Origin of the sequence: Lysobacter panacisoli, from assembly GCF_009765165.1 — a bacterium.
Lineage (GTDB): Bacteria > Pseudomonadota > Gammaproteobacteria > Xanthomonadales > Xanthomonadaceae > Lysobacter_J > Lysobacter_J panacisoli.
Genome location: NZ_VLNU01000001.1, coordinates 2,150,344 through 2,206,471 on the forward strand (window position 1 = coordinate 2,150,344; position 56,128 = coordinate 2,206,471).

56 protein-coding genes (2 of these 56 running past the window's edge) are annotated in these 56,128 nt (G+C 68.9%); 4 read left to right on the forward strand and 52 right to left on the reverse strand.

Features of this window, described 5'->3' with window-relative positions:
- From FOF45_RS10095 to FOF45_RS10350, 52 genes are all read right to left on the reverse strand, one after another.
- Window positions 1–1,028 carry the 5' portion of a methyl-accepting chemotaxis protein gene (locus FOF45_RS10095; RefSeq protein WP_158984465.1) on the reverse strand. The gene continues 820 nt to the left of window position 1, outside the view, so 1,028 of the gene's 1,848 nt are visible here — the first part of the coding sequence; its start codon is at window positions 1,026–1,028; its stop codon lies beyond the left edge, outside the window.
- Between the two features lie 219 nt (window positions 1,029–1,247).
- The gene (locus FOF45_RS10100; protein WP_158984467.1) at window positions 1,248–1,733 is read right to left on the reverse strand and encodes a chemotaxis protein CheW; all 486 of its coding nucleotides are present in this window, start codon (window positions 1,731–1,733) and stop codon (window positions 1,248–1,250) included.
- 107 nt (window positions 1,734–1,840) lie between these two features.
- A complete protein-coding gene (locus FOF45_RS10105) occupies window positions 1,841–3,814 on the reverse strand; it encodes a chemotaxis protein CheA (protein WP_158984469.1) in 1,974 nt (657 codons plus the stop codon).
- A 38-nt stretch (window positions 3,815–3,852) separates the two neighbouring features.
- The gene (locus FOF45_RS10110) at window positions 3,853–4,218 is read right to left on the reverse strand and encodes a response regulator (protein WP_158984471.1); all 366 of its coding nucleotides are present in this window, start codon (window positions 4,216–4,218) and stop codon (window positions 3,853–3,855) included.
- A 37-nt stretch (window positions 4,219–4,255) separates the two neighbouring features.
- Window positions 4,256–4,540: an STAS domain-containing protein gene (locus FOF45_RS10115; protein ID WP_158984473.1), complete on the reverse strand. Its 285-nt coding sequence runs from the start codon at window positions 4,538–4,540 to the stop codon at window positions 4,256–4,258.
- Window positions 4,541–4,777: 237 nt separating this feature from the next.
- Window positions 4,778–5,839, reverse strand: coding sequence for a chemotaxis protein CheW (locus tag FOF45_RS10120; RefSeq protein ID WP_158984475.1), 1,062 nt, complete (start codon window positions 5,837–5,839; stop codon window positions 4,778–4,780).
- A gap of 2 nt (window positions 5,840–5,841) precedes the next feature.
- A complete protein-coding gene (locus FOF45_RS10125) occupies window positions 5,842–6,621 on the reverse strand; it encodes a ParA family protein (protein WP_158984477.1) in 780 nt (259 codons plus the stop codon).
- On the reverse strand, window positions 6,621–7,721 hold the full coding sequence (gene motD / locus FOF45_RS10130) for a flagellar motor protein MotD (protein WP_158984479.1): 1,101 nt from the start codon (window positions 7,719–7,721) through the stop codon (window positions 6,621–6,623). Before motD ends, FOF45_RS10125 begins: the two co-directional genes overlap by 1 nt.
- A 10-nt stretch (window positions 7,722–7,731) precedes the next feature.
- Window positions 7,732–8,472: a flagellar motor protein gene (locus FOF45_RS10135; protein WP_158984481.1), complete on the reverse strand. Its 741-nt coding sequence runs from the start codon at window positions 8,470–8,472 to the stop codon at window positions 7,732–7,734.
- A gap of 187 nt (window positions 8,473–8,659) precedes the next feature.
- Complete coding sequence (locus FOF45_RS10140) at window positions 8,660–10,465, reverse strand: chemotaxis protein CheA (RefSeq protein ID WP_158984483.1); 1,806 nt, start codon at window positions 10,463–10,465, stop codon at window positions 8,660–8,662.
- A 196-nt stretch (window positions 10,466–10,661) separates the two neighbouring features.
- Entirely contained in the window at window positions 10,662–11,273 is a 612-nt protein-coding gene (locus FOF45_RS10145; protein WP_158984485.1) for a protein phosphatase CheZ, read from the reverse strand.
- Complete coding sequence (cheY, locus tag FOF45_RS10150; protein WP_158984487.1) at window positions 11,270–11,662, reverse strand: chemotaxis response regulator CheY; 393 nt, start codon at window positions 11,660–11,662, stop codon at window positions 11,270–11,272. The genes FOF45_RS10145 and cheY overlap by 4 nt, the downstream gene beginning before the upstream one ends.
- Window positions 11,663–11,857: 195 nt before the next feature.
- On the reverse strand, window positions 11,858–12,631 hold the full coding sequence (locus FOF45_RS10155) for an RNA polymerase sigma factor FliA (protein WP_158984489.1): 774 nt from the start codon (window positions 12,629–12,631) through the stop codon (window positions 11,858–11,860).
- On the reverse strand, window positions 12,628–13,521 hold the full coding sequence (locus tag FOF45_RS10160) for a MinD/ParA family protein (protein WP_158984491.1): 894 nt from the start codon (window positions 13,519–13,521) through the stop codon (window positions 12,628–12,630). The genes FOF45_RS10155 and FOF45_RS10160 overlap by 4 nt, the downstream gene beginning before the upstream one ends.
- Window positions 13,505–15,382 (reverse strand): flagellar biosynthesis GTPase FlhF, encoded by a 1,878-nt coding sequence (flhF, locus tag FOF45_RS10165; RefSeq protein ID WP_158984493.1) that lies wholly within the window; start codon window positions 15,380–15,382, stop codon window positions 13,505–13,507. The genes FOF45_RS10160 and flhF overlap by 17 nt, the downstream gene beginning before the upstream one ends.
- Window positions 15,383–15,465: 83 nt before the next feature.
- Window positions 15,466–17,451 (reverse strand): flagellar biosynthesis protein FlhA, encoded by a 1,986-nt coding sequence (gene flhA, locus FOF45_RS10170; protein ID WP_233264218.1) that lies wholly within the window; start codon window positions 17,449–17,451, stop codon window positions 15,466–15,468.
- Between the two features lie 89 nt (window positions 17,452–17,540).
- A complete protein-coding gene (gene flhB / locus FOF45_RS10175; RefSeq protein WP_158984495.1) occupies window positions 17,541–18,704 on the reverse strand; it encodes a flagellar biosynthesis protein FlhB in 1,164 nt (387 codons plus the stop codon).
- A 148-nt stretch (window positions 18,705–18,852) separates the two neighbouring features.
- A complete protein-coding gene (gene fliR, locus FOF45_RS10180; protein WP_158984497.1) occupies window positions 18,853–19,641 on the reverse strand; it encodes a flagellar biosynthetic protein FliR in 789 nt (262 codons plus the stop codon).
- Between the two features lie 193 nt (window positions 19,642–19,834).
- Window positions 19,835–20,104, reverse strand: a complete 270-nt coding sequence (locus tag FOF45_RS10185) for a flagellar biosynthetic protein FliQ (RefSeq protein ID WP_158984500.1) — start codon at window positions 20,102–20,104, stop codon at window positions 19,835–19,837.
- Between the two features lie 4 nt (window positions 20,105–20,108).
- Window positions 20,109–20,939: a flagellar type III secretion system pore protein FliP gene (gene fliP, locus FOF45_RS10190; protein WP_158984502.1), complete on the reverse strand. Its 831-nt coding sequence runs from the start codon at window positions 20,937–20,939 to the stop codon at window positions 20,109–20,111.
- Window positions 20,940–21,061: 122 nt separating this feature from the next.
- Complete coding sequence (gene fliO / locus FOF45_RS18300; RefSeq protein WP_267902652.1) at window positions 21,062–21,370, reverse strand: flagellar biosynthetic protein FliO; 309 nt, start codon at window positions 21,368–21,370, stop codon at window positions 21,062–21,064.
- A 329-nt stretch (window positions 21,371–21,699) separates the two neighbouring features.
- Window positions 21,700–22,029 (reverse strand): flagellar motor switch protein FliN, encoded by a 330-nt coding sequence (fliN, locus tag FOF45_RS10200; RefSeq protein WP_158984506.1) that lies wholly within the window; start codon window positions 22,027–22,029, stop codon window positions 21,700–21,702.
- Between the two features lie 5 nt (window positions 22,030–22,034).
- Window positions 22,035–23,066: a flagellar motor switch protein FliM gene (gene fliM / locus FOF45_RS10205; RefSeq protein ID WP_158984508.1), complete on the reverse strand. Its 1,032-nt coding sequence runs from the start codon at window positions 23,064–23,066 to the stop codon at window positions 22,035–22,037.
- Window positions 23,067–23,097: 31 nt separating this feature from the next.
- Window positions 23,098–23,592 (reverse strand): flagellar basal body-associated FliL family protein, encoded by a 495-nt coding sequence (locus tag FOF45_RS10210; RefSeq protein WP_158984510.1) that lies wholly within the window; start codon window positions 23,590–23,592, stop codon window positions 23,098–23,100.
- A gap of 407 nt (window positions 23,593–23,999) precedes the next feature.
- Entirely contained in the window at window positions 24,000–25,292 is a 1,293-nt protein-coding gene (locus FOF45_RS10215; protein ID WP_158984512.1) for a flagellar hook-length control protein FliK, read from the reverse strand.
- Window positions 25,289–25,741: a flagellar export protein FliJ gene (fliJ, locus tag FOF45_RS10220; RefSeq protein WP_158984514.1), complete on the reverse strand. Its 453-nt coding sequence runs from the start codon at window positions 25,739–25,741 to the stop codon at window positions 25,289–25,291. The genes FOF45_RS10215 and fliJ overlap by 4 nt, the downstream gene beginning before the upstream one ends.
- A complete protein-coding gene (fliI, locus tag FOF45_RS10225) occupies window positions 25,738–27,138 on the reverse strand; it encodes a flagellar protein export ATPase FliI (protein WP_158984516.1) in 1,401 nt (466 codons plus the stop codon). The genes fliJ and fliI overlap by 4 nt, the downstream gene beginning before the upstream one ends.
- Window positions 27,139–27,406: 268 nt before the next feature.
- Entirely contained in the window at window positions 27,407–28,039 is a 633-nt protein-coding gene (locus tag FOF45_RS10230; protein ID WP_158984518.1) for a FliH/SctL family protein, read from the reverse strand.
- A complete protein-coding gene (fliG, locus tag FOF45_RS10235) occupies window positions 28,036–29,022 on the reverse strand; it encodes a flagellar motor switch protein FliG (RefSeq protein WP_199244560.1) in 987 nt (328 codons plus the stop codon). Before fliG ends, FOF45_RS10230 begins: the two co-directional genes overlap by 4 nt.
- A gap of 10 nt (window positions 29,023–29,032) precedes the next feature.
- Window positions 29,033–30,709, reverse strand: a complete 1,677-nt coding sequence (gene fliF / locus FOF45_RS10240) for a flagellar basal-body MS-ring/collar protein FliF (RefSeq protein WP_158984522.1) — start codon at window positions 30,707–30,709, stop codon at window positions 29,033–29,035.
- A gap of 56 nt (window positions 30,710–30,765) precedes the next feature.
- On the reverse strand, window positions 30,766–31,125 hold the full coding sequence (gene fliE / locus FOF45_RS10245) for a flagellar hook-basal body complex protein FliE (RefSeq protein ID WP_158984524.1): 360 nt from the start codon (window positions 31,123–31,125) through the stop codon (window positions 30,766–30,768).
- 1,267 nt (window positions 31,126–32,392) lie between these two features.
- Window positions 32,393–33,871: a sigma-54 dependent transcriptional regulator gene (locus FOF45_RS10250; RefSeq protein WP_158984526.1), complete on the reverse strand. Its 1,479-nt coding sequence runs from the start codon at window positions 33,869–33,871 to the stop codon at window positions 32,393–32,395.
- Window positions 33,864–34,247, reverse strand: coding sequence for a response regulator (locus tag FOF45_RS10255; protein ID WP_158984528.1), 384 nt, complete (start codon window positions 34,245–34,247; stop codon window positions 33,864–33,866). Before FOF45_RS10255 ends, FOF45_RS10250 begins: the two co-directional genes overlap by 8 nt.
- A 2-nt stretch (window positions 34,248–34,249) precedes the next feature.
- Window positions 34,250–35,632, reverse strand: coding sequence for an RNA polymerase factor sigma-54 (gene rpoN, locus FOF45_RS10260; RefSeq protein WP_158984530.1), 1,383 nt, complete (start codon window positions 35,630–35,632; stop codon window positions 34,250–34,252).
- 1,029 nt (window positions 35,633–36,661) lie between these two features.
- Window positions 36,662–37,291 carry a response regulator transcription factor gene (locus tag FOF45_RS10265; RefSeq protein ID WP_158984532.1) on the reverse strand — a complete coding sequence of 210 codons (630 nt, stop codon included), beginning with the start codon at window positions 37,289–37,291 and terminating at the stop codon, window positions 36,662–36,664.
- Between the two features lie 175 nt (window positions 37,292–37,466).
- Window positions 37,467–38,027, reverse strand: a complete 561-nt coding sequence (locus FOF45_RS10270) for a PilZ domain-containing protein (protein ID WP_158984534.1) — start codon at window positions 38,025–38,027, stop codon at window positions 37,467–37,469.
- Complete coding sequence (locus tag FOF45_RS10275) at window positions 38,024–38,314, reverse strand: hypothetical protein (RefSeq protein WP_158984536.1); 291 nt, start codon at window positions 38,312–38,314, stop codon at window positions 38,024–38,026. Before FOF45_RS10275 ends, FOF45_RS10270 begins: the two co-directional genes overlap by 4 nt.
- Window positions 38,311–38,712, reverse strand: coding sequence for a flagellar export chaperone FliS (gene fliS, locus FOF45_RS10280; protein WP_158984538.1), 402 nt, complete (start codon window positions 38,710–38,712; stop codon window positions 38,311–38,313). Before fliS ends, FOF45_RS10275 begins: the two co-directional genes overlap by 4 nt.
- A gap of 33 nt (window positions 38,713–38,745) precedes the next feature.
- Window positions 38,746–40,080 (reverse strand): flagellar filament capping protein FliD, encoded by a 1,335-nt coding sequence (fliD, locus tag FOF45_RS10285; protein ID WP_158984540.1) that lies wholly within the window; start codon window positions 40,078–40,080, stop codon window positions 38,746–38,748.
- 169 nt (window positions 40,081–40,249) lie between these two features.
- Window positions 40,250–41,491 (reverse strand): flagellin, encoded by a 1,242-nt coding sequence (locus FOF45_RS10290; RefSeq protein ID WP_158984541.1) that lies wholly within the window; start codon window positions 41,489–41,491, stop codon window positions 40,250–40,252.
- Between the two features lie 222 nt (window positions 41,492–41,713).
- Window positions 41,714–42,916 carry a flagellar hook-associated protein FlgL gene (flgL, locus tag FOF45_RS10295; RefSeq protein ID WP_158984543.1) on the reverse strand — a complete coding sequence of 401 codons (1,203 nt, stop codon included), beginning with the start codon at window positions 42,914–42,916 and terminating at the stop codon, window positions 41,714–41,716.
- Window positions 42,913–44,793, reverse strand: a complete 1,881-nt coding sequence (flgK, locus tag FOF45_RS10300; protein WP_158984545.1) for a flagellar hook-associated protein FlgK — start codon at window positions 44,791–44,793, stop codon at window positions 42,913–42,915. Before flgK ends, flgL begins: the two co-directional genes overlap by 4 nt.
- Window positions 44,794–44,795: 2 nt before the next feature.
- A complete protein-coding gene (gene flgJ / locus FOF45_RS10305; protein WP_158984547.1) occupies window positions 44,796–45,755 on the reverse strand; it encodes a flagellar assembly peptidoglycan hydrolase FlgJ in 960 nt (319 codons plus the stop codon).
- 147 nt (window positions 45,756–45,902) lie between these two features.
- Window positions 45,903–46,952 (reverse strand): flagellar basal body P-ring protein FlgI, encoded by a 1,050-nt coding sequence (locus FOF45_RS10310; protein WP_158984549.1) that lies wholly within the window; start codon window positions 46,950–46,952, stop codon window positions 45,903–45,905.
- Window positions 46,953–47,122: 170 nt separating this feature from the next.
- The gene (flgH, locus tag FOF45_RS10315) at window positions 47,123–47,773 is read right to left on the reverse strand and encodes a flagellar basal body L-ring protein FlgH (RefSeq protein ID WP_158987425.1); all 651 of its coding nucleotides are present in this window, start codon (window positions 47,771–47,773) and stop codon (window positions 47,123–47,125) included.
- Between the two features lie 44 nt (window positions 47,774–47,817).
- On the reverse strand, window positions 47,818–48,603 hold the full coding sequence (gene flgG, locus FOF45_RS10320; RefSeq protein ID WP_158984551.1) for a flagellar basal-body rod protein FlgG: 786 nt from the start codon (window positions 48,601–48,603) through the stop codon (window positions 47,818–47,820).
- 109 nt (window positions 48,604–48,712) lie between these two features.
- Entirely contained in the window at window positions 48,713–49,456 is a 744-nt protein-coding gene (locus tag FOF45_RS10325; protein ID WP_158984553.1) for a flagellar basal body rod protein FlgF, read from the reverse strand.
- Between the two features lie 23 nt (window positions 49,457–49,479).
- Entirely contained in the window at window positions 49,480–50,703 is a 1,224-nt protein-coding gene (gene flgE / locus FOF45_RS10330) for a flagellar hook protein FlgE (RefSeq protein WP_158984555.1), read from the reverse strand.
- Between the two features lie 64 nt (window positions 50,704–50,767).
- Window positions 50,768–51,430 (reverse strand): flagellar hook capping FlgD N-terminal domain-containing protein, encoded by a 663-nt coding sequence (locus FOF45_RS10335; protein WP_158984557.1) that lies wholly within the window; start codon window positions 51,428–51,430, stop codon window positions 50,768–50,770.
- A 26-nt stretch (window positions 51,431–51,456) separates the two neighbouring features.
- On the reverse strand, window positions 51,457–51,864 hold the full coding sequence (gene flgC, locus FOF45_RS10340) for a flagellar basal body rod protein FlgC (protein ID WP_158984559.1): 408 nt from the start codon (window positions 51,862–51,864) through the stop codon (window positions 51,457–51,459).
- 14 nt (window positions 51,865–51,878) lie between these two features.
- The gene (flgB, locus tag FOF45_RS10345) at window positions 51,879–52,238 is read right to left on the reverse strand and encodes a flagellar basal body rod protein FlgB (RefSeq protein WP_158984561.1); all 360 of its coding nucleotides are present in this window, start codon (window positions 52,236–52,238) and stop codon (window positions 51,879–51,881) included.
- 199 nt (window positions 52,239–52,437) lie between these two features.
- Window positions 52,438–53,364 carry a chemotaxis protein gene (locus FOF45_RS10350; protein ID WP_158984563.1) on the reverse strand — a complete coding sequence of 309 codons (927 nt, stop codon included), beginning with the start codon at window positions 53,362–53,364 and terminating at the stop codon, window positions 52,438–52,440.
- A 317-nt stretch (window positions 53,365–53,681) separates the two neighbouring features.
- Here FOF45_RS10350 and flgA point away from each other — a divergent pair, with 317 nt between their 5' ends.
- From flgA to FOF45_RS10370, 4 genes are all read left to right on the forward strand, one after another.
- The gene (gene flgA, locus FOF45_RS10355) at window positions 53,682–54,329 is read left to right on the forward strand and encodes a flagellar basal body P-ring formation chaperone FlgA (protein ID WP_233264121.1); all 648 of its coding nucleotides are present in this window, start codon (window positions 53,682–53,684) and stop codon (window positions 54,327–54,329) included.
- Window positions 54,330–54,417: 88 nt separating this feature from the next.
- A complete protein-coding gene (gene flgM / locus FOF45_RS10360) occupies window positions 54,418–54,735 on the forward strand; it encodes a flagellar biosynthesis anti-sigma factor FlgM (protein WP_158984565.1) in 318 nt (105 codons plus the stop codon).
- On the forward strand, window positions 54,732–55,082 hold the full coding sequence (locus tag FOF45_RS10365; RefSeq protein ID WP_425481914.1) for a flagellar protein FlgN: 351 nt from the start codon (window positions 54,732–54,734) through the stop codon (window positions 55,080–55,082). Before flgM ends, FOF45_RS10365 begins: the two co-directional genes overlap by 4 nt.
- On the forward strand, window positions 55,079–56,128 hold the 5' portion of the coding sequence (locus FOF45_RS10370; RefSeq protein WP_233264122.1) for an ATP-binding protein. The gene runs 195 nt beyond the window's last position; 1,050 of the gene's 1,245 nt are visible here — the first part of the coding sequence; its start codon is at window positions 55,079–55,081; its stop codon lies off the right edge, out of view. Before FOF45_RS10365 ends, FOF45_RS10370 begins: the two co-directional genes overlap by 4 nt.

Below are 56,128 nucleotides of genomic sequence, written 5' to 3' on the forward strand. Positions count from 1 at the left end.
CCGATGATCGCGCCCATCGCATCGACCAGCGCGTTGATGCCGCTGCACAGCTCGGCGATCGCGCCGGACTTGTCGCGCGTGTCGATGCGGCGCGTGAGGTCGCCGTCCTGTGCAGCGGCCACGACCTCGCGCGTCTGCGCCACGGCCAGCTGCAACGCTTGGCTGTCGCGCACCTGCGCGGTGATGTCGGTGGCGTACTTGACCACCTTGAACGGACGGCCGTTCATGTCGTAGATCGGGTTGTACGACGCCTGGATCCAGATCTCGCGTCCGCCCTTGCCGAGGCGGCGGTACTGGCCGGCGTCGTACTCGCCGCGTCCCAGCTTTTCCCAGAACTGGCGGTATTCCGCACTGCCGCGCATCGCCGGATCGACGAACATCGAATGGTGCTGGCCGCGCACTTCTTCCAGCGCGTAGCCCACCGCGGCGAGGAAGTTCGCGTTGGCCGAAAGGATGCGGCCGTCGAGGCCGAACTCGATCACAGCCTGCGACTTGTTGATCGCGGCGAGCTGCCCGGCGAAATCCGCCGCTTGCATCTTCTGCGCGGTGATGTCGGTGGCGAACTTCACGACCTTGTACGGCCGGCCGCTGCTGTCGAACACCGGGTTGTACGAGGCCTGGATCCATACCTCGCGGCCGTCCTTGCCCAGGCGCCGATACTGACCGGCGTCGAATTCGCCGCGCCCGAGCTTCGCCCAGAACTCGCGGTACTCGGCGCCCTGCGCGTACTGCGCGTCGGCGAACATGCGGTGGTGCCGGCCCTGGATCTCTTCCAGTCGGTAGCCCATCGTGTGCAGGAAGTTGTCGTTGGCGCGCAGGATGGTGCCGTCGAGGTCGAACTCGATCACCGCCTGCACGCGGTCGATCGCAGCGACGCGACCTTCCAGTTCGGCGATACGTGCGTTCGCGACGGATGATGCCGGCGCGCCGTGGTGCGGCGCGAAGGCGGATGCCAGCCGCTGCCAGAGCGACGGCGCGGTGGAGTTGGAGCGGTCGGCCACGAAAGGCCGTGTGCCTACACTGAGCATGTGATCCTCGTTGTCCTTGTGGGTCAAATCGACGCGCCATACATCCCTGCGGCGCTGGTACTGCGTTGATTTGTTGACTCACGAAAGATCGCCCGTGGGGACGGCGGACCTTGGGTGTGACTACAACGCGGCTGGCTTGGCGGATTCGCTCCGCCTGGCGTGCTTTTTGGCGTTGTTTTTGTTTTCGGTGTTGCGGTGGAACGTGGAGGTCAGGTCAGATCAGGCGGCGTTGGCGTGCGCGACCAGGCCCATCTCGGCACTGGTCATCAGACGCTCGATTTCCAGCAGGATCAGCATGCGCTCGCCCTGCGTGCCGATGCCGGTGATGAACTGGCGGTCGATGGTCGCGCCGATTTCCGGCACCGGACGGATCTGCTCGGAGGCCAGGCGGATCACGTCGGACACGCTGTCCACCACCATGCCCACGACGCGGTCGGCGACGTTGAGCACGATCATCACCGTCAGCGCGTTGTACTCGGCTTTGGCGAGGCGGAACTTCAGGCGCATGTCGATCACCGGCACGATGGTGCCGCGCAGGTTGATCACGCCCTTGATGTAGTCCGGTGCGTCGGGCAGGCGGGTCACGGTGTCGTAGCCGCGGATCTCCTGCACCTTGAGGATCTCGACGCCGTATTCCTCCTCGCCCAGGGCGAAGGTCAGGTACTCGTCGGCCGATTCGGTGGCGGTGATATGGTCGTGGCTCATGGTGATCCCGTTGGTGTTTGTAGTCCGGGCAAGCGAAGCGCACCCGGGTGGTGCGTGTGTTGAGTTGTCTCCCGGGCGCGGCCTTCGACCTTGCCCGGGTTACGGATTCATGCCGCCTGCGCGACCCGCTGCGCCTGCACGAAACCGCCGACGTCGACGATCAGCGCGACGCGGCCGTCGCCGAGGATGGTCGCGCCGGAGATGCCCTGCACGCGGCGGTAGTTGGATTCGAGGTTCTTGACCACGACCTGCTGCTGGCCGAGCAGTTCGTCGACTTCCAGCGCCAGGCGCTGGCCGTCGGCCTCGACCACCACGGCGATCGCCGCGGTCTCGCGCACCGGGCCGTCCAGCCCGTACTGCGCGGCGAGATCGAGCAGCGGCAGGTAGTCCTCGCGCACGCGCAGCACGCGGGCTTCGCCAGCGATGGTGCGCACGTCGCCGACGGCGGGCTGCAGCGATTCGATCACCGAGTTGAGCGGCAGGATGAAGACTTCGCCGCCGACCGCGACGGTCATGCCGTCGAGGATGGCCAGCGTCAGCGGCAGGCGGATCGACACGGTCGTGCCGATGTTCTTCTTCGAACGGATCTCGACCTGGCCGCCGAGCGCGGCGATGTTCTTCTTCACCACGTCCATGCCGACGCCGCGACCGGACAGGTCGGTGAGCTGTTCGGCGGTGGAGAAGCCGGGGTGGAAGACCAGGTCCCACACCTGCGCGTCGGTCGGGTTGTCGCCGATCGGCAGTCCGCGTTCTGCGGCCTTGCGCAGGATGCGTTCGCGATCCAGTCCGCGGCCGTCATCGCTGATCTCGATGACGATGTGGCCGCCCTGGTGTTGCGCGTTGAGGCTGATGGTGCCGGTTTCGTCCTTGCCCGCGGCGCGGCGTTCGGCCGGCATTTCCAGGCCGTGGTCGATCGAATTGCGAACCAGGTGCACGAGCGGATCGACGATCTTCTCGATCACGCCCTTGTCCAGTTCGGTCGCTTCGCCGCTGGTGCGCAGGCGCACCTTCTTGTCCAGGCGCGTGGCGAGGTCGCGGACCATGCGCGGGAAGCGGCTGAAGGCGAATTCCACCGGCAGCATGCGCACGCCCATCACCGCTTCCTGCAGGTCGCGGGTGTTGCGGTCTAGCTGTTCCAGGCCCGACAGCAGCATCTCGTTGGCGACCGGATCGAGCTGGGTCGAACGCTGGCGCAGCATCGCCTGGGTGATGACGAGTTCGCCGACGAGGTTGATCAGCGCATCGACCTTGTTGACCGCGACGCGGATCGAGCTGTCGCCGTCGTTGGTCGTGTTGCGCGCGGCGGCGGGCTCGTTGCGTGCGCCGATGGCGACGACGTTGTCGAGCACTTCGGCCGAGGGCGGCGGGGCCACGGCGGAACGCGCCGGGATCGCTTCGATTGCCAGTTCGCACTGGTCTTCGACCCATGCGAAGGCGTCGTCGATCGCGCTGCGCGGCACGCTGCCGGGCAGCATCAGGTCCCACGCGAGGTAAGCCTCGTAGGGATCGAGTTCGGAGAACGACGGCAGCGCGGTGTCGAGGCAGGTGACGCCGAGTTCGCCGTGGCTGCGCAGTTCGCGCAGGATGCGCAGCGGATCGTTGCCGGACAGGAACATCGACGGCGCCGGCTTGAAACCGATGCGCCACTCGGCGATCTCCGGTTCCTGCGCGGCGACCTTGGCGGACGAGGCTGCGACTTCGCGGCCCATCATCTTCGCCAGGCCGTCGTGCGCGCGCTTGAGTCCGGCTTCGTCGATCGCGTCGCCGTGCTCGGCGGCGCCGAGCAGGCCACGCAGCGCGTCGCCTGCGACCAGCAGCGCACCGATCGCGTCGACGTCGAGCTGGCGGCGCCCGCTGCGCGCTTCATCGAGCAGGGTTTCCAGCTGGTGGGTCAGTTCGCTGATCGCGGTGAAGCCGAACGTGGCCGCGCCGCCCTTGATCGAATGCGCGGCGCGGAAGACCACGTTGATGGTCTCGCCATCGGCCGAACCGGACTCCATCGCGAGCAGGCCCGCTTCCATTGCGTCCAGGTTTTCGCGGCTTTCCTCGAAGAACGCGGCGTGGAAACGGGTGATGTCCATCGTGGCGGCTCTGCTGTTCGCTCGTTACGGGTCGGGTTTCAGCCAAGGACCTTGCGGACGGTGGCCAGCAGCTGTTCGGGATCGAACGGCTTGACGAGCCAGCCGGTCGCGCCGGCGGCCTTGCCCTCGGCCTTCTTGTCGCCACCGGATTCGGTGGTGAGCATCAGCAGCGGGGTGAAGCGGTAGTCGGGCAGCTGGCGCAGCTGGCGGATCAGTTCGATGCCGTCCATGCGCGGCATGTTCACGTCCGTCACCACGGCGTCGAAGCGGGTGGTGCGCGCGATGTCGAGCGCGGCCTGGCCGTCTTCGGCCTCGCGCACGCTGAAGCCGCCGCCGGTCAGGGCGAAAGCGACCATCTGCCGCATGGAGGTGGAGTCGTCGACGATGAGCAGGTTCTTGGACATCGGTGCGGTTGCCGTTTTAGTGGATTCGGGATGGGCGTCAGGCGGCCGACGGCGTGTCGACGCCGAGGCTGCATGCGAGCGCAAGCTGGCGTGCGGCTTCGGCCAGCACGGGCGACGCGTCGGTGACGGAAGTCGGATGGCCGAGCGCAGCGCGTTCGCGCACGAACGCATGGAGCATCTGCAGGCCGGCGGTGTGCACGCGTTCGACGCGGTCGCCGTTCAGCGCGAGCGGGCCCTGGTCTTCCAGGTGCGCGCGCAGGACGGTCTGCAGGTCTGCGACGTGTTCGATGCCCAGGTCGGGCGGCAGTGGCAGTGCGTTCATGGCAGTTCGTGGTTCGCCGTGGTCGTTCGTTTGGGATAACGGCGCGGGATGGGAGGACTTGAGGGCCTTACCCCTCTCCCTGGCCGCCTTCGACGGCCTGTCCCTCTCAGCCCTGCACTCCCTGCGGTCGCCGCAAGGGGAACGCGTTGCCCACTTCTTCCACAAGGAAAGACGGTTTCCCACCTCTCCCCTTGCGGGAGAGGTCGACGCGCGCAGCGCGGCGGGAGAGGGGTGCTTTCACCCGAAGAGGGCATTCGCATCCAGCAGCACCGTCGGCTTGGCCACGACGCGGGCCACGCCCACGATGGCGCGCGACGGCGAGGCCATCAGCGGCGGTTCGATGCGATCGGGCCCGAGCGTCACCACGTCGTCCACCGCCGACACCAGTGCGCCGATCAGTTCGTTGTCGCGTTCGACCACGACGATGCGTGCGCGCTCGTCCGGCACGACGCGGCCGGTGCCCAGCCACATGCCCAGGTCGAACACCGGCACGATGCGGCCGCGCAGGTTCATCGCGCCCAGCACCGACGGCACCGCGCCGCGCATGGCGACGATCGGCGAGGTGCGGCCGACTTCCTGCACGCGCAGCAGTTCCAGCGCGTAGCTGTCCTCGCCGACCGCGACGCGCAGCCAGCGATGCGTGGCGGTGACCGACGGCGGCAGCGACGGCGGTGTGAGATCCATCGGACGCAGGCCGGTCGGCGCGTGCGCGGGTCGCGCGGGCGGCGTGGGACGGGGCATCTGTGCGGCTGCGGCCGGCGCTTCGATGCGCGGTGCGGGCGCGGCCTGCGTCGCCTGTGCTTCCGCGGCGGCGGCCTGTGCGAACAACGGGTCGGAATCGAGCTCGGCGAGCAGGCCGTCCAGGTCGATGGCCGGCGCGGGCGCGGGATTCGCGACTTCTTCGGTCATCGCTTCGGCCTGCACGAACAGCGGGTCGGCGTCGAGTTCGGCGAGCAGTCCATCGAGGTCGATGGACAGTGCGGGCGACGATTCGACGGTTTCCCCGCTCATCGTCTCGGCCTGCACGAATAGCGGGTCGGAATCGAGTTCGGCCAGCAGGTTGTCGAATGCCGCGACAGATCCCTCTCCCGCAAGGGGAGAGGTGGGCGCTACGGCTGCGTTCGCTTCTTCGGAAACTTCATTCGCCGCTTCGATGTGCGGCTCGATCGTCGTTTCGATTGCCGCCTCGACCGCCGTTTCGATCGCGATCGCGTTCGCCGCGACCGGCGCGTGCGCGAGCGGTTCGACCGGGAGGTCGAGCAGCTCTTCGAGGTAGGCGTCGATGACGGGGTGGTTCATGTTCACGCCGCTTCCTTGCGCTGGTCGCCGCCGCTCTCGCTGGTGAGCAGCCACTTCAGCGCGCGGCGATAGGCGTCGGCGCCGCGGCCGTCCGGCGGCTCGGCGCGGGTCAGGGACGCGGCGTCGCGCAGGCGCGTGTCCATCGGCACGGCATACGGCCACACGCGATCGCCGTAACGGTCCTGCAGTTCGTACAGGCTCTGGATGCCGGTGCGCGTGCGGCGGTCGAACAGCGTCGGCAGCACGTGGCGCGGCAGCGGACGGCGACGCGAGCGTTCGACCATCTCGGCCGTGCGCAGCATGTCGGCCAGGCCGTGCAGCGCGAGCGGGTCGGTCTGCGTGGGCACGATCAGGCGATCGGCCGCGGCCAGTGCGTTGACCATCAGCAGGCCCAGCGTCGGCGGGCAGTCCATCAGCACGTAGTCGTAGACCTCGCGCACCGTGTGCAGCGCGCGACCGAGCGCGAGGCCCAGTCCCGGCTGGGTCGCGCCGCGGCGCTCCAGCGTCGCAAGCGCGGGTTGCGCGGCGACCAGCTGCAGGTCCGGGATCTCGGTGTAGCGCGCCAGTTCGAGCAGGCTTGCGGCGCTGCCGTTGAACAGGTCGTGCGTGCCCGAGGGCGCTGGATCGACGGGGACTTCGAACGCGCGCGTCAGCGATGCGTGCGGATCGAGGTCGAGCAGGAGCACGCGGTTGCCGGCGCTGGCCAGTCCGCGTGCGAGCAACAACGACGTCGTGGTCTTGCCGACGCCGCCCTTCTGGTTGGCAATAGCCCAGGCGCGCATCAGCCCGCTCCCGGTGGTGGGGTGGAAATACGTTTCGCCGCGGCGGTCGCTTGCGCGGTGTCGGCGGCGATGCCTTCGGTACCGGCGGCATGCGCGCGCGCCGTCGCGGCGGCGGAACCCGGCGCCTTCGGCGCGGGGAAGAGATCGGCTTCGACGGCCGGCGCCACGCTGGCGGCCTGTTCCGATTCGATGGCGATGGCCGGGCCGCGCTCCTCGAGCGCGTCCGGCCCCTGCGGGCTGGCGAGGATCACCAGCAGCACGCGGCGGTTCGCGTTGCGGCCTTCCGGCGTGGCGTTGTCGGCGACCGGCTGGAACTCGCCGTAGCCGACCACGGCCAGGCGGTTGGCGGTGATGCCCGACTGCATCATCACGTGGACGATGCTGGCCGCGCGTGCGGACGAGAGTTCCCAGTTCGACGGGAACTGCGAGGTCGCGATCGGCACGTTGTCGGTGTAGCCCTCCACGCGCAGCGCGTTGGGTTCGTCGCGCAGCACGTCGGCGATCTGGCGCACCGTGCCCAGCGCCTGCGGGTTCGGCGTAGCCACGCCACTGGCGAACAGGATGTCGCTCTGGATCTCGACTTCCAGGAAGTTGTAGCTGCGGCGCACCGTGACCAGCTTCTGCCGGACCAGTTCCGACAGCGCGTCCTGGATGCGGCGGCCCAGCGACAGCAGCTGCTGGCCGTGCGCGTCGCGCGCTTCGGCGCTGGCCTGCTGCATCTGCACCTGCATCTGCTTCTGCGCCTGCGCGCTGGAACCGAAGGTCGGCATGTCCAGCACCTGGCGCATGCGCGGCGAGCTGATCGGGCTGGACGCCGACGGGCCGGACTTGGAACCCGGCGTCACCAGCGAAGGCCGGTCGAACGCGGAGCCGCGCAGCTGGTGCATGCCCAGCTGGATCGGCGAGACCGTGCGCGGCGGACCGCCGAACGCGGACGACAGTGCGTCGGCGAGCACGCGGTACTTGCCCTCGTTGATCGAGGAGATCGCGTACATCACCACGAAGAACGCCAGCAGCAGCGTGATCAGATCGCCGTACGGGATCGCCCACGCCTCGTGGTTGGCGTGTTCCTCGTGCTGGTGGCGGCGACGCGAGGCCATGATCGTTTCGTCAGACCACGAAGCCGTTGAGCCGCGCTTCGATGTTGCGCGGGTTCTCGCCCTGGGCGATCGCGATCAGGCCTTCGATGATCATCTCGCGCTCGTCGGCCTGCTGCGTGATCAGTCCCTTCAGCTTGGCTGCCATCGGCAGCAGCATCAGGTTGGCCATGCCGATGCCGTAGATGGTCGCGGTGAACGCGGCGGCGATGCCGTGGCCGAGCTTGCTCGGATCGGCGAGGTTCTTCATCACCGCCATCAGGCCGAGCACCGCACCGATGATGCCCAGCGTCGGCGAGTAGATGCCCATGCCTTCGAACACCTTGGCCGCGGCCATGTCGCGCTGCGACTGGCCGTGCAGTTCGATCTCCAGCATCTGCCGGATCGAATCGGGTTCGACGCCGTCGACCACCATCTGCAGGCCCTTGCGCACGAACGGGTCTTCCTGCGCGTTCACTTCCGCTTCCAGGCCGAGCAGGCCCTGGCGGCGCGCGACGGTGCTCCATTCGACCAGGCGCGCGATCATCGCCGGACGGTCCTGCACCGGCGGCCGGAACACCCAGCGCGCGATCGCCATCGCGCGCTTGAACGTCGCCAGCGGCGTCTGCAGCAGGATCGCGGCGGTGGTGCCGAGGATGACGATGACGAACGCAGCCGGCGACCACAGGCCCGACAGGCCCGCACCCTTGAGGATGCTGCCGCCGATCAGGGCGACGAGCGCTAGTACGACACCGGTGAGGCTGAGTCTGTCCATCGTGGGGAAGGCATCCGTCAAGGTGAATCGCGTTGTCCCCCTCTCCCTTCATGGGAGAGGGACAGGCCGCCGGAGGCGGCCAGGGAGAGGGCCGTGGAGGCGCCGCTGCACAGCGACCCCTCTACCGCCCCTCCGGGGCACCTTCTCCCGCAAGGGGAGAAGGAACAGCGCGCGAAGCTCAGTTGGTTTATCGGTCCCTCGCCGCGCTACTTGAGCCGCGCAGCCCGGTTCTGAGCAGCGCGTCCACATCCAGGATCAGCGCCATGCGGCCGTCGCCGACCAGGCTGGCGCCGGCGTAACCGGCCAGTCCGCGCAGGGTTCGCGGCAATGCCTTGATCACCACCTCCTCGCGACCGCGCACGCGATCGACGGTGAGGCAGAAGCGCTGGTCGCCCGATTGCAGCACCACGCAGGTCGTGGCCGCGCCGGGTTGCGGCGGCAGTCCGAGCCAGGTGCGCAGGTCGATCAGCGGCAGCGGCTGGTCGCGCAGGTCGAGCATGCTCTGGCCGTCGACCCACAGCGCTTCCACGCGTTCGTGCGCGAGCACTTCGATCACGCGCACCAGCGGCAGCGCGTAGACATCGCCGTCGAGTTCGATCAGCAGCGTCGGCAGGATCGCCAGGGTCAGGGGCACGCGGATCACGAAGCGCGTGCCGCGGCCGACCTCGGACTGGATCTGCACCTGGCCGCTGAGTTCGCGGATCTTCGACTGCACCACGTCCATGCCGACGCCGCGACCGGACAGGTCGCTGACTTCGCTGCGCGTGGAGAAGCCGGCCATGAAGATCAGGTTGAGACATTCGTCCGAGCTCAGCCGCGCGGCGGCGTCGGCGTCGATCAGGCCCTTGTTGCATGCGCTGCGGCGGATCTTCTCCGGGTCGATGCCGGCGCCGTCGTCGCTGACTTCGATCGAGACGTGGTCGCCTTCCTGCTGCGCGGACAGGCGCACCGTGCCCTGTTCGGACTTGCCGGCGGCGCGGCGCGCCTCTGGCGATTCGATGCCGTGGTCGATCGCGTTGCGCACCAGGTGCACCAGCGGATCGGCCAGCGCTTCGACGAGATTGCGGTCGAGTTCGGTGTCGGCGCCGACGATGTCCAGTTCCACGGACTTCGACACCTGCCGCGCGACGTCGCGCGCCAGCTTTGGGAAACGCGCGAACACGCGGCCGACCGGCTGCATGCGCACCATCATCACCGCCGACTGCAGGCGCGAAGTGGCGACGTCGAGCGCGGTCACCGCGCGGTCGAGGTCTTCGTCGCGCAGGCGCGGACGGATCGTCTTGAGGCGGTTGCGCGCGAGCACGAGCTCGCCGACGAGATCGACCATCGCATCGAGGCGACGCACGTCGACGCGCACGGTGGGATCTTCGGCGGCCTTCGGCGCAGGTGCGCTCCTGGCGCCTGCACCTGCTCTCAGCGCGGAATTGGCAGGAGCTTGCGGGGCCGCGTCAGCGCCCGGACCCGCGTGAGGGGCAACCGTGCCCGGCACGCCGCCGGCGCCGTGCAACTGATCCAGCAGCGCTTCGAACTCGGAGTCGTCGATGTCGCTACCCGCATGCGCGGGCTTCGCGGCCGGCTTGGCGGAGATCGTCGGCATCTGGGTGACGAAACCCTTGGCGCCGTCGCGCAGCGATTTCAGCAGCGCCGGCGGTGCGTGTTCGGGTTCCTCGCCGTTGGAGACCGCGGCGAGCATGTCGACCAGCAGGTCGACGGCCTGCTGCGCACCGTCGAAAGCCGCGGCGTCCATCGGCACGGTGCCGTCGCGCGCGACGTTGAGGCGGTCTTCCACCGCGTGGCAGATCGACACCATCGGCGCGAAGTCGAGGAAGCCCGCGCCGCCCTTGATCGTGTGGAAACCACGGAAGACGGTGTTGAGGCAATTGCGATCGGCCGGCGCGTGTTCCAGCGCGACCATCTGTTCGCCGAGCTGGTCGAGGATCTCGCGCGCCTCGATCAGGAAGTCGGCGGCGATGTCTGAGGAAATGGCGCTCATGGGGTGGTTCCCGACGAAGAATCGCCGATGCCGCGCGCACGCTCCCATGCTGTCATCCCCGCGAAGGCGGGGATCCAACTGCCAGATGCATCAACACCTTGGTAAGGCGTGCAGCGGCGGAAAGCTGGATTCCCGCCTTCGCGGGAATGACGGCGGGGGTGTGGAGCGGCAGGGACGAAGGCCGGGCGATGCATGACTACAGCCCCAGCGAAGACAGCAGTTCGTTCGCGTCGTCCTGCGTCGCCGGCGCGGGATCGATGCCCGCCACGGACGGGCCGTGGCCGCGATGGTTGTTGAGGTGCAGCGGCGTGCTGTGGTCGTCGGCGACTTCGCCCAGTCCTGCATGCACGGCGCGCACCAGGTCGACCACGCGGCGGATGATCTGGCCGGTGAGGTCCTGGTAGCCCTGTGCGGCGGTCATCTCGGAGAAACGCCCGCGGATCGCGGCGATCGTCGCGGCCTGTTCCTCGACGGCGGCGTCGGGCAGCGTGCCCAGCAGCGTTCCGCATTCCTGGATCAGGTCGAGCGTGCGATGGCTCGCGTCCTCGCTCACGTGCACGACGTGCTCCAGCCGCGCGCACGCTTCCGGCAGCGAACCGGTGGACGCGATTCCGCCATTGCCGAGCGCGCTTTCCAGTTCGCGCGCCAGCTTCGCCAGTCCCTGCACCAGCGGCTGGCTGCGCCACTGGATCAGCGCGTCGACATTGCTGCGCCAGCCGGCGACGTCGTCGTGCTCCAGCGCCCACAGTGCGGCGTGCAGGCGTGCGATCACGGCCTGACGATCCTGCGGAGCAGGCGCGTCGATCACGCGGCCGCTCCCAGGCGCTCGAACACCTTGTTGAGCTTGTCTTCCAGCGTGGCGGCGGTGAAGGGCTTGATGACGTAGCCGTTCACACCGGCCTGCGCGGCTTCGATGATCTGCTCGCGCTTGGCTTCGGCGGTGACCATCAGCACCGGGATCTTCGCCAGCGAGGCGTCGGCGCGGATCGCCTTGAGCAGGTCGATGCCGGGCATGCCGGGCATGTTCCAGTCGGTGACGACCAGGTCGTACGGCGCCTTCTTCAGTTCGACCAGCGCGGTGCTGCCGTCGTCGGCTTCGGCGGTGTTGTGGAAGCCCAGGTCGTTCAGCAGGTTCTTGACGATGCGGCGCATGGTCGAGAAGTCGTCGACGATGAGGATGCGGAGGTTCTTGTCCATGTGGGCTTGCCTTTGCTGCGATATGGAGTTTGTGATCAGTGGAGCGCCGAGCGTTTCCTTCTCCCCTTGCGGGAGAAGGCGGCGCGCAGCGCCGGAAGAGGGGTAGCGCGAAGCGCCGCGACGATCGCACCCCTCTCCCTGGCCGCCTTCGGCGGCCTGTCCCTCTCCCGCAAGGGGAGAGGGAGAAACGAAAGCTCAATACCCATGCTCGTCGTCGTCTTCGTCGTGCGTCCCGCGCCATTCGCCCAGTCGCGAGCGCAGGCGCAACATCGCCTGGCCGTGGATCTGGCACACGCGCGATTCGCTCACCGACAGCACCGCGCCGATCTCGCGCAGGTTCATTTCCTGCTCGTAGTACAGCGACAGCACCAGCTGTTCGCGTTCGGGCAGGCCGGAGATCGCATCGCCGAGCGCTTCGCGGAACGCAACGTGCTCGAACTCGCGCGCGGGCGTCGCACCGGAGTGGTGGGCCAGGTGCGGCTCGCCGTCGTGCTCGTCCAGGTGCGCTTCCAGGCTGATCAGCTGGCCGCGCGCGGCGTCTTCGAGCATGCGGTGGTATTCGTCCAGCGGCACGTTCAGCGCGCCGGCGACTTCCTGCGCAGTCGCAGCGCGGCCGGTGCGCTGTTCGACTTCGCGCGTGGCGGCGACGACGTCGCGATAGCGGCGGTGCACCGAACGCGGCACCCAGTCGCCGCGACGGATCTCGTCGATCATCGCGCCACGGATGCGGATCGATGCGTAGGTCTCGAACGCGGCGCCCTGGTCGGCCTGGAAATTGCGCGCCGCGTCGATCAGGCCGAGCATGCCGGCCTGGATCAGGTCGTCGATCTCCACGCTCGCCGGCAGGCGCGCGGCCAGGTGGTGGGCGATGCGGCGCACCAGTTCGCCATGACGCTCGACGACTTCGGTGGCGTTGCAGTTGTCGGTGGCGCGCTGGGTGGCGCGGTACTGCGCGGCGGCGGCGTTCATGCGACGGCGCTCCGTAGCGGATCGTTGGCGTGTGCCGCACCGCCGTGCGCGACCAGGCGCTCCATGAAGAACTCGACGCCGCCGCGTGGACCGGCCGGCGATTGCCAGCTGTTGGCGCGGCGCGCGATGTCGCGGAAGGCCAGCGCCGACGGGCAGCCGGGGAACGCTTCGACGACGGCTTCCTGGCGCTGGATCGCGCGGCGCAGCCATTCGTCGCGCGGGACCGCGCCGAGGTAGTGCAGGGTCACGTCGAGGAAGCGCGCGCTGACGCGTTCGAGCTTCTCGAACAGCTGCTTGCCCTCGATGGCGTTGTTGACCTGGTTGGCCAGCACCTGCACGCGGGTCACGCCGCGCTCGCGGCTGAGCACCTTGATCAGTGCGTAGGCGTCGGTGACCGAGGCCGGTTCGTCGCAGACCACGACGATCACGTCCTGCGCCGCCTGGCAGAAGGTCAGCACGCTGTCGGAGATGCCGGCGGCGTTGTCGACCACCATCGCGTCCAGCGGCAGGTCGAGCTGGCAGAAGGCGTGGACCAGGCCGATGTGCTGCTGCGGCAGCAGTTCGGTCATGTGGCGCTTGCCCGAGGCGGCCGGCACCACCCAGAGGCCGCGCGGACCTTCGAGCAGCGTGTCCTGCAGTTCGCAGCGGCCGGCGAAGACGTCGGCGAGGGTGAACTGCGGCGACAGGCCGAGCATCACGTCGACGTTGGCCAGTCCGAGGTCGGTGTCCAGCAGCAACGTGCGCTGGCCGGCGTGGACCAGGGCCATCGCGAGGTTCACCGAGACCGAGGTCTTGCCGACCCCACCCTTGCCACTGGCCACGGCGATGACGCGCACGGGCGCGCGCGCGCTGTTGGAAGCGGAGGCGTTCAGATCAGCTGGCGAAGGCATGGCGGTCCTCGGTGGGGAGGGTCAGGGAACGCGGACTCACTGGACGCGCGTCCAGAGACCCGAGAGGGTTATCGGCAGCACGTCGCACTTTCTCCAGTGTCTTCACCAACGCGGTCGCGTCGGCGGCGGCGAGATCGTGCGGAACCTGTTGCCCGTCGGTGGTGTAGGCCAGGCTGAGGCCGTGCTGGACCATCACCGACAGGGCCGAGCCGAGGCGGCCGGTCTCGTCGAGCTTGGTCAGCACCACGCCCTCGGGCGAGGCCGGGCGATAGCGGCGGATCACTTCGCCCAGGTCGTGGGCCTGGGTATTGGCCGGCAGCACCAGCAGGCTGCGCACCCGCTTGGCCGCGCGCAGCCAGAGGATCTGGCCCAGCAGGGCGCGGTCGCGCAGACCGTGGCCGGCGGTATCGACCAGCACCAGCGGGTAGTCCGCGAGCTGGTCCAGGGCGTCGTTCAGCGCTTCCGGACCGTTGGCCTCGCACACGGTCACGCCGAGGCGGCGGCCGAGGATGTGCAGTTGTTCGGTCGCGCCGGGGCGCTCGGTGTCGGTGGTGACCAGGGCCACGTCGCGGGCGCGGTGGCGCTGGGCGAAGCGCGCGGCGAGCTTGGCCGCCGTGGTGGTCTTGCCGGCGCCGGTCGGACCGACCAGGGCGATCACGCCGCCGTCGTCGATCGGCTCGCTGCGCACCACGCTGAGCGCGCGCGCCAGTTCGGCCAGCATCGGCTCGCGCACCTGCGACGGGTCGAGGCGGGCGTCGATGCGGCCGGCGATGGTCTGCGCCAGGTTTTCGTCGCAGCCGTAGTTCATCAGCGCGTCGAACGCGGCCGCGCGCGCCGGCGAACCGCGCAGGCGTTCGACCGACATCTGCGCCAGCTCGCGCTCGATCAGCGCACGCATCGTCGCCATCTCCTCGCGCATGGCGAGCAGGGTTGGATCGCGCTGGTCGGGGACCGCGTGGAGATGGGTTTCGCGCGGGGCGCTGTCGACGGCTTCGACGCGGATCGGCGCGGAGGCTTCGTGAGCGGGAGTGGGGCTGGGGTGAGGGTCGGCGGAGTGGGAAGGCATCGCGCTCGGGCTGACCTTCATCGACTCGACGTCGTCGCGACCGGATGCGTGGTCCTGCGCCCGGGCCTCTCCCTCGATTCCGCTCCCGTTGGGTGAGGTAGCGACAGCGTCGGCGACCTGAGCAGTGCTTTCGACTGCAGCCGTCGGCACCGCCACCGCCTGCTCGAAGCGATCGCCCTGCGAGATCAGCGCGGCCATCATCGCGTCGAAGCGCGAGGTGTCCGGCTTCGACGACGCGGCGGCGGCGACGCGGGCTTCGGCCTTGGGTTCGCGCGTAACGGCGCGGGCGGGCTCGACCGTCGGCTGGACCGGCGCGGAGCCGGCCGGCGCTTCGCCGATGGCGAACACGGCACGGCCACGGATCGGCGATTCGGCGATCGCATTGCGCGCGCGCGCCGACAGCGTCACTTCAGCCGCTTCTTCTTCGATGTCGGCGACCGGCGTAGTCCAGGCCGGCTTGCTCTTGATTGCGGGTTTGGTCAGCAGCGTCGCCAGCGAGCCCAGGCGCGAGCCGGACGTTTCCTCGTCCTCGCGGGTGGGAAGCGGCGGCATCACCGCGGCCACCGTCGCCGGCGTGGTCGGCGAGGCCACCGGTGCGGGTGTCGGCGGCAGCGACGGCAAAGCGGCGCGCAGGGCCTGCTGCGCCAGAGATTCGTCGTAGTCGGTCGCCGCGACGATCTCGATGCCGTCGTCGGTCGGACGGTTCGACAGGATCACCGCATCGGGTCCCTGCTCGTCGCGCACCATGCGCAGCGCGGTGCGCATGTCGGGGGCGATGAAACGTTTGATTCGCATGGGTCAACAACCGTTGTCTGGTGAGTCGTGCCGGGTGGTTCGATGGAGCGTGTGTTCGTGTTCGTGTCGCTATGGGTGTTGCATCAGCCCACCGATCCCACCAGTCGCAACCGCTTGTCCTCCGGCACCTCGCCGTAGGCCAGCACGGTCAGCGCGGGGACGCTGTGCCGCACGAGCCGGGCGATCGCGGAGCGGATGCCACCGGGGACCAGCAGTACCGCGGGTTCGCCGCGGGTTTCCTGGCGGGTGACGCACTCGCTGAGGTTCTGGTGAAGACGCTCGGCGAGTCCGGGTTCCAGCGCGGCGCCCTGGCCGCTGACGGAGTCCTGCAATACCCGTTCCAGAGCCGGCGCCAAGGTATAGACGGGCAGTTCGGCGCCCAGGCCGTTGAGTTCCTGGACGATGAAGCGGCCCAGCGCGGTGCGTACCGCGGCGGTCAGCAGGGCCGGGTCCTGGGTGTGCGCGCCGTGTTCGAGCAGCGCTTCGACGATCTGGCGCAACTGGCGCACCGGTACGCGCTCGGCGAGCAGCGACTGCAGCACGCGCACCACCGTCGACAGCGGCAGCAGCTTCGGCGTCAGGTCCTCGACCAGGCGCGGCGAGTTGCGGCCGAGCGTGGACAGCAGCTGCTGCACTTCCTCGTGGCCGAGCAGTTCGGCCGCGCGTTCGCGCACCAGGTGCGAGAGATGCGTGGCGACCACGGTCGCGGCATCGACCACGGTGTAGCCCAGCGATTCGGCATTCGCGCGCTGGCTGGGCTGGATCCACACCGCGTCCAGTCCGAACGCCGGGTCCTTGCCGGGAATGCCCTCGAGCTTGCCGAACACGTGGCCCGGATCGAGCGCGAGGTCGCGGTCGGGATGCAGTTCGCCGGTGGCGATCGGCACGCCGTGCACCAGCACGCGGTACTGGCCCGGCGACAGTTCCAGGTTGTCGCGCACGTGCACGGCGGGAATCAGGAAACCCAGGTCCTGGGTGAGCTTGCGGCGCACGCCCTTCAGGCGCGCGAGCAGTTCGCCGCCCTGGTGCTTGTCGACCAGCGCGATCAGGCGGTAGCCGACTTCCAGGCCGAGCGGTTCGACCGGACGCAGTTCGTCCCAGCTCAGTTCCGGCTGCGCGGCGGCGGTCGCGGCCGCTTCGGTTTCCGGTGTCGCTTCCGGCGCGGCGCTCGCGCGCTGGTGCATCCGCCATGCCGCATAGCCGAGGATCGCCGCGAGGATCAGGAACGGCACGTTCGGCATGCCCGGCACGATGCCGACCAGGCCCAGCAGCGCCGCGGCCACCGACAGCGCACGCGGATGCAGCACCTGCGTGGTGACCGCCTGGCCCATTTCCTGTTCGCGCGTGGCGCGCGTGACCAGCATCGCCACCGCGGTGGAGATCAGCAGCGCCGGCAGCTGCGCGACGAGGCCGTCGCCGATCGCCAGCAGCGTGTAGGTCTTGCCCGCTTCGGCGAAGGCCATGTCGTGCTGGAGCACGCCGATCAGCACGCCGCCGATCACGTTGATCGCCAGGATCAGCAGGCCGGCGATGGCGTCGCCGCGCACGAACTTGCTGGCGCCGTCCATCGAACCATAGAAGTCGGCTTCCGCACGCACTTCCTCGCGACGGGCCTTGGCGTCCTCGCGGGTGAGCAGGCCGGCGTTGAGGTCGGCGTCGATCGCCATCTGCTTGCCGGGCAGGGCGTCGAGGATGAAGCGCGCCGACACTTCCGAGATGCGCCCGGCGCCCTTGGTGACGACGACGAAGTTGACGATGGTCAGGATCGCGAATACCACGATGCCGACCGCGAAGCTGCCGCCGATGACGAACTGGCCGAAGGATTCGATGACGTGGCCGGCCGCGGCCGGGCCCTGGTGGCCGTGCAGCAGGACCACGCGGGTGGAGGCGACGTTGAGCGCGAGGCGCAGCAGCGTGACCAGCAGCAACACGCTGGGGAAGACCGAGAATTCCAGCGGCCGCTTCACGTACACGACCGCCAGCAGCACCACCAGCGACATCGCGATGTTGATGGTGAACAGGCCGTCCAGCACCAGCGGCGACAGCGGCACGATCACCATCGCCAGCATCGCCAGCACGACCACCGGGGTCGCCAGGCCGCTGCGGACCGCGTGGCCTATCTCGGCGAGGGAGAAGCGCCTGTCAAAAGACGGACTGCTCACGGTGTCGGGCCTTTGACGGGCGTCCCGGCGGCGGCTTCACCGTCGGCCAGCACCGCGTCCACGGCGACGTCGCCCAGCTGCGGCATCGGCCCGTGCGAACGGTGCCAGCGCTTGATCTGGTAGACGTAGGACAGGACCTGCGCGACGGCCGCGTAGAGCTTCACCGGGATCTCCTGGTCGATCTGCGCATGCCGATACAAGGCGCGTGCCAAAGGCGGCGCTTCCACCACGGTGATCCGGTGCTTGCCGGCGATGTCGCGGATCATCAGGGCGATCTCGTCCACGCCCTTGGCCACGACCTTGGGCGCGCGCATCGCGCCGGCCTCGTACTTCAGGGCCACGGCGTAGTGGGTCGGGTTGGTCACGACCACGTCGGCGGTGGGCACCGCTTCCATCGTCTGCCGGCGCGACATCTGCGAGGCGATCTGGCGCACGCGCGCCTTCACTTCCGGGTTGCCCTCGCTTTCCTTGTACTCGTCGCGCAGCTCCTGCTTGGTCATCTTCAGGCGGTTGCGGTACGACCAGTGCTGCCAGGGCACGTCGATCAGCGCCAGCACGCCGAGCGCGCCGACCATCGCCAGCACCGCCTTGCTGATCAGCCCGAGCCCGGAACCGACCGCGGTCTGCAGCGGCTGGTTCGCCATCGCCAGCAGCTGGGTGAACGCGCCGTGCACCACCAGCCCGGCGAGGCCGCCGATCAGCACCACGCGCAGCATCGAGCGCACCAGCTCGGCCAGGCTTTCCTTGCCGTACATGCGCTTGAAACCGTTGAGCGGACTCATGCGCGCGAAATCCGGCGCCAGCGACTTGCTGGCGAAGCGCAGCCCGCCCATCACCGCCGGCGCGATGAAGCACGCCCCGAGCGCGGCCAGCAGCACCGGCAGCATCGGCAACAGCAGGCCGCCGAGCAGCTTCGCCACGTGCGGCAGGAAACGGTCGTGCTGGCCGAGCAGGGCCGGATCGAGCGTCAGTGCATCGCGCAGCCAATCCTGTGAGGCGCTGCCGATGTGCGAACCGGTCGCGACCAGCGTCGCCGCCGCGCAGCCCAGCACCGCCACGTTGCCCAGTTCGCGCGATCGCGGGACGTCGCCGCGTTCGCGCGCCTCGCGCAATCGTTTTTCTGATGGCTGTTCGGTGCGGTCTTCCTGATCTTCGGCCATCGGCTTTCATTCCTCTCGCTAGCCGATCCCTGCAGCGAGCGTGCCAAACGTAGCCCGGGTAAGCGAAGCGCACCCGGGGACTCGTCGTGCGTCAGAGCCTGAGCGCCATCCCGGGTGCGCTTCGCTTACCCGGGCTACGGCGTGGTCGTCAGGCGGTCAGCGCACGCGCCGCGTTGAACGCCTCGTCGAACAGGCGCTCCACCGGTCCCTGCAGTTCGCGTGCCATAAGCATCAGCAGCAGCAGGCCGACCAGCAGCGCGACCGGCAGGCCGAGCTGCATCGGGTTGAGCTGCGGCGCCGCACGCGCCAGCACGCCGAACGCGAGGTTCACCGCCAGCAGCGCCACCACCACCGGCAACGCCAGCAGCAGGCCGGCCTGCAGGCAGGTCGAGAAGAACGTCGGCACGATCGACAGGAACTGCGGCACGTCGGCCATCGGCGTGCCCAGCGGCAGCGCGTGGTAGCTGTCGAGCAGCAGCTTCACCAGCGCCAGGTGGCCGTCGAAGGTGAAGAACAGCAGGCCGAACACGAGGTAGAACCACTGTGCCAGCACCGGCGAGGACGCGCCGCTGAGCGGATCGGCCATCGTCGCGAACGACAGGCCCATGCCCTGCGACACGAGTTCGCCCGCGAACTGTCCCGCCTCGAACGCCAGGCGCAGCATCAATCCGATCGCGATGCCGACGGCGAACTCGCGCAGCACGGTGAGCGCGGTGGCGGCATCCACGCCCGCCGGAGGCGGCGTCGGCAGCAGCGCCGACAGCGCGCCGGCCAGCGCCAGCGTGATCATCAACCGCGCGCGCATCGGCATGCTGCGTCCGCCGATCATCGGCAGCGCCTGCATCGCCGCGCCGATGCGGATCGCATGCCACAGCACGGTGCCGAGCATGCCGAACAGGTTGAGGCCGTCGATGACGGTGCCGGTGACGGGTTCCATTACCCCTCACCCTGGCGCTTCGCGCCTGTCCCTCCCCCGCAAGGGGGGAGGGCAACGCAAGGTGTGTTGAGGGCAACGCAAGGTGTGTTGAGGGCAACGCTGCGCACGTCGAGCACAGTTGCTTCTCCCTCTCCCCTTGCGGGAGAGGGACAGGCTCGCGAAGCGAGCCAGGGAGAGGGGCGCGGCCGTTCCATCAGCCGACTAGGTGCGGAATCCGATGGAACAGATCCGTCGTGAACGCCACCAGCTTGCCGAGCAGGAAATGCCCGGTCAGCGCCAGTGTCGCCACTAGCGCCACCGCCTTCACGACGAAGCCGATGGTGGGCTCGTTGAGCTGCGTGGCGGCCTGGATCACGCCCACCAGCACGCCGACCACGAGCACCGCGATCAGCGGCGGTGCGCCCAGCATCAGCGCCATCTGCAGGCCGCGGCCGATCTCGGTGAGTGCGGTTTCGGGCGTCATGGCATCACACCGGGTTGAAGCTGGCCGCGAGCGATCCGACCACCAGCACCCAGCCGTCCACCAGCACGAACAGCAGGATCTTGAACGGCGCCGAGATCAGCATCGGCGAGAGCATCATCATGCCCATCGACATCAGCACGCTCGCCACCACCAGGTCGATGATCACGAACGGGATGTAGATCAGGAACGCGATCTCGAACGCGGTCTTCAGCTCGCTGGTCAGGAACGACGCGGCGAGCACGCTGAACGGCACGTCCTGCGGCGTCGCGTACGGGCCGCTGTTGGACAGGCCCGCGAACGTCATCAGGTCGGTCTCGCGGATCTGCGCCAGCATGAAGCCGCGGAACGGCTCCGACGCGGCGGTCCATGCGCTGCGGAAATCCATCTGGTTGTTGAGGTAGGGCGCGATGCCCGCGGCCCAGGCCTGGTCGAACACCGGCATCATCACCATCGCGGTGAGGAACAACGCCAGCGCCAGCAGCACCTGGTTGCTCGGCGTCTGCCCGGTGCCGAGCGCCTGCCGCAGCAGGCCCAGCACGATGATGATGCGGGTGAACGCGGTCAGTCCCAGCAACGCCGCCGGCAGCAGCGTGATGCCGGTCATCAGCAGCAGCACCTGCATCGGCATGCTGACCGGCTCGCCTCCGATCTTGCCGACCGTCACCGCCGGCAACGGCTGCGACAGTGCCGCCGCCGCGCTCGGCGATGCCGACGGATCGACGACGGCCGGCGCGCTCTGCGCGAAGGCGGGCAGGGCGAACATCAGTGCGAACAGCAGCGTGGCCAGGAGCGCCAGCGCGATAGAGCGTTGGGAGATCCGCGTCCGGCTCGTCATTCCCGCGAAGGCCGGAATCCATGCATCCGGTATGTCACGGCTTCCGGAAGGCGTGATGCTCCTGACGGTTGGATCCCCGCCTTTGCGGGGATGACGTACTGAATGGGTGAGGGCGCGGGAAATCACGGCTTCTTTCCGAAATGCTGGGCGAGCAGTTGCGCGAACGGGGTCGCGATGTTCTGCCCCTGCGAAGGCTGTGCCACGGGCAGCGGCGCATCGAGCGTGTGCAGGTGGCGGATGCCGGAGGAGCTCACGCCCAGCAGCAGCTGCGTCGAGCCGGCCTCGACCACGACCACGCGGTCGCGCGGACCCAGCGCGAGCGAGCCGACCACGCGCAGCGCGTTGTTCGACGCGCGACCGACGCCCGGCATGCGCCGTGCGAGCCAGCCCAGTCCGAGGATCAGCGAGACGACGAGGATCAGCGCGAACACCGCACCGCCGATGCCGGGGCCGTCGGAGGGCTTGGCGAAGGCGGGTGCCTTCTGCGGTTGTGCGATCGTCGCCGTATGCGTTCTTGCGCCTGCCCCCGCTTGCAGAGGGAGGCTGGGAGTGACTGGCGAGGCGCTTTGCGCCGAGGCTTGTGGCGATGCGTTCGCCGCAAGCGGCCCGCATCCCTCGCCAACGCTCCCCTGCGCGCAGGGCAGGGCGTTATCTGCCTGAGCAACCGATGCCGCGACCGGCGTCGGCGGCGCCGCAGGAGCATCCACTGCGCTGACCCCGACCGCGACGGTGCGGTCGGACTGCGCCGCGCCGTCCGCGCTCATCGCAGCCTCTTGATGCGCTCGGCCGGGCTGACGACGTCGGTCAGGCGCACGCCGAAGCGGTCGTTGACCACGACCACCTCGCCCTGTGCGATCAGCGTGCCGTTGACGTACAGGTCCAGCGGTTCGCCGGCACCGCGCTCCAGTTCCACCACCGAGCCCTGGTTGAGCTGCAGCAGGTTGCGGATCGGGATGCGCGCGCGGCCGACTTCCAGCGACAGCGTCACCGGCACGTCGAGGATCACGTCCAGGTTGAGGTCGCTGGCGATGCCGCCCTCGTTGGTCAGCGGGTCGAAGGCAGCGCGTGCGGCGGAGTCGTTGGAGTTCATCGGCATCAGGCCTGGGTGAGCGCGGCGTGGACCGCGATGGAATCGGGATTGGTGGGGTCGAACGCCGGCTTCTCGCGCACCGCGTGCACGGCGTTGACCTTGATGGCGTTGCGGCCGTTGTGCGTGCCGAACTCGCCGGAGAACAGCGGCATCTGCTCGACCTTCAGCGTCGCCGTGCGCGGGATGTCGATCGGGATCACGTCGCCCACGCGCAGGCGGCACAGCTCGCGCAGGCTGATCGCGCGCTGCGCCAGTACGCTGGACAACTCGATCTCCGCATCGTGGAGCTGCGAGCGCAACGCCACCGTCCAGCTCTCGTCGCGCTCGATGCGGTCGCTCTGTACGCCGGCGTCGAGCGCCTCGCGGATCGGTTCGAGCATCGCGTAGGGCAGCGACACGTGGAACTCGCCACCGCCGCCTTCCAGTTCGACATGGAAACGGCACACGACGATGTACTCGCGCGGGCTGATGATGTTGGCGAAGTGCGGGTTGACCTCGGAATTGAGGTATTCGAACTCCACCGGCATCACCGGCGCCCAGGCTTCCACCAGATCGGAGAAGGTCTGCTTGAGCAGCAGCTGGATCACGCGCATCTCGGTCGGCGTGAACTCGCGACCTTCGATGCGCGTGTGGTACTTGCCCGAGCCGCCGAAGAAGTTGTCGACTACAGTGAACACCAGGCGCGGCTCGAACATCACCAGCGCGGTGCCGCGCAGCGGCTTCATCTTCACCAGGTTGAGGTTGGTCGGCACCTGCAGCGAATGCATGTATTCGCCGAAACGGATCAGGTCGATGCCGCGCACCGACAGGTCGGCCGAGCGGCGCAGCAGGTTGAACAGGCCGATGCGCCAGGTACGGGCGAAGCGCTCGTTGATCATCTCCAGCGTCGGCAGCTTGCCGCGGACGATGCGGTCCTGGCTGGCGAAGTCGTAGTTGCGCGCCTCGCCCGGCGCCGCCGGCGGTTCGGTTTCCACCGCACCGCTGTCGACGCCGTGCAGCAGGGCATCGATCTCGTCCTGTGAGAGCAGGTCGCTCATCATCGCGGTCGCTTCCTGTCGGTGGCGTCGGTCACTGCGTGACGAGGCTGGTGAAGAACACCGCCTCGACCTTGTTCGGCGCACGCTCGGACTTGAGCACGCCGCGCACTTCGGCGAGGGCCTGCTCCTGCAGGCGTTCCTTGGCGGTGCGCTGGGCGAGCTGCGCGGCGGTCTGCTGGCCGAACAGCAGCAGCAGGCGATTGCGGATCGCCGGGCTGTGCAGTTCCAGTGCGGCGCCGGTGGCTTCGTCGCGGGTCATCACCTGCACGTCGGCCTGCAGGTAGCGCACCGAGCCGGTGTCGGCGAGGTTCACCACGAACGCCGGCTCCAGCGCGTAGTAGCGCGCCGGCGCCACGGCCGCGGGCGTCTTCGCCCCGGCCTGCGTCTCGCCTGCGTGGCGACCTTCCAGGAACCACCAGGCGCCGGCGGCGGCCATGCCGACCAGCAGCAGCGCGATCAGGATCCACAGCGCCAGGTTGTTGCTGCGCGGCGGAGGAGGAGCGGCGTTGGCGGCGGGCTTGGACATGCGGCGGATCCGGCGGATGGGGAATGCCGTGTCCGTGCAAGCGGTGTGCCGCAGGGTTTCCCTTCTCCCCTTGAGGGAGAAGGTGCCCGAAGGGCGGAAGAGGGGGCGCGCGAAGCGCGTGCCCAACCCCTCTCCCTGGCCGACTGCGTCGGCCTGTCCCTCTCAGCTCTGCACTCCCTGCGGTCGCCGCAAGGGGAGAGGGAAACGCAGGTGAACCTGTGGGAAAGGGAAACGCAGTGCGCTTCGTTGCGATCGCGCGTCAGTGCTGCCGCCGCTTCTTCCTTCTCCCCTCGTGGGAGAAGGTGCCCGAAGGGCGGAAGAGGGGGTGGCGGCGCAGCCGCCGGTCTTTTGACGCGCCGCGCGCGCCAGACTCCCGTCAGTCGCCCGGCGCGTTCATCCGTCGTCCGTCAGGCGTACTCATCCAGCAGTCCGCGCGTGGCACGCGCGGCCAGGCCCGGCGTCCACCCGGCGTCATTGCCGCGCTCGCCGCCGTTCCCCGCCGGTGTCGAACCGGAGGCCTGCCCGCTCGACGCCTGCTGTTCGCCAGGCTGGCGCTGGCCGACATCGGCATGGCCGAGCTGCAGTCCCTGCTGGCCCAGCATGTCGCGCAGGCGCGGCAGGCTGGATTCGAGCGCCTGGCGCACGTCGGCCTGCGCGCTGTGGAATTCGGCGTTGACGCGGTTGCCGTCCAGCTGCAGGCGTACGTCGATGGTGCCCAGATGGTCGGGGCTGACACGGATCTCGGCGTGGCCGACGCGCTGTTCGGCCATCCACGCGATGCGCGAACCGAAGCCGTCGTCGAATCCGGCATCCAGACCCAGTGGCTGGTTCGCGGCGACCGCGGCGGCGGTGGCGCGGGACAGCGGATGCACCGTGGCCGAGGCGATGGTCAGCGGCGTCGTGGGCGCGCTCGCGGCATCGTCGACGGCACTTGCGGTCAGGGCGGTCTCTGTCGCGTTCGCATCGCCATCGTTGGCGGCCGCGGCGCCCATCGCCATCGCGAAGGCCGCAGTGGCCTCGCCTTCGACCGGAGCAGCCGCGGACTGCGACGCGGCAGTCGGCAGCGCGGGCAACGGCGTCTTCGCGGTGTTGCCGGCGGCGCGCGGATCGAGTGTGCCGGTGAGGACGGTATCGGTCGGCGCAAGCGTCGATGCCGCGTCGGCGGCGGGCACGGGCGCGACGGCGGTCGCACCGGCGAGGCCGTTGAGCAGCGCGAGCAGCTGCTCAGGAAGCGTTGCCGGTGCGGCAGCGGGCGTGGCGCTCGCCGTCGTCGTGTTGTCGGACGAATCGGCCGTGGCCGAGGTTCCGGCCGGGGCCGTTTCGGCCGTCGCGGTGTCGCGCTCGGTGCTGTCCGTACTGTCGGTCGATGCGCCGTCGTCACTCTTCGATTCGGCGCGACGCGGACCGTCGTCGCTGCGCGATTCCTGCGTCTTCGTGTCGTTCTGCGCGCGCTGCCCGCCGTCGTCGGTCTTGCGCGCTTCGCCCTTGTCGGCGGGACGTTCGTTCTGCGCACGGTGCGACCCCGCCTGCTCCGGCGAACGCGTCTGGGTTTCGCTGCGCGGGGACGACTGCATCAGCGCGTCGAAGCCGCCATCGCGGTCGTCGTTACCGCCGTTGCCGGACGACTGCGGCGCATTGCGCGTGGACGACGCGCCGTTCGCGGCGTTGCTGCCCAGCAGCGAGGAAAACGTGGGGATCACTCCGGAGCTCCGTCGTTGCCGTTGCCGCGCACGCGGCGCGCGCCGAGGTCGTCGAGTTCGCGCTGCACGCGCTGCTCGGCCACGCGCGATTCCTGCGCGCGGTAGCTGTCGGCGAGCTGCCCCAACACCTTGGCGTCGCGGCTGGCGAGCATCAGCCGCGCGCGTTCGACGTCGCGGTTCTGGCGGCTGCTGTCGACGATGCGGCTCTGCTGGTCCACCGCGGTTTCGAGCTTGGCGCGGAACGCGATGCGGTTGGCGAGCAATGCCGGGGCGATGGTGGCGTCGGCCGACGGCGCGACGGCGTATTCCTCGGCGTAGCGGCGCAGCGCGTCCAGGCGCTGTTCCTGCTCGGCCAGCTGGCGGTCGCGCTCGGCGACTTCGCGGGCGGCGGCGTCCTGGCGTTGCTGCATCAGGTTCAGCAGCGGATCGAGTCGTTCCGAGCGGGTCATGCGGTCTCCGTCTTCGCGGAAGTGACAGTGGGTTCGCGGACATCGTCGAGCAGGCGCGCGAGCGCATCGCGGCTGGCGGCGACGTCGGCCGCCTCGCTCACGTCCTGTCCGAGGAAGTTGAGGATCGCCGGCCAGCGCGCCAGCGCTTCATCGACGACCGGATCGTTGCCGCGCTGGTAGGCGCCGATGGCGATCAGGTCGCGCTGTGCGTTGTAGGCCGCCATCAGGCGCTTGAGCTTGCGGATGCGTTCGCGCCACGGCGCGTCGGTGATGTCCTGCATCACGCGGCTGACCGAGACTTCCACGTCGATGGCCGGATACTGGCCGGCATCGGCGATGCGGCGGGTCAGCACGATGTGGCCGTCGAGGATCGCGCGTGCGGCATCGGCGATGGGTTCCTGCTGGTCGTCGCCTTCGGTCAGCACGGTGTAGAACGCGGTGATCGAACCGCGCCCGTCGGCGCCGTTGCCCGCGCGTTCGACCAGCGCCGGCAGCTTGGCGAACACGCTCGGCGGATAACCGCGCGTGGTCGGCGGTTCGCCGACCGACAGGCCGATCTCGCGCTGCGCGTGCGCGTAGCGGGTGAGCGAATCCATCAGCAGCAGCACGTGCAGGCCCTGGTCGCGGTACCACTCGGCGATGGCGGTCGCGCGCAGCGCGCCGTGCAGGCGCGCCAGCGGCGGGCGATCGGCCGGTGCGGCCACCACGACCGCGCGGCGCAGGCCTTCCTCGCCGAGCGTGGCTTCGACGAAATCGCGCACTTCGCGTCCGCGTTCGCCGATCAGTCCGACGACGATCACGTCGGCGGCGGTGAAGCGGGTCATCATGCCCAGCAGCGTGGATTTGCCGACGCCGGAACCGGCGAACAGACCCACGCGCTGGCCGCGTCCGATCGGCAGCAGCGCGTTGATCGCGCGCACGCCGACGTCGAGCGATCGCGTGATCGGCTCGCGCATCAGCGGATTGATCGAAGCGCCGGCGAGGCCGACCCAGTGTTCGGCGCGGATCGGGCCGCGTCCGTCGAGCGGTACGCCGTCGCTGTCGATCACGCGCCCGAGCAGGCCTTCGCCGACCGCGACTTCGCCGCGCTGGCGGCTGGGCACGACGCGTGCGTTGGGCAGCAGGCCTTCCAGGTGTGCGCTGGGCATGAGGAAGGTGCGGTCGCCGGAGAAACCGACGACTTCCGCATCCACCCACACGCCGCCCTGCGTTTCAACGCGGCAGCGCGAACCCAGCGGTGCGCTGCAACCGCTGGCTTCCAGCGTGAGGCCGACGGCGCGGCGCAGCACGCCTTCGCGCGCAAGGCCGAGCGCGCGCGGTTGCGGCGCGGCCGATTCCAGTCGCGCGGCGAGGCGCAGGTTGCGCGCGTCACGCCAGTGGGAGGCGGGGGTGGTCATGCGCCGAGGCTCGCGTGCATGTCCCTCTCCCCTTGCGGGAGAGGGACAGACCGCCGCAGGCGGTCAGGGAGAGGGGTGGGGTGAAGATGGCATGCGCTGCGCGCACCCCTCTTCCGCCCCTTCGGGGCACCTTCTCCCGCAAGGGGAGAAGGAACAGCACAGCTGGCTGGAGAACGATCAGCGCCTTCGTTGCTCGCGCGCTTTGTCCCTCTCCCCTTGCGGGAGAGGGACAGGCTCGCGAAGCGGGCCAGGGAGAGGGGCAGGGCACTCATCGCACGGCTCCATGCGCAGCGATCGTGCTCTCCAGCGCCGCCTGCAGACGCGCCGCGATGGTGCCGTCGATGCGCACGCTTTCGCTGTGCACGCGCAGCTCGCCGCGCGCCAGCGTGCTGTCGTTGGTCAGGCGCACGCCATCGAGGCCGGCAAGATGCGGATACAGGACGCCCATGTCGTCCGGATGCAGGCGCAGTTCGACGTCGCGTTCGCTGCGGCCCACCGCGTCGAGCGCTTCGCGCACGAGGTCGGCGAGCAGCGCAGGATCGGCGCTGTAGGCCGGGCCGAGCAGCGAGCCCGCCACGCGCACGGACAACTCCGCCAGCGCTTCGGCGACTTCATCGTCCAGTCGCGACAACGGGCGGGTGAAACCGTCGAGGATGCCTTCGATCTGCGCGATCAGACGGCGCACTTCGGCCTGGCCCGTCGCGAAACCCTCGGCGTGGCCGCGGGCGAGACCGTCCTGGTAACCCTGTTCGTGCGCGGCTTCCTCGATCGCCTGCAACGCTTCCACGCTCGGCGGGGAAGGCAGTTCGACCAGCGGTTCCACCACCGGCGGCGCGTCCAGTCCGGGCGCAGTCCAGCGCACCGCGCCGGCGAGTTCGTGGTTCCACGCGGCCAGGCTCATACGAACGCCTCGGCCTTGGCGGCGAGCTGGATCGTGCCGGCGTCGGCCATCTTGCGGACCATCGCGAGGATTTCCTTCTGCGCCGCTTCGACTTCCGCCAGTCGCACCGGGCCGCGCGCTTCCATGTCCTCGACGAGGATTTCCGCGGCGCGCTGCGACATGTTGGCGGTGATCTTCTCGCGCACCTTGCCGTCGGCGCCGCGCAGGGCGACGGCGAGCTTGTCGTTGGGCACTTCGCGCAGCACGGCCTGCATGGCGCGGTCGTCGATCTCGGCGAGGTTGTCGAACACGAACATCAAATCGCGGATGCGCACGCCCAGTTCGTTGTCGATCTCGCCGATGGTGCCCAGGATCATCTCGTCCTGGCCCGAATCCATGAAGTTGAGGATGTTGGCCGCGACCTTCACGCCGCCGACCGAGGACGACTTGAGGTTCTGCGCGCCGGCGAACTGGCGTGCCATCACGTCGTTGAGTTCGTTCAGCGCGTTCGGCGGAATGCCGTCGAGCGTGGCGATGCGCAGCAGCACGTCGGCGCGCACGCGGTCGGGCAGGCACTTCAGTGCCTCGGCGGCCTGGTCGCTTTCCAGGTGCGCCATGACTATAGCGATGATCTGCGGATGCTCGTTGCGCACCAGGTCGGCGATGGCGCGCGGTTCCATCCACTTCAGCGTGTCCAGGCCGGAAGTGTTGCGGCCCAGCAGGATGCGGTCGATCAGGCTGCTCGCGCGTTCCTCACCGAGCGCCTGCACCAGCACCGCGCGCACGTATTCATCGGCGCCAGAACCCAGGCCGCTGGGCTGCGCCAGGTTGTCGACGAACTGGTCGATCACCTTGCCCACGGATTCGCGCGAGACGCCGCTGACCGAGGTCATGGCCAGGCCGAGCTTCTGCACTTCCTTGGCGCTCATGTGCTTGAGCACCTCGGCGGCCTGCTGCTCGCCGAGCGAGAGCAGGACGACCGCGGCGCGCTGCACGCCCGTCAGTCCGGTCGGATCAGCCATCGGATTCCACCCAGTCGCGTACCACCTGTGCCACGCGCTTGGAGTCGTTGTTGACCGCGGCGCGCGCCACTTCGAGCTTGTCGTCGAACGTCATCGAACCCGGTGCGAGCACGGCGGGGACGACCGCGTCGGAGGCCGGCGCGGACAGCGCGACCGGGATGTCGTCGTCGTCGATCGGCACCACCTTGGCCGTGGCGATCTTCGGCTTGGCCGTCTTGCCGCCCATCAGCTGGCGGAACAGCGGGCGCAGCACGGTGAGGATCAGCACCAGCACCGCCAGGCCACCGACGGCGATGCGCAGGAATTCCATTGCGCGCGGGTGTTCCCACAGCGGCGCCTTCTCGCCTTCGCCATTGGCGACGATGTCGCGCGCGAACGGTGCGTTGACCACCGACACCGCGTCGCCGCGCTGCGTATCGAAACCGATCGCCTGCTGCACCAGCGTCTCGATGCGCTTGAGTTCCGGATCGGTGAGCGCGCGCAGCGCCGGCTTTCCGTCCTTGCCGGCCGCGGCGGGCACGTTGTCCACCAGTACCGCGGCGGTGACGCGGCGCACGCGACCCGGACCCTGGCGGGTGTGGGTGAGGGTGCGGTCGATCTCGTAGTTGCGCACGCTGCTGCGCGAGGACGGACCGCTCGACGTCGTCTGCACCTGCTGCGCGGCGGCCGTGGCCGGCGCAGCGGCAGTCGCGTTGGCCGGCGGCGCCGCGGCGGGCGTGTTGCTGGCGCTGCCCGGAACGCCTTGCGGCGCGGTGTTGCCGCCGGCGCTGGATTCGGACAACTGCTCGCTGCGCACCATCGGCTGCTGCGGGCCGTAGACCTCGCGTGCTTCCTCGGTCTGGGCGAAGTCCATGTCGACGCTGACCTGCGCGCTGATGCGGCCGTTGCCGGTCATCGGTTCGAGCAGCTCGTGGATGCGCTGCACGTAGGTCGCTTCGAGCCGGTGCTGCTGGTCGAACTGCTTGGCGGCGACGGCCGCGTCGCTGTCGGGATCGACGTTGGAAAGCATGCGGCCGAACTGGTCGACCACGGTCACGCGCTCCGGCGGCAGGCCGGGAATGCTGGACGCGACCAGATGCACGATCGCATCGACCTGGCCCTGTTCCAGCGACGCGCCGCTGTGCAGCTGCAGCACCACCGACGCGCTGGCCGGTTCCTTCTGGCGGGTGAACGCACTCGGCTTGGGCATCGCCAGGTGCACGCGCGCCTCGCGCACCGGGCGCAGGTTCGCGATGGTGCGGGCGAGTTCGGATTCCAGCGCGTGCTGGTAACGCGCGTTCTCGATGAACTGGCTGGTGCCGAAGCCCTGGTCGCCCTTGATCGCTTCGAAGCCGGTGTCGTTGTTGGCGGGCAGGCCGGCCGCGGCGAGCGCGAGCTTGGCCTGGCCGATCTGGTCCTGCGGCACCGCCAGCGCGCCGCTGCCCGGATCGACGCGGAACGGGATCTGCGCGGTGCGCAGCAGCTCGGAGGCTTCGCTGGTCGATTTGGCGTCGAGGCCCGCGTAGACCGGCACGTAATCCGGACGCTGCGTCCAGAAGAACAGCCACAGGCCGAGCGCGATGACCGCGGCCACCAGCGCGAACAGCCCGAGCTGGCGTACCACCGGGATGTCCTGCAGTCCGCGCAGTTCGCGCAGCTTGTTCTGGTCGGGAAGGGCGATGACGGCCATGTCGGGTTACGGGGTCCGGGAATGAGTGGGCGAAGGAGCGGTATGCGGTGTGTCCGTTACACCGGCATGTTCATGACGTCCTGGTACGCCTGGACGAGGCGGTTTCGCACCTCGACCGTGGCGCGGAAGGCGACGCTGGACTGCTGCATGGCGACCATCACCCGCGCCAGGTCGGCGCGCGGATCGCCCATTTCGAACGCCTGCTGCAGCGCGCCGCTGGTGTTCTGCGCACGACTGACGCTGTCGATGGCGTTGTTGAGGGTCTGCTGGAATCCCGGCGCGGCCGCACCGCCCGCGACCGCACCCGGGGCCAGCGCGCTCGGCGCGATGGCATTGCCCGGCGCGGCATCCGGCCCACGCATGCGCATCTCGTGGGCGCGGATCTGGGACAGGATGGAAGAGATGGCGTCGGTCATGGTCCGTACGGCGATGCGGATTACCTGCGGGGTACAGGCAAGCGGCGTGCCACGGGTTCATGAACGGGTTTCCGGCGCTCGGGCTGTGGACGGTGTCCGGTTTCTGGCGCGGGGTGGGGCACCCGGCAGGCGGGGGCGATGTGGCGACGGCGCGGCGTAGCCACTTCGGGTTGCTTTGGAATGAAATGCAACTGGATGTGGTCGATGGGAGCAGGGCCGCTGAGGTTGCGAGCCTTGGAGCAACAGTGCCGTAGCCCGGGTAAGCGAAGCGCACCCGGGGCATCCCTGTACTCCCCGGGTGCGCTTCGCTTACCCGGGCTACGAGACTGCTGTTGCTGTGCTGTTGCTGTGCTGTTGCCGTGCACTGCCTTGCTCTTCGCCCTTCAGCGACTTCCGATCGAGCCGAGCACCGGAGCCGGAAAGGGGCCGAAGAGCCGCCCACTGTTTGAGCGCAGCGAGTTTGGGCGGCGTGCCCCTTTGCGGCGTAGGCGCGCAGGGCACCGCCGCGTAGCGGCGGCTCGTGAGAGGAGCGAACGGTGTTGGTTACTTTTGTCAGGACAAAAGTAACCCGCTCGCTTGCGAGCGGAAGCTGTTGCCGTTGCTCAAAGCCGTTGCTCAACGCTGTTGTTTCAAGGATGAAAAAGAGAGCGCTAACACCGCCCCCTCAAACAAAACCGCCTCAGAACCCCTGCGCCAGCTCCATCGATTCGCGCTCGATCCCGTATTTGCGCAGCTTCTCCACCAGTGCCGTAGCCCGGGTAAGCGAAGCGCACCCGGGGATGCCGGGAATGCCCCCGGGTGCGCTTCGCTTACCCGGGCTACGAGACTGTTGCTGTTGCTGTTGCTGTTGCTGTTGACGTTGCCATTGCTGTTGCCGTGCACTGCTCTTGCTTCGCCCTTCAGCGACTTCCGAGCGAGCCGAGCACCGGAGCCGGAAAGGGGCCGAAGAGCCGCCCACTGTTTGAGCGCAGCGAGTTTGGGCGGCGTGCCCCTTTACGGCGTAGGCGCGCAGGGCACCGCCGCGTAGCGGCGGCTCGTGAGAGGAGCGAACGGTTTTGGTTACTTTTGCCAGGACAAAAGTAACCCGCTCGCTTGCGAGCGGAAGCTGTTGCTGTTGCTCAAAAGCAGTTGCTCAAAAGCAGTTGCTCAAAAGCAGTTGCTCAAAAGCAGTTGCTCAAAAGCAGTTGCTCAAAAGCAGTTGCTCAAAAGCAGTTGCTCGGAGTGCGAAAAAGAGAGCGCTAACACCGCCCCCTCAAACAAAACCGCCTCAGAACCCCTGCGCCAGCTCCATCGATTCGCGCTCGATCCCGTACTTGCGCAGCTTCTCCACCAGCGTCGTGCGGCGCAGGCCGAGCAGCGGCGCGGCGTGGGCGACGACGCCGCCGGTCTGGGCGAGCGCAGCGCGGATCAGGTCCAGTTCGATGTTGGCGATGTGCCCGCGCAGGTCGATGCCCTGCGGCGGCAGCGTCGCGGTCGCCGAGAGCGTCGCGGGATCCGGCGCCTCGGCCTCGCGCAGCAGCGCCATCACCGGTGCGGGTTCCTCGGCAGGGATGGCGTCGATCGCGGACAGCGTCGCGGCCGGCAGCTGGCTGCGGTAGCGCGCGGGCAGGTCGTCGGCGCGGACCAGGCCGGACGGATGCAGTACCGACAGGCGTTCGAGCAGGTTGCTGAGCTCGCGCACGTTGCCCGGCCACGCGTACTGCTGGAGCATCGCGATCGCATCGCCCGAAAGGCTCACGCGACCACGACCGCTCTCGGACAACTGGCGGCTGATCGCGCCGATCAGGTCCGGCAGGTCGGCGGCGCGCTCGCGCAGCGACGGCATTTCGATCGGGAACACGTTGAGGCGGTAGAACAGGTCCTCGCGGAACTTGCCTTCGGCGATGTGCGATTCGAGGTTGCGGTGCGTGGCGGCGATGACGCGCACGTCGCACTTGATGGTCGCGCCGCCGCCGACGCGCTCGAAGCAGCGTTCCTGCAGCACGCGCAGCAGCTTGACCTGCATCGCCATCGGCATGTCGCCGATTTCGTCGAGCAGCAGCGTGCCGCCTTCGGCCATCTCGAAACGGCCCTTGCGCTGCGTGAGCGCGCCGGTGAAGGCGCCCTTCTCGTGGCCGAACAGTTCGCTTTCCAGCAGGTCCGGCGGGATCGCGCCGCAGTTGATCGCGACGAACGGCTTCTCGCGGCGCTTGGAGCGCGCGTGGATCGCACGTGCGGCGACTTCCTTGCCGGTGCCGGATTCGCCCAGGATCAGCACGGTGGTGTCGAACGCGGCGACCTGGTCGATCATGCGGTTCAGGCGCAGCACGGCCGGGCTGCGGCCGGTCGGTCCGACCTGCGGCAGTTCGCGGCGCGCGTCGTCGTCCAGGCGCTTGAGGCTGGCGCGACGCAGCACGTCCTGCAGCTGCGCGCGGCGGATCGGATAGTCCAGCGGCCACACGGTGTCGGGATGGATCTGCGTGCGCCACGCCGCGCGGCTTCCCTCGGCGTCGTGGCCCGGCAGTTCCAGCACCGGCGGATGCATCGGCTGCGCACCGAGCCATGCCGCGAAGCGCTCCCACGCCTCGCCGTCGCCGACATCGCCGGCGATCACCGCGACCCAGTCGGACGCGCGCGCGCGTTCCAGGTTCACGTCGCCCACGTCGGCGGCGATGCGCGGGGTGAAGTCCATGAACTCCAGCAACGTGGCGACGCGTTCGGCGCGTGCCATGTCCTGGTCGATCAGGAGGATTCGGGACTCACTCATGGGTGTCTTCCGTGGCAAGCCGCTCGAGCAGCGGCAGAACGTCCTGGATGTAGGCCAACTTGCTGACGAAGGCGTCGGCGCCCGCGCGCAGCGAGTGTTCGCGGTGTTCGGTGTCGTCGAAATGACTGGCGATGACGATGTACGGCGGCTCGTCCTGCGCCTTGATCAGGCGCGCGGCCTGCAGTCCGCCCATTTCGGGCATCGCCATGTCCATCAGCACCACGTCCGGACGCAGCGTCTCGCACTGGGTGATGGCTTCGATGCCGTTGCCGGCGGTGCCGACGACGTTCGCCCACGGCTGCCGGCGCAGGTGGCGGATCGCCGCGCTGATGAAGCCGGGATGGTCGTCGACGATGAGGATCTTCAGTTCACGCATGATCAGCTGGCCTTTGCGAAGGCGACCGCGCGGCAACGCTGGCGTGCCGGCGCGATCGAGAGCTGGTCACGGTACTTGGCGACGGTGCGGCGCGCCACACGCACGCCCTGGCGGGCGAGCAGGCCGGCGATGGTGTCGTCGGCCAGCGGCGCATGCGCCGGTTCGGCGTCGATCAGGCGCTTGACCATCGCCTTGACCGCGCTGCCGGAGACTTCCGCGCCTTCCAGGCGCACCGCGAACAGGCGCTTGAGTTCGATCGTGCCGCGCGGGGTCTGCAGGAACTTGCCGCTGGTGATGCGCGAGACGGTGGATTCGTGCATGCCGATGGCGTCCGCGACTTCGCGCAGGGTCAGCGGTGCGATCGCTTCGTCGCCGCGTTCCAGGTACGCGCGCTGGCGTTCGACCAGCACCTGCGTGGTGCGCAGCAGCGTGTCGTTGCGCATCGCCACGCCGCGCACCAGCCAGCGTGCTTCGTCGAGCAGGCCGCGCAGCGCGCTGACGTCGCCTGGTGCGTCGGCGAGGGCGCGTTCGCAATGCGCGGCGATGCGCACGCGCGGCGCGGAACGGCCGTTGAGCGCGACGCGCCAGCCGCCGTCGGCGTGCCAGGCGACCACGTCGGGGACGATCACGCCCGCATCGTCCGGCGTGGTGTCTTCCATCGGATGCGCGCGCAGGGTCATGACCAGCGCGACGGCGTCGCGCACGTCGGCGGCGTCGCACTTGAGCGACTTCGCCAGCGCGGCTTCGTCGTGCACGGCGAGCAGGTCGAGGTGGTCGCGCAGGATGCGCAGGCCGAGCGTGCGTGCGCTGGATTCGGGCTGCATCGACAGCTGCGCGCGCAGGCATTCGCCGGCGTCCTGCGCGGCCACGCCGGTGCATTCGCCGTGCAGCAGGCGCTGGCGCACGATTTCCAGTTCGCTGGCATCGAGGTTGCAGGTGCTCGCACCGAGCAGGTGCAGTTCGTCGAGCGGGGATTCGAGATAGCCGCGGTCGTCGCACTGGTCCAGCCACCACGCGGCGATGGCGACGTCGCGGGCGTTCCACTGCAGCGACAGCGACTGCAGCAGGCGCTGGCGCGGATCGGAGGAGGCGCCTTCGGCGATGCGCGACGCGGCGTCGTCGTAGTCGCCGCCAGTGTTGCCGCCGGAGAGGAAGGAGGGTTCGGGCAGTTCATCCCACGCGGCGGATTCGACGCGCGCGTCGGCCTCGATTTCCTCGGCCTCGACTTCGGGCTCGTCCTGCTCCAGCAGCGGGTTGCGCTCCAGGGCCTGGCGCAGCTCCATCTCGAGCTGCGGCGCAGTGAGCTGGAGCAGCCGGATCGACTGCAGGAGTTGAGGCGTCAGGTTGACGCCGAGCCCGAGTTGCGGGCGCATCGTTGCTTTCACGGTTGTGTCCCCATCCGCCATGTCGGCGGCCACGGATGTCATCGTGATGTGAAGGTGACGGCATTCGAATCGGGGCGAACCCGGACACTCTTCGGGGAAAACCCGCGGGTTTGTAGGGGTTGCCCCTACATTGCGACGTACTTCCGACAGGGCTGGTTCGGGTGCGTCATCAGCTGACGCGAAAGGGCACGGAGATGGCCGTCACCGTTGGGGTTTGTGACGACGTTCCGGCGTCGGGAAGGCGTCGCGATCGGGGGCATGCAATGGGTGGGCCAGAGGCTGGGTTTTGCTTGTGTTTTGAGCTGTGCCCAGCAAGATTTTCCGAGCAACAGCGAAAGTTTTTTGAGCGACTGCAACAGCTTCCGACCGTCTAAAGCCGGTCGGGTTACTTTTCTTTGCTGACCCAAAGAAAAAGTAACCAAAAGAAAGAGTCATTGAGATCCAACCCAGTCCTGCGACCGGACAGCGAAAGGGTGCCTTCGCGAGTCGACTCCTGCCTCCGCGCGAAGCGCCGCACGTCCTGTGCGACGCCCTCCGGGGCTAAGGACGGGCGAGCTGTTCGTGAAGCCGGGCAAGAGTGCCGTAGCCCGGGTAAGCGAAGCGCACCCGGGGCATCCCTGTACTCCCCGGGTGCGCTTCGCTTACCCGGGCTACGAGACTGCCGTTGATGTTGATGTTGATGTTGATGTTGCCGTGCACTGCTGTTGTTCTTGCTCTTCGCCCTTCAGCGACTTCCGATCGAGCCGAGCACCGGAGCCGGAAAGGGGCCGAAGAGCCGCCCACTGTTTGAGCGGAGCGCAGTGCAGCGAGTTTGGGCGGCGTGCCCCTTTGCGGCGTAGGCGCGCAGGGCACCGCCGCGCAGCGGCGGCTCGTGAGAGGAGCGAACGGTTTTGGTTACTTTTGTCTAGACAAAAGTAACCCGCTCGCTCGCGAGCGGAAGCTGTTGCCGTTGCTACGCAGTACCAGCAGACCCAAAAACAAAAAACCGGCATTCGCCGGTTTTGTCAGTTCACTCGATTGGACGATCGCTCACGCATTCGGCCGATCATGCAACCGCATCGCCATGCGCAACAGCTCGATCGCATTGCGGCAGCCCAGCGTCGCCATGATGCGCGCGCGGTGGGTTTCCACCGTCTTCACGCTGATGCCCAGGTCCGCTGCGATCTGCTTGCTGGTGCGGCCGGCGCCGAGGGCGGCGAGGATCTCGCGCTGGCGCGGCGGCAGGGAGTCGATGCCCTCGTCCGCGCGCGGGCGGGCGAACAGCTGCGGGGCGGAGACCTGCGGGCTCAGGTAGGTGCGGCCGGCGGCGGCGGCGCGGATCGCGATCTCCAGCTCGGCCGGGGCCGCTTCCTTGACCACGAAACCGCTGGCGCCGCGGGCCAGGGCCTCGCGCACATGGGTCGGGTCGTCGTGCATGGACATCACCACCACCGCGCAGGCGGCATGGTCGCGGCGCAGTTCGACCAGGGCCTCGAAGCCGCTGCGGCCGGGCATGGACAGGTCCATCAGGACGATGTCGGGCTGGTGCAGGCGTGCGCCGACGATGGCCTGGTCCGCATTGGCGGCTTCAGCCACGACTTCGATGTCCGCGAAGGACTCCAGTAGACGGCGCAATCCGGCGCGAACCAGCGTGTGGTCGTCACAGATCAGTACGCGCAACAGCCCCGACCCCAACTCCGTTCCCCGATCCCGTCTTCCAGTGCGGGCACCTTATCCGAGGTGGGGTGGAGGGGCCATTCGTTCACGCTCGGAATGTGACGGCCACGGCAAATGCCGCCACATGCGGAACAGTATCGATGCCGGGGCGAATGGAGCGGCCGGGCCGGGAGGCGCGCTAGCGCTGGCGACGGCTTTCGGCGATCTGGCGGCGGTGCAGGCGGAACAGATGGCGCTCGACCGCGTCGGCCAGGGGCGGGGCGACGGGTTCGAACTGCAGCCACAGTCGGCCCGGTTCGCTGGCGATCACCCGTGCCGACAGGTCGATGCAGTCCGGCAGCCAGTCGGCCGGCTGCAGGCGCAGCAGGCCGGGGGTGCCGATCGCGGGCTGCGGTTCGGGCGCGTAGACGTCCAGGCGGGCGCCGCGAGTGGACCAGCGCAGGCGGACCGGGTCGGGGACGTGGCCGCGTTCGCGCAGGAGCACGCCGAACAGGCCCAGCAGCAGGTCGAGCTTGGCCTCCACGCGCTGCAGGGCGGACGAGGTTTCGATGTGTTCGTCGCTGTCCTCGTTGCGCACGCCCTCGCTGTGGGCGAGGGCGACCAGCAGCATTTCGGCGCGGACGGAGGCGGCCTGGCGCGCGCCGGCATCGGGCGCGCCGGGGACGAACACGGCGGCGCGGCGGTCCTCGTGGACGAGGACCTCGTCGAACAGGGTCGCGTCGGCCGCGGCCGGGGTCATCCGGCGGTGGTCCGGTAGGCCAGTGCGCCGCGACGGTCGCGGCCGAGGCGGGCGAGATTGCGCGCGATCTCGTCGCGGACCAGGGTCAGGTCGCCGAGCAGCGCGTTCTGGCGTTCCAGCAACTCGCGCCAAGGCGCGGCGGCCGGACCGGTCAGGTCGACGCCGTCGAGGGCGAGGCGCAGTTCGCGGTCGTGCTCGTCGAGCAGTTCGAACGCGCGCTCCCACTGCTCCGCGTGCAACGCCGCGCGGACTTCGGCTTCGGGCAGGCGCGGTACCGCCGCCGTCACGGCGTGGCCGCCTTCGGCGCGATCGCCTGCCAGGCCGATTCGATGTCGCCGAGCAGGGAATCGACTTCCACCAGCGCTTCGCTGTCGTTCTCGACGTTGGCCGACAGCAGGCGCTGCTGGGCGTAGTCGTACAGCGATTGCAGGCCCTGCGCGATCTCGCCGCCGGCATCCATGTTCAACGCGCTGCTCAGTCCGGTGATCAGGCCGCTGGCATCGCTGATGGCCTTGGCCTTGCGCGGGATGTCGCCGCGTTCCAGGCAGGCGCCGGCGAGGCGGATGCGATCGCGCGCGCCCGACAGCATCAGCCCGACGAGGCGGTGCGGATCGGCTTCGAGCACGGCGGCGCTGACGCCGGTGCTGCGGTACTGGTTGGCGTAGTTGCGGTGGGCGCCGAGCATGGTGGTTCTCCGGTGTGACGTCGTCGGACCGGCTTACGCCGAACCGAGTTGCTGGGACAGGAAGCCGCTGCTGCCCTGCAGTTGGGTGACCAGTTGCTCCATCGCCGTGAACTGCGCGGTGTAGCGGGCCTGCAGCGATTCCATGCGGCGGTCCAGGTCTTCGTACTGCTTGTCGTAGGTCTTCATCCGCGCGTTGAGGCTGTCGGTGCGCGAGTCGAGCAGGCCGTTGTCTTCCAGCACGCTGCCGAGCATGTCCTCCAGCTTCGCGCCGTAACTGCCGTCCTCGCCCGAGAACAGGCGAGACAACGCGCCCGGGTCTTCGGCCAGCGCCTTGGTCAGGTCGCCGGTGTTGAGCGCGAGCGTGCCGTCGGTGTTGATCTTCAGGCCGAGGGCCTTGAACGCCACCACGTTCTCGCTGGCCATGTTGCGCAGCGAGCTCTGCAGGCCGCGCACCATCGAGTCGCCGGTCAGCGCCGAACCGGTCTTGGTCTCGGCGTTGTAGGCGGTGAGCGACTTGGTCAGGCCGATCGCGGCGTTGTACGCGCTCACGAACGAGGCCAGCGTGGTCTTCAGCGCGGCATCGTCGGTGGCGACCTTGAGTGTGAAGACCTCGTCCGGCTTGGCTGTCTTGAGCGTGATCGTGACGCCCGGCAGCAGGTCGGTGATGCTGTTGCTGCTGGAGGTGCGCTTGAGGCCGTCGACGTAGACGACCGCGTCTTCGGCCTTGACGGTCTCGGTCATGGCGGTGGACACGCCCGGATCGTAGACCAGCGCCGACAGTCCGCCGTCGCCGCCTTCGGTGGTGATGCGCAGCTTGCCTTCGGTGCCGGCATCGACCGCGGTGAGCACCAGGTGCTGGCCGCCGTCGGCGTTCACCAGGCTGGCCTGCACGCCCTTGCCGGCGGCGGCCTCGTTGATCGCGCTGCGGATGTCGGCCAGCGTGTTGCGGCCTTCCTTGATCTCGACTTCGATCTTCTCGTCGCCGGCCTCGATCACGAGCTTGCCGGTGCCGATCTTCGCGTCGGCCGCTTTCGCCGGCGACGTCAGCTTGTGCGCACTGGCCAGCGATTCGACTTCGATCTTGTATTCGCCGACGGCCGCCGTGCTGCTGGCGGTGGCGGTGAAGCCGGCCTTGTCGTCGGGAATCGTGGCGACGCGTGCATTGGCGCCGTCGTTCTTGCGCAGCTTCTCCAGCGCGCTCTGCAGCGTGGAGAACGTGCTCTTGAGCGAGCCCATCGCCGACAGTTGCGTCTTGGCGGCGTTCTCGCCGCGGGCGATGCGGTTCTCGATCGGCGAGCGTTCGGCCGCGACCAGCTGCGAGACCAGCGAAGGGATGTCGATGCCCGAACCGAGCGTGGAAATGGCCATGACCGCTTACCTTCCGCGTCGACCGTGGACCGCGACGAGCGGCGTGGGACGGGGCGAACGATGAGCGGTCATGGCAACTCCTTGCGGAAAGAACCGGCGGGATGCGTTCGCGCGCATCCCGCCAAGGGTGCCATCGGGACGCGGATCTCGCGCCCCGTCTGGCGATGGATCAGCCCAGCAGGCTGAGGACGTTCTGCGGTACGGCGTTGGCCTGCGCGAGCATCGCGGTGCCGGCCTGGCTCAGGATCTGAGTACGGGTCAGCTCAGCGGTTTCCTTCGCGTAGTCGGCATCGCGGATGCGGCTGCGCGAGGCGCTCAGGTTCTCGCTCGTCGCCTGCAGGTTGGCGATGGTCGAGGTGAAGCGGTTCTGGATCGCACCCATGTCGGCGCGGGCCGAGTTGACGCTGGTCAGGGCCTTGTCGACGATTTCCAGGGCCTGCTGCGCGCCGGTGAACGAGGAGATGTCCAGGTCCTTCGCGTACTTCTTGCCGGGGGCCGAAGCGGCCGGGGTGGCGGTGAAGGTCGGGGCCGTCTTGGTCGCCGGGGTGGCGGCCGTGTCGGTCCAGGTGCCGCCGCTCATGCCGATGGCCTTGAACGCGCCGGTGGAATCCGCGCTCTCCTTGATGGAGGTCAGGTTCACCTTGGTCGGGTCGGTGCCGTCGACTTCGGCGTAGACGCCGGTCTGGTCCAGCTTCTCGTTGATCGCGGTGGCCAGGGCCTTGGCGGCGGCGCCCTGCATGTCGGCGGCGGTCGTGCCGGTGGCCTTGATCTCGATGTCGCTCAGCGTCACGGCGGTGCCGTTGGCGCCGGTGATCGTGGCGCCGCTGATCTTCAGGCCCGTGGCGGCCGTGACGGCGGTGGCGGCGACGGTCACCGAGTTCTTGTCGAACACCGCACCGCCCAGCGCGTCGGCGTTGGCGTCGACGATGTTGTTCACGCCGATCGTCTGACCGGCGTTGGCGCCGACCTGGAACAGCGCACCGGCGAAGGAGCCGTCGAGCAGCTTGGTGCCGTTGAAGTTGGTCTGGTTGGCGACGCGGTCGATTTCCGAGACCAGCTGCGTGACTTCGGCGTTCAGCGCGTCACGGTCGGACTGCGAGTTGGTGGCGTTGGCCGACTGCACCGACAGCTCGCGGATACGCTGCAGGTTGTTGCCGATTTCGACCATCGCGCCTTCGGCCGACTGGGCCAGCGAGATGCCGTCGTTGGCGTTGCGCACGGCGACGTCGAGGCCGCGGATCTGGGTGCTGAAGCGCTCCGAGATGGCCAGGCCGGCCGCGTCGTCCTTCGCGCTGTTGATGCGCAGACCCGACGACAGGCGCTGGATCGTGGTGCCGAGGCTGGCGCTGCTGGTGCCCAGGTTGCGCTGGGCATTGAGCGACATCACGTTGCTGTTGATGACTTGTGCCATGGTGATTCTCCGTAGGTTTCGGTTAGGGCACCGGCGAAGCGGTTCGCCGGCCGGCAATGCCGCAGTGGTTGGTCGGTGTTGCCGGCCCTTGCCGCTGCTGACCTAGATAGCGGCGTCCCTGGTGAAACCTTTAGCCTCCGGTTGACAAGTCTTGTGATCCGGGTTCCGGAATCGTGATCCGGCGGACAGCGCAAGCGCCCCGCGCCGGATCGCCGGTCCCGGTTACAACAGATCGAACAGCGAACTGGACTGCGTGCGCATGAAGGCCTGCTGCGCGGCCTGGAGCGCGGTGTTCTCGAGGGTGAAGCGGGTGATCGCCTCGGCGTAGTCCAGGTCGCGGATGCTCGACAGCGTGGTCTCCAGCGTAACCGACTGCGCTTCGCGCAATTCGGCGGCGCTGTCCATCGCAGCCAGCTGCGCACCGCCGGTGGCGCGGCCGTCGATGAAATGGTCCTGCGCGGTGGCGGCGTTGCGCAGCGATGCCTGCAACGCGTTCTGCTGCGCCGCGCGCTGCTGCGGCGTGTCGTCGGGAAGTTCCAGCGCCGACACCAGGTCGCCGAGCATGCCGAATACGTCCTGCGTGCCGGCCGGGCCGACGCTGAAACTGTCGCCGGCCGCGGGCGCACCGTCGATGCGCAGGTTGAGGCCGCCGACGCTGATGCCTTCGCCGCTGGCGTAGGTGCCCGTACCGACGACGGCACCGGCGGCGTTGCGGAGTTCGTACGCATCGGGCGCGGTGAACACCACGCTGTAACTCTGGCCGTTCCAGCCGGAGTTGGGGTCCATGCCGAATTCCATCAGCACGCCGCTGCCGGTGTTGCCCGTGGCGGCGCGGCCATCGACGCGACCGTCGCCGCTGCGCACGCGCATGAACAGCTCGCTGCCCGGGATCGTGTCGGAGACGAAGTGGTCCGGTGCGATCTCGACTTTGCGTTGCGTCTGGTCGCCCGTGTAACCGACATTGCCGGCGCTCACCACGAACGGCGCATGGTCGTCGGCGGTGCCGCCGAACAGGTAGCGGCCGTTGCCGTCCTGGCTGTTGGCCAGGCCGATGAGTTCCTCGCGGATCACCTTCAGTTCCGCGGTGATCGCCTTCTTGTCGTCGCTCGACAGGCTCGCGTTGTTGGCCTGGATGGTGAGTTCGCGCACGCGCGCCAGTCGATCGCCGGCCTGCGCGAGCACGCTTTCCTGCAGGTTGAGCCGGTTGCCGAGCAGGTTCGCGTTCTCGCCGAAGCGTTCCAGTTCAGCGCTGGCGCGATCGAGCGACACCGCGGTGCCGGCGGCGACCGGATCGTCCTTGGCGGTGATCAGCCGCTGGCCCGAGGCGAGCTGCTGCTGCGTGTGCGCCAGGCTGGCCTGCTTGGCCAGCATGGTGCTCAGCGACTGCATGTAGACGCCGCCGGTGGAGATGCGCGTGTTGGTCATCGGCTCACCGCACTGATCAGGGACTGGAACATGCTGTCGGCGGTGGAGATCACCTGCGCCGCGGCCTGGTAGGCCTGCTGGAAGCGGATGAGGTTGGCCGCCTCTTCGTCGATGTTGACGCCGGAGATCGCGTCGCGCGCGGACTGTGCCTGGTCGTGCAGGATCTTCTGCGCGTCGGCGGCGTAGTCGGCCTGGCGCGCGGACGAACCGACCATCGTGGTCAGGCCGCCGATCGCGCCGTTGAGCGACACCGTGCCGCTGTTGAGCGCTTTCGCGTCGTCGAGGTTGCTCAGCAACAATGCGTTGCCGTTGTCGCTGGAACCGGCGCCCGTGCTGCCGACGCGGAAGTTGTCGCCCGCGGACGGCACGCCGTCGAGGGTGAGGCTCCAGCCGTTCGCGGCGATCGGTTGTCCCGGCGTGTAGGTGTAGGGACCGGCGCCGTTGACGGTGTACTGCGTGCCGTCGATGAACTCGATGTCGGCCGGCGTGAGCAGGTTGGCGTTGGTCGGATCGGTGACCTTGATGCCGCTGACCTTGCCGTTGCCGATGTTGCCGATGTCCGTCTGCGCCTTCACCGGCGTCGCCGCGGCGATGCGGTTGGGATCGTCGATCGCGACCTTGATGCCGCCGGCCGCGCCCGCGGTGGGCTGCAGCAGGAAGCGGTCGCCGCCGGCCGGCGTACCGCCGACGACGAGTTCCACGCCGCCGATCGTCAGCGGATCGGCCGCGGTGCCGGTGCCGGTGAGCGGCACCGCCGCGCCGGTGTCGGCGCGCGTCGCGCTCCACGCGGTGCCGTCGAACTTCAGCACCACGTTCTGCGCGTCGAGCTTGGACAGATCGCCCACGCTCGCGGTGAGCGTGCCGGTGCCGGTGTTGGCGGCGTGGCCGGTGGCGCGTGGCGCGGGCAGCGAGAAGAAGTCCGTGCCCATCTGGCCGTTGAGGTCCATGCCGGCGCGGTGCTGCTGGTTGAACGTCTCCGCCAGTCCGACCGCGATGCGCCCCAGTTCGGCCTGCGCCGGATCGAGCACGTCGCTGCGGAAATCCATCAGGCCGCCGATCTTGCCGCCGAGCGAGGACTCGTTGAGGCGGATCTGCTGGCCGTTCGCGTCGAGCGCGAGCTGCAGGCGCTCGGGCTGGAACGGATCGGTGATGGTGGTCAGCTTCGACGAGGTGTTGCCGACCACCAGCGCCTGTCCGCCCGCGGTGAAGACGTTGAGCGCGCCGTCCTTCTGCGCGACCGCGGTGCCCCCGGTGTGGCCGACCAGTTCCGACACCAGGCGGTCGCGCTGGTCGAGCAGGTCGTTGGACACGTTGTTCGGGTTGGAGGAGATCTCGCCGTTGAGCCGCGCGATTTCCGCGCCGAGGCGGTTCACTTCCTCCGCACTCGCGCGCAGGCCGCTGTTGACCTCGTTGCCGAGCGAATCGAGCTGCGAGTTGAGCTGGTTGAAGCGGTTGGTCAACGCGCGCGCATCGGCGAGCACTTCCTGGCGCGCGGCGGAAGACGACGCGTTGCTGCTCAGGCCGGTGGTCGCGTCGAAGAAGTTGGACCACACGCCCGACAGGCCGGTCGCCTTGTCGGACATCAGGCTGTCCACGCGCGAGGCCATCGCCGACAACTGCTGCAGGCGCGATAGTTCGCCGCCGCTGTCGAGCAGGCGCGACGTCGCCAGGTCGTCGGCGATGCGGCGCACGTCGGCAACCTGCACGCCGTTGCCGACCCAGCCATACCCCATGTCGGTGGGATGGCGCGTGGCCAGTTCGACGCGTTGGCGCGAGTAGCCTTCGGTCGCGACGTTGGCGACGTTGTGGCTCACGGTCGCGAGCGCGCGCTGGAAGGCGATGAGTGCGCCGGAACCGGTGGAAAGTACGTTCGCCATGATCAGCCTCGGGTCGTGCCGCCGTCGAGCGCGGCGAGGGCACGGTTGAGCGTGGCGCCTTCCGCGATCGCATTGATCTTCGCGGCGTAGGCGGGGTCGGTTGCGTAGCCGGCGCTCTGCAGCGCCTGGGCGAAACGCCGGGTGTCGTGTCCGGCCGCGCGCGCCTGCGCGTAGCGCGGGTTGTCGAGCAGGCGCGCGTAGTCGGAGAAGCTTTCGCCGACCGTGCCGTAGGCGCGGAAGTCGGCGCGTTCGCTGCGGCGTTCGCCGTTGCTGTATTCGTGCGTGGCGGCGTTGACGCTTTCGCCCTTCCAGCGTGAGCCGGCCTTGATGCCGAACAGGTTGTGCGAACTGGCGCTGCCTTCCTTCGCCAGGCGCCGGCCCCAGCCGGTTTCGAGCGCGGCCTGCGCGACCAGCGCCTTGGGCGAGACGCCCAGCTCCTGCGCGGTGCGCTGCGCATGCGGCCACACCGAACGCACGAACGCCTCCGGACTGCTGCAGTCCAGCGGTGCGTCCGGATCGCATTCGACCGGCGTGGTGTCCATGCGCGGTGCGACCGGCATCGCCATCGCCGGCATCGACACGCCGTCGCTGCTGCGCGCGAGCGGGATCGACGTCGTTGCAGCGCCGGTGCCGTCGAGCGGAAAGCCGCCGGCCGGTGCGACCGGGATAGTGGTGCCGCCCGCACCGCTGCTGCGTTCGAGCTGGCGCACGATCATCGGTGCCAGGCCCAGCCCGCGACCCTTGGCGAGTTCGCGCGAGAGCTGCTGGTCGTACATGTCGCGGTAGGTGCTGTTGTCGCCCATCAGCGGGTCGCCGAAGCTGGCGCTGCGCATCGACTTGACCAGCATCTGCGCGAACTGCGCCTCCAGCTGCTGCGCGGCATGCTCCAGGCGCGAGCGATCGGCGCGCGGGGCGGCCGTCGTCGTCAGGGGCAGGTCGGTGGCGGAGGCGGGCAGGCGCATGGGGGGGTCAAGGCAAGACGCGTGCCTGCGAACGGCGTAGCCCGGGTAAGGCGAAGCCGCACCCGGGGTGGGGCGCCTGAAACGCAAAGAACCCGGGTGCGCTTCGCTTACCCGGGCTACGTATTGCGCATTTGGTGTGTGGTCGAATCAGATGACCTCCAGCTCCGCCCGCAACGCGCCGGCGCGCTTGAGCGCTTCCAGGATCGCGACGATGTCGCCCGGCGCGGCGCCGACTGCGTTCACCGCGCGCACGATCTGCTCCAGCGAGGTGCCGCCCTGGAACAGGAACATGCGGCCGCCCTCCTGGTTCGCTTCCACGCTCGACTGCGGCGTGACCACGGTATTGCCGCGGCCGAATTCGTTGGGCTGGCTGACCTGGACGGCTTCGGTGATCGACACCGTGAGCGAACCGTGCGAGACCGCGGCCGGCAGCACGCTGACCTGGCCGCCCATCACCACGGTGCCGGTGCGCGAATTGACGATCACCTTGGACGCGGCCGCGCCCGGGCTGATGTCCAGCGATTCCAGCCGCGCCAGGAATCCGACGCGGTCGCCGTCGGCCGGCGGCATCACGTCGATGGTCACCGCGTCGACGGCGCGCGCGCGGCCGTTGCCGAACGCGTCGTTGACCGCATCGACGATGCGCGCGGCGGTGGTGAAGTCGGCTTCGTGCAGGTTGAGCGTGACGACGCCCGACGGCGGCGCACCGGCGACCGCGCGTTCGACGATGGCGCCATTGGGGATGCGGCCGCCGTTGGGCGCGTTGACCGAGATGCGCGAGCCGTCGCGACCCGACGCACCGAAGCCCGACACCACGAGGCTGCCCTGCGCGATCGCGTAGATCTCGCCGTCGGCGCCGCGCAGCGGTGCCATCAACAGGCTGCCGCCGCGCAGCGAACCGGCGTTGCCGATCGAGGACACGGTGACGTCGATCGGCTGGCCCGGCTTGGCGAACGGCGGAAGTTCGGCGTGGATCGCGACCGCGGCGACGTTCTTCAGCTGCGGATTCACGCCCGGCGGAATGCTGACGCCGAGCTGGTCGAGCATGGTCTTCAGGCTCTGCACGGTGAACGGCGTCTGGCTGGTGCGGTCGCCGCTGCCGTCCAGTCCGACCACCAGGCCGTAGCCGATCAGCGGATTGCCGCGCACGCCGGCGACCTGCGCGAGGTCCTTGATGCGCTCGGCGTGGGCGGGCATCGCCGCGGCGAAGGCCAGCAGCGCGAAGGAAAAGAAAGCCGGAATCCAGGTGCGCGCCGGACGAAGACTCGCGGCGACGTACGGCAGCGACGGCCTGGATCCCGGCGTGGACCGGGAAGGCGATGCGAGGGCAGTGCGGATTGTGCGTGCGATGCGATCCACGACAGACCTCAATAGGGATAGACGGCGGAGTTGAAGAAGCGGCCCAGCCAGCCCATCGCGTTGGAACGTGCCAGCGTCCCGCGCCCGCCATAGACGATGCGCGCGTCGCCAACACGGTCGGACGAAATCCGGTTGTCGGGACCGATATCGGCGGTGCGGACGATTCCTTGAACCTGGATCAGCTCGTCGCCCTGGTTCAGGCGCACCTGCTTCTCGCCGCGCACCAGCAGGTTGCCGTTGCCCAGGTCCTGCACGACGGTGGCGGTCACCGATCCGCTGAGGCGGTTGCTCTGGGTGCTGTTGCCCGCACCCTGGAACTCGCGCGAACCCTCGGCCGAAGCCTGCAGGATCGGATTGCCCTTGTAGGTGATCGGCACGCCGGCGATGGTCGGCGCGGCCATGTCGATGGTCGAATCCTTGCTCACCGCGGTGTTGGCCTGGGCCCGCGCGCTGGTGTTCTCGACCAGCACGATGGTGACCAGGTCGCCGACGCCGCGCGCCTTGTTGTCCTCGAACAGGCGCAACGCACGCGAGCCGGGATAGATCGCGCCTTCGCTGGCCGGCACGGACGGCGCGGCGACCGCGATCGCGGGCGCGGACATCGGCGCGAACGGACGCACGTCGCCGACCACGGCGGCACAGCCGGCCAGGCCCAGCATGGCGACAGCGGGGAGCAGGCGAAGGAAGGTGTTCACCGCCGTCCTCACAGGTTGTTGTTGAGGAAGCCGAGCATCGAGTCGGTGGTCGAGATCGCCTTGGCGTTGGTTTCGTACGCGCGCTGCGTCTCGATCATCGACACCAGCTCCTCGACGACGTTGACGTTGGAACCTTCCAGCTGGCCCTGCGCGAGCATGCCGACGCCGTTGGTGCCGGGCGCGCCGGTCTGCGCCGGGCCACTGGCGCCGGTCTCGACGTAAAGGTTGCCGCCCTTGGCCTGCAGGCCGGCGGGATTGACGAAGTCGGCCAGCGTCAACGCGCCGACCTGCACGTCCTCGGCCTGACCCTGCAGCTTCACCGTCACCGTGCCGTCGGGAGAGATGGTCACGCTCTGCGTGCCTTCGGGGAACTGGATGCCCGGCTGCACGGGATAACCGGAACTGGTGACCAGCTCGCCCTGCGGGCTGCGCTTGAAGCTGCCGTCGCGCGTGTAGGCGGTGCTGCCGTCGGGCATCAGCACTTCGAAGAAGCCACGGCCGTCGATGCCCACGTCGAGCGCGCCGCCGGTGACGGCGAGGCTGCCCTGCGAGAACTCCTTCGCGGTCGCCGCCACTCGCACACCGGTGCCCGTGGACAGGCCGGTCGGCAACTGGGTCTGTTCCGAACTCGCACCGCCGGGCTGGCGCACGGTCTGGTACAGCAGGTCCTGGAACTCGGCACGGTCGCGCTTGAAGCCGGTGGTGTTGGTGTTGGCGAGGTTGTTGGAAATCACCGCCATGCGCGTCTGCTGCGCGTCGAGGCCGGTCTTGGCGATCCACAAAGCCTGGGTCATGGCGGTGTTCCTCTGGGTTCAGTAGCCCGGGTAAGGCCGAAGGCCGCACCCGGGTTGGGCGGTGATCCCGGGTGCGCTGCGCTTACCCGGGCTACGGCGGCGGTTCATCTCAACGCGACGACAGCAGCGAATTGGCGCTGCGCGCGTTCTCGTCCACGCTCTGCAAGACGCGTACCTGCATTTCGAAGGCGCGCGCGGTCTGGATCATCTGCACCAGCATCGAGGTCGCCTCGACGTTGCTGTTCTCCAGCGCACCGGTCACCAGCGATTCGCCGGCCGCCGGCGCGGGCGGCTGGCCGTTGGCGGGACGCATCAGGCCGTCGTCGCCGCGCACCATGTCGGCGGTGCGCGCTTCGACCACGCGCAGGCGTCCGGCTTCGGCGATGGTGGAAGCCGGCTGGCCCTGCGGCACGATCGAGATCGTGCCGTCGCTGGCGATGTCGAGCGACTGGTGCGGCGGCACGGTCAGCGGCGCACCGTCGGCACCGATCACCGGACGGCCGTTGCTGGTGAGCAGGCCGTTGGCGGTCATCTGCAGGTTGCCGGCGCGCGTGTAGGCGACGCCGCCCTGCGAATCCTGCACCGCCAGCCAGCGGTCGGATTGCAGTGCCACGTCGAGCGTGCCACCGGTGTTGACGATGCCGCCGTGCGCACCGCTCACGCCGAAGGTCTGCGCCGCGGCGGCCACGCGCGAAGCGTGGCCGGGGCCGGTGATCGGCGCGGCGGCGGTGCCGCCGAGCGTGGCCTGGAAGCCCACCGTGTCGGCATTGGCGAGGTTGTGCGAGACCGATGCCTGCGTCTTCAGCGACGCGCTGGCGCCGGTCATCGCGATGTACAGCGCGCGGTCGGTCATGTCGCTCGTCCGTCAGCCGCGCGTCAGCGGATGTTGATGATGGTCTGGGTGATCTGGTCCTGCGTCGAGATCATCTGCGCGTTCGCCTGGAAGTTGCGCTGCGCGGTGATCATGTTGACCAGCTGTTCGGTCAAATCGACGTTGGACGCTTCCAGCGAGCCCGACTGCAGGATGCCGAAGTCCGCCGTGTCCGGCGCACCGGTGCGCGGCTCACCCGAGGAATACGTCTCGGCCCACGTGTTGTTGCCCTGCGGCTGCAGGCCCTGCGGATTGGTGAACGTGCTCAGCGCGATCTGGCCCAGCGGCACGTCGGCGCCGTTGGAGAAACGCGCGAACACCACGCCGGTGGGATCGATGTCGATCTCGTTGAGCTTGCCCGCGGGGTAACCGTCCGGGTTGATCTCGCGCAGCGCGAAGGCCGATCCATACTGCGCCGAGCCCGACAGGCTGAGCGTCAGGTTCATGACGCCGGCACCGGTGGTCGGCGTGAAAGGGGCCATCGTGATCTGGCCGTTGGCCGGCGTCAGCAGCGCGCCCGCGGGCGAGAACTGCAGCGTGGTCGGTGCGCCGACGGCAGTGCCGTCGATGTAGTTGTGGACCTGCCACTCGTTGGCGTTGGCGGTCTTCACGAAGTACGAGGTCTGCACGTGCGCGACGCCGAGCGAGTCGTACACGGTCGCGCCGCCCGTGGAGTGGTTGTAGGTGTTGGTGTCGGTCGGATCGAACGGCACGACGGTCGGCGCCGCCGCGTTGCCGGGCAGGGTGACCTGCATGTCGACGTTGGTCGACGCCTGCGGCGGGCTGGTCGTGGTGAGCAGCTGCAGGTCGGTCAGGCGACCGACGTCGAAGCCGTTGCCGTTGGCGTTGGGCGCGAACACCTGCAGGCGCTTGCCGTCGGGCGTGCCGATGAAGCCGTTCGGATCGGGCTGGAAGTTGCCCGCGCGCGAGTACACGCGCGCGCCGTTGTCGTTGAGGACGAAGAAGCCTTCGCCGTCGATGGCGACGTCGAGGCCGCGGCCGGTCGTGTCGAAATTACCCTGCGAGAACTGCTGCGCGACGTTGCTCAGCTTCACGCCCGAACCGATCGCGTTGCGCGACAGGCCGTAGGCGGTGGAGGCGAACAGGTCGGCGAACTCGGCGCGCGATTCCTTGAAGCCGACGGTGTTGACGTTGGCGATGTTGTTCGCGGTGACGTTGAGGTCGGCGTTGGCCGCGTTGATGCCGGACAGCGAGGTGTTGAAGCTCATGGTGATCTCCGGAAGGAGGATTCCCTCTCCCTGCGAGGAAGAAGGCGGGGCGAGAGGGACGGCGTCAGCTGATGCGCAGCACGTAGTCGAGCGGGGCGGTGCCCAGGCCGGGCAGGTCGAGGAACACGCCATCGCTGCCGACCGTGACGCTCTGTACGCGCGACTCGACGTAGGTGCTCAGGGACTTCTTGCTTTCGCCGGTGCCGTGCGTCGCGGTGACGCCATAGGTGCCGGCGGGCAGGCGTTCGCCCGCGTCGTTCTTGCCGTCCCATTCGAACGACACTTCGCCGGCCTTGTCGGCCTGCACGGTGAACTGACGCACACGCTGGCCGTTGGCGTCGGTGACTTCGAAGGTGACGGTGCCCGAGTCCGGCGCGGCGACCACGCCCTTGACGCCGTTTTCGGCGCCCAGCGACATCTTGGCCGACGGCACCAGCACGTTGCGTCCGACCAGCGCCGCGCCGCGCAGCATCTGGTCGGTCGCCAGCGAGTTGGTGTAGCCGTCCATCGAAGCCTGCAGGCCCTGGATGCCCTGCACCGTGGAGAACTGCGCGAGCTGGCCGAGGAACTCGCTGTTCTGCATCGGGTTCAACGGATCCTGGTGCTGCAGCTGTTCGGTCATCAGGCGCAGGAAATCGGCCTGGCCGAGCGACTCTTCCTTCTTCTTGCTCGAACTCGCGGCCTGTCCGCCGAGGTTGGCGTAGATGTCGGAGGCGATGGTGCTCATGAGGGTGTCCTTGTCGATCGAGCCCGTCAGCGGCCCATGTTCAGCGTGGCCAGCGCCAGCTCCTTGGCGCTGTTGAAGACCTCGACGTTGGCCTGGTAGCTGCGCGAGGCGGAAATGAGATCGACCATCTGCGCGACCGGGTCCACCGCGGGCGCGTACACGTAGCCCTGCGCGTCGGCGAGCGGATGGCCGGGTTCGTAGCGCTTGAGCGGCGCGGCGTCGCTCTCGCGCACCTCCACCACGTTGACGCCGGCGAGCGACGGATCGCCCGGCACGCCTTCTGCGCGGAACACCGGCTGCTTGGCGCGGAACACGTCGTCGGGATTGCCCGACACCGAATCGGCGTTGGCGAGGTTGGAAGCGATGGTGCTCAGTCGCACCGACTGCGCGTTCATCGCCGAACCGGCGACGTCGAAGATGGGCAGGTTGCTCATGCGCGCGATCTCCTTTACTGGCCGGTGATCGCGGTCAGCATCGTGCGGACCTTGGATTCGACGAAGTTCAGCGAGGCGCGGTACTCCAGCGCCGCCTGCGCGAACAGCGCGTGCTCGCGCTCACCGTCGACGGTGTTGCCGTCGAGGCTGGGCTGGCTGGACGGACGGGCGAAACGCGCGCCCTGCACGGCGCCATCGATGGCGTCGCCGGCCGCGGCGTTGGGCTGCAGCGCGGCCTGCAGGGCCGAGGTGAAGTCCAGGTCCTGCGCCTGGAAGCCGGGCGTGTCGGCGTTGGCCATGTTGGCCGACAGCAGTTGCAGCCGCTGCTCGCGCAGGGCCAGCGCAGTGCCGTGGATGCCAAGGAAGTCGGACATGACGCCTCCGGGGTCGGGTTCACCCGGGGGAGAGGCAAGCGGCGTGCCAGAGCGCGGAAATCGTGGGGCCAGGCCCTGCCGTCATTCCCGCGAAGGCGGGAATCCAGCGGACCGCTGCATCAGCCCTGCCGGAGAACCTGCGAGCTCTGACGGTTGGATCCCCGCCTTCGCGGGGATGACGACAGAGCGTTACCTGTGCCTACGACAGCGAGTTCACCCGCGCCGTCACGCGCTGCGCCAGCTCGTGTTCGGAGTACTTGGGCACGAAGTCGTCCGCGCCCACGCGCTCGACCATCGCCTGGTTGAACACGCCCGACAGCGAGGTGTGCAACAGCACGAACAGCCCGCGCAGGGCCGGGTCGCGCCGGATTTCCGTCGTCAGGGTGTAGCCGTCCATCGCCGGCATCTCGATGTCGGAGATGACCATCGCGTAGCGCTCGTTCGGGTTGAACCCGCTCTGGACCAGCTGTTGCAGGTGCTCCAGCGCCTGGCGGCCGTCCGAGAGGAGGGTGGATCCCAGGCCCAGGTGTTCCAGCACCAGGCGGATCTGGTTGCGCGCCACGCGCGAGTCGTCCACCACCAGCACCTCGCGCGGGGCGGCGGGGTTGGACGCGGCGAGCGGGGCGATGCGATCGGCGTCGCTGGCGCGCGGTGCGGATTCGGCCAGCACGCTTTCCACGTCGATCAGCTGGATCAGCTCGCCGTGGTGGCGGGTGACGCCGGTGAGGTAGTGCTGTTCGGCGCCGTGTTCCGGCGGCGGATGGATGTCCTCGACCGCGATGTTGACGATCCGGTCCACCGCCGAGACCAGGAAGCCCTGCACGGAGCGGTTGAACTCGGTCACCACCAGGTAGCGGGGCTCGGCCGAGTCCGGTGTGCCGTGGCCGATGGCGCGGGCCAGATCCAGCACCGGGATACTGCGACCGCGCACGTCGGCCGCACCGCTGAACGCGGCGGGCAGCTGCGGCAGGGTGAACAGCGGCGGGCGCGGCAGGACTTCCTGCACCTTGAAGACGTTCACGCCAAAAAGCTGACGCGAGCCGAGGCGGAACAGGAGCAGCGCCAGGCGGTTGTGGCCGGCCAGGCGGGTGCGTTGGTCGATGCGGTCGAGCAGGTCCTGACTCATGCGCAGGTTGTCGGCCGGGCGGGGCGGGACTTGAGGCTGCACCCCTCTCCCTGGCCGCCTGCGGCGGCCTGTCCCTCTCCCGCAAGGGGAGAGGGACACGAGGACGCTGTTGCTGCTGTTGCTGTTGCTCGCTGTTGCTGTTTCTCGCTGTTGCTGTTGCTGTGCCCTGCTTTTGCATTTCCTTCTCCCCTCGCGGGAGAAGGTGCCCGAAGGGCGGAAGAGGGGCGCCTGCGCCCGCAGCACCCGCATTCGCAACGCCCATCCGCGCCACGGCACAAATCCTGCAGGCACGCAGCGAACCCTCTTCGGAGCCCCTCGTGCGCGCCATCCTCATCGCCTTGCTGGCATTGACGCCGTCGCTGCTGCAGGCGGGGGCGTTCCAGTCGCCCGATTCGATCCGCACTGCCGCGATCGCTGCGATGGGTGCGGCCGGACAAGTCGACGCATCGGTGGATTCGCAGCTGCGCATGCCCGCGTGCGGGCAGCCGCTGGCGGCCACCGTCGCCGGAGCGACTTCAGTCGCGGTGCGCTGTGCCGACAATCCGGGATGGCAGGTCTATGTGCCGGTGCGGGTGCGTCGGGAAGCCGACGTGGTCGTACTCGCCAGGCCGGTGCGCAGCGACGAGCCGATCGGGCCGGAGCACCTCGCGGTGCAGCGGCGCGAACTCGGGCAGGAGGCCGGACCGGTCGTGGCCGATCCGGCTGCGGCCCTCGGTCGGCGTCTGCGCAAGGCCAAGCCGGCCGGCGCGGTGCTGACCGCGGACGATCTGGGCGACGAGGCGGCCTTGCGTCGCGGCGACCCGGTCACCCTGGTCTCGCGCGCCGGCGGGATGGAGGTGCGCATGGGTGGTCGCGCCCTCGGGCCGGCCCGGATGGGCTCGACGGTCTCGGTCGAGAACACCGGATCGCGCCGTATCATCCGGGGTCGGCTGGTCGGCCCCGGGGTCGTTGAGGTCAATCTGTGACGGCCTCTGCAACCCTGTCAGGTTTTCCCCTCAAGTCTGCCCACGGGCGGCCGTTACTCAGTTCGAACACGTTTTCCAGGAGTCAGTCATGACCCACAAGATCGACGGTGCCATGTCGCCCGCGCTGCGTCAGATCGACGCCGCGGCCAGCTCGTCCGTGCAGTCCCGCTCCGGTGCCGAACGCGGCCAGCCGGTCGGTGCGACCGCGGCGGCAGACCAGATGCGCCTGACCGGTGACGCCACCGGCCTGCAGGCGCTGGAGCGCGAGCTCGGCGCGGCCCCGGCCGGCATCGACGTCGCCAAGGTCAACGCCGTGCGCGCCGCCATCGCCGATGGCAGCTACCGCGTCGACCCGCAGGCGATCGCCGACCGCATGCTCTCGCTCGAGAACGCGCTGTCCAAGTGACCGCCCACGTGACCGGCGACCTGCACCCGCTGGATGCGCTCGAACGCGCGCTGCACGAGGAGCGTCGCGCGCTGCTCGAGCACGACGTCGACGCGCTGCTGGGCTCGACCCAGGCCAAGCTCGTCGCATTGCGGCAGGCCGAAGCGTCGCAGGTCGGCGCGAACGAAGCGCCCCGGGTGCTTGCCCTGAGCGAGCTCAACCAGGCCAACGGCGCCCTGCTGGCGCGCCGCCGCCGCGAAGTGAACTGGTCGCTGCGCCACCTCGGTCGGGTCGACGCGGACACCGTGTACGATGCCTCGGGACAGTCGGGCGCCAAACCGCAGGCGCGCTGTCTCGGAGTCGGATGAACGAACTGGGCGACGCGCTGGATAGCACCACCTGGAGCGAAGACATGCTCTGGGCGGTCGCGATGTCCGACCTCGCCGTGTTCCTGCTCGACGGCGACGGCAAACTGCTCCACAGCAACGACGCCGCGCGCGTGCTGGCCATGCGCCTGCACCCGAACGAAGTGCATCCCGATCCGGCGATGCTGCTGTCCTATGTTCCCGAACAGGGCTGGCAGATCGCGGTGCGCGACGGCCGCTGGATCGGCGAAGCGCCGACCACGCAGCCCGGACTGGTCCTCGAGATCAAGGCGTTCGCCGGACGCGATCGCGGCCGCTGCCGCCGCTTCGCGGTGATGAGCGACATCTCCGTGCGCTCTGCGCGCGAGGGCGAACTGCGTCGCCGCCACGACGAACTGCAATCCACCTACGACCGCCTCGCCAGTGCGCAGGAACAACTGCTGCAGTCGGAGAAGATGGCCTCGATCGGCCAGCTCGCGGCCGGCGTCGCGCACGAGATCAACAATCCGATCGGCTACGTGCACTCCAACCTGGGCACGTTGCAGGAATACGTCGGCGCGCTGCTCGCGCTGCTCGACGGCTACAACACCGCGCTGCAGTCCGACGAACCCACCGTCAGCCGCCCACTGCTGCGCAAGCTGCGCGACCGTCTGGACGTGGACTTCATCGTCGGCGACCTGCCCAAGTTGCTGGAGGAATCGCGCGAGGGCATCGAGCGCGTGACCAAGATCGTGCAGGACCTCAAGGAGTTCTCGCACGTCGAGCGCGACGAGCCGATGCGCCCGTCGGACCTGCGCAAGGGCCTGGAATCCACGCTCAACATCGTGTGGAACGACCTGAAGTACAAGGCGCGCATCGACAAGCACTACGACGAAGTGCCGCTGGTGGAGTGCTACCTGTCGGAGATCAACCAGGTCTTCATGAACCTGCTGATCAACGCCGGCCAGGCCATCGCCGACCGCGGCCTGATCACGCTGGCGATGGGCACCGAAGGCGACGAGGTGTGGGTGAGCGTCGGCGACGACGGCGTCGGCATTCCCGAGGAAGTG

Coding starts and splice junctions, on each gene's coding strand:
- FOF45_RS10100 (WP_158984467.1), bottom strand. CDS start 1,733: ATGAGCCACGACCATATCACCGCCACCGAATCGGCCGACGAGTACCTG.
- FOF45_RS10105 (WP_158984469.1), bottom strand. CDS start 3,814: ATGGACATCACCCGTTTCCACGCCGCGTTCTTCGAGGAAAGCCGCGAA.
- FOF45_RS10110 (WP_158984471.1), bottom strand. CDS start 4,218: ATGTCCAAGAACCTGCTCATCGTCGACGACTCCACCTCCATGCGGCAG.
- FOF45_RS10115 (WP_158984473.1), bottom strand. CDS start 4,540: ATGAACGCACTGCCACTGCCGCCCGACCTGGGCATCGAACACGTCGCA.
- FOF45_RS10120 (WP_158984475.1), bottom strand. CDS start 5,839: ATGAACCACCCCGTCATCGACGCCTACCTCGAAGAGCTGCTCGACCTC.
- FOF45_RS10125 (WP_158984477.1), bottom strand. CDS start 6,621: ATGCGCGCCTGGGCTATTGCCAACCAGAAGGGCGGCGTCGGCAAGACC.
- motD (WP_158984479.1), bottom strand. CDS start 7,721: ATGGCCTCGCGTCGCCGCCACCAGCACGAGGAACACGCCAACCACGAG.
- FOF45_RS10135 (WP_158984481.1), bottom strand. CDS start 8,472: ATGGACAGACTCAGCCTCACCGGTGTCGTACTAGCGCTCGTCGCCCTG.
- FOF45_RS10140 (WP_158984483.1), bottom strand. CDS start 10,465: ATGAGCGCCATTTCCTCAGACATCGCCGCCGACTTCCTGATCGAGGCG.
- cheY (WP_158984487.1), bottom strand. CDS start 11,662: ATGGACAAGAACCTCCGCATCCTCATCGTCGACGACTTCTCGACCATG.
- FOF45_RS10155 (WP_158984489.1), bottom strand. CDS start 12,631: ATGAACGCCGCCGCCGCGCAGTACCGCGCCACCCAGCGCGCCACCGAC.
- FOF45_RS10160 (WP_158984491.1), bottom strand. CDS start 13,521: ATGCCTTCGCCAGCTGATCTGAACGCCTCCGCTTCCAACAGCGCGCGC.
- flhF (WP_158984493.1), bottom strand. CDS start 15,382: ATGCGAATCAAACGTTTCATCGCCCCCGACATGCGCACCGCGCTGCGC.
- flhA (WP_233264218.1), bottom strand. CDS start 17,451: ATGCTGGCGATGGTGATCGTGCCGCTGTCGCCGCTGGTGCTGGACGGC.
- flhB (WP_158984495.1), bottom strand. CDS start 18,704: ATGGCCGAAGATCAGGAAGACCGCACCGAACAGCCATCAGAAAAACGA.
- fliR (WP_158984497.1), bottom strand. CDS start 19,641: ATGGAACCCGTCACCGGCACCGTCATCGACGGCCTCAACCTGTTCGGC.
- FOF45_RS10185 (WP_158984500.1), bottom strand. CDS start 20,104: ATGACGCCCGAAACCGCACTCACCGAGATCGGCCGCGGCCTGCAGATG.
- fliP (WP_158984502.1), bottom strand. CDS start 20,939: ATGACGAGCCGGACGCGGATCTCCCAACGCTCTATCGCGCTGGCGCTC.
- fliN (WP_158984506.1), bottom strand. CDS start 22,029: ATGAACTCCAACGACTCCGCCGCACGCGCTGCCTTCGACCCGCTGACC.
- fliM (WP_158984508.1), bottom strand. CDS start 23,066: ATGAGCGACCTGCTCTCACAGGACGAGATCGATGCCCTGCTGCACGGC.
- FOF45_RS10210 (WP_158984510.1), bottom strand. CDS start 23,592: ATGTCCAAGCCCGCCGCCAACGCCGCTCCTCCTCCGCCGCGCAGCAAC.
- fliJ (WP_158984514.1), bottom strand. CDS start 25,741: ATGACCCGCTCGGAACGACTCGATCCGCTGCTGAACCTGATGCAGCAA.
- fliI (WP_158984516.1), bottom strand. CDS start 27,138: ATGACCACCCCCGCCTCCCACTGGCGTGACGCGCGCAACCTGCGCCTC.
- FOF45_RS10230 (WP_158984518.1), bottom strand. CDS start 28,039: ATGAGCCTGGCCGCGTGGAACCACGAACTCGCCGGCGCGGTGCGCTGG.
- fliF (WP_158984522.1), bottom strand. CDS start 30,709: ATGGCCGTCATCGCCCTTCCCGACCAGAACAAGCTGCGCGAACTGCGC.
- fliE (WP_158984524.1), bottom strand. CDS start 31,125: ATGACCGACGCCATCTCTTCCATCCTGTCCCAGATCCGCGCCCACGAG.
- FOF45_RS10250 (WP_158984526.1), bottom strand. CDS start 33,871: ATGAGTGAGTCCCGAATCCTCCTGATCGACCAGGACATGGCACGCGCC.
- FOF45_RS10255 (WP_158984528.1), bottom strand. CDS start 34,247: ATGCGTGAACTGAAGATCCTCATCGTCGACGACCATCCCGGCTTCATC.
- FOF45_RS10270 (WP_158984534.1), bottom strand. CDS start 38,027: ATGACCCCGGCCGCGGCCGACGCGACCCTGTTCGACGAGGTCCTCGTC.
- fliS (WP_158984538.1), bottom strand. CDS start 38,712: ATGCTCGGCGCCCACCGCAACTACGCCAACCAGTACCGCAGCACCGGC.
- fliD (WP_158984540.1), bottom strand. CDS start 40,080: ATGGCCATTTCCACGCTCGGTTCGGGCATCGACATCCCTTCGCTGGTC.
- FOF45_RS10290 (WP_158984541.1), bottom strand. CDS start 41,491: ATGGCACAAGTCATCAACAGCAACGTGATGTCGCTCAATGCCCAGCGC.
- flgL (WP_158984543.1), bottom strand. CDS start 42,916: ATGACCAACACGCGCATCTCCACCGGCGGCGTCTACATGCAGTCGCTG.
- flgK (WP_158984545.1), bottom strand. CDS start 44,793: ATGGCGAACGTACTTTCCACCGGTTCCGGCGCACTCATCGCCTTCCAG.
- flgJ (WP_158984547.1), bottom strand. CDS start 45,755: ATGCGCCTGCCCGCCTCCGCCACCGACCTGCCCCTGACGACGACGGCC.
- FOF45_RS10310 (WP_158984549.1), bottom strand. CDS start 46,952: ATGCCCGCCCACGCCGAGCGCATCAAGGACCTCGCGCAGGTCGCCGGC.
- flgH (WP_158987425.1), bottom strand. CDS start 47,773: ATGCTGGGCCTGGCCGGCTGTGCCGCCGTGGTCGGCGACGTGCGTCCG.
- flgG (WP_158984551.1), bottom strand. CDS start 48,603: ATGACCCAGGCTTTGTGGATCGCCAAGACCGGCCTCGACGCGCAGCAG.
- FOF45_RS10325 (WP_158984553.1), bottom strand. CDS start 49,456: ATGACCGACCGCGCGCTGTACATCGCGATGACCGGCGCCAGCGCGTCG.
- flgE (WP_158984555.1), bottom strand. CDS start 50,703: ATGAGCTTCAACACCTCGCTGTCCGGCATCAACGCGGCCAACGCCGAC.
- FOF45_RS10335 (WP_158984557.1), bottom strand. CDS start 51,430: ATGAGCACCATCGCCTCCGACATCTACGCCAACCTCGGCGGACAGGCC.
- flgC (WP_158984559.1), bottom strand. CDS start 51,864: ATGAGCAACCTGCCCATCTTCGACGTCGCCGGTTCGGCGATGAACGCG.
- flgB (WP_158984561.1), bottom strand. CDS start 52,238: ATGTCCGACTTCCTTGGCATCCACGGCACTGCGCTGGCCCTGCGCGAG.
- FOF45_RS10350 (WP_158984563.1), bottom strand. CDS start 53,364: ATGAGTCAGGACCTGCTCGACCGCATCGACCAACGCACCCGCCTGGCC.
- flgM (WP_158984565.1), top strand. CDS start 54,418: ATGACCCACAAGATCGACGGTGCCATGTCGCCCGCGCTGCGTCAGATC.